The 56,623-nt window shown below is 47.0% G+C and carries 59 protein-coding genes, 2 tRNA genes and 4 pseudogenes (1 of these 65 only partly in view); 45 read left to right on the forward strand and 20 right to left on the reverse strand.

What is annotated here, in order from left to right; genetic code table 11:
- Positions 1–370 precede the first annotated feature (370 nt).
- The 3 genes and pseudogenes from DXE35_RS01960 to DXE35_RS01970 all read left to right on the forward strand — a co-directional run bounded on the left by DXE35_RS01960 (position 371) and on the right by DXE35_RS01970 (position 3,056).
- On the forward strand, positions 371–1,378 hold the full coding sequence (locus DXE35_RS01960) for an RluA family pseudouridine synthase (RefSeq protein WP_114689384.1): 1,008 nt from the start codon (positions 371–373) through the stop codon (positions 1,376–1,378).
- Positions 1,379–1,395: 17 nt separating this feature from the next.
- Entirely contained in the window at positions 1,396–2,070 is a 675-nt protein-coding gene (locus DXE35_RS01965) for an HAD-IA family hydrolase (protein WP_114689385.1), read from the forward strand.
- Positions 2,071–2,109: 39 nt separating this feature from the next.
- Positions 2,110–3,056, forward strand: a pseudogene (locus DXE35_RS01970) (S49 family peptidase).
- Positions 3,057–3,103: 47 nt separating this feature from the next.
- Here the strand turns inward: DXE35_RS01970 and DXE35_RS01975 are convergent.
- Both DXE35_RS01975 and DXE35_RS01980 read right to left on the reverse strand, forming a co-directional pair.
- Entirely contained in the window at positions 3,104–3,874 is a 771-nt protein-coding gene (locus DXE35_RS01975; protein WP_114689386.1) for an SAM-dependent methyltransferase, read from the reverse strand.
- 37 nt (positions 3,875–3,911) lie between these two features.
- A complete protein-coding gene (locus tag DXE35_RS01980) occupies positions 3,912–4,529 on the reverse strand; it encodes a Maf family nucleotide pyrophosphatase (RefSeq protein ID WP_114689387.1) in 618 nt (205 codons plus the stop codon).
- Between the two features lie 43 nt (positions 4,530–4,572).
- Between DXE35_RS01980 and DXE35_RS01985 the strand changes: the two genes are divergently transcribed.
- From DXE35_RS01985 to nagZ, 17 genes and pseudogenes are all read left to right on the forward strand, one after another.
- Positions 4,573–5,148: a YceD family protein gene (locus tag DXE35_RS01985; protein WP_114689388.1), complete on the forward strand. Its 576-nt coding sequence runs from the start codon at positions 4,573–4,575 to the stop codon at positions 5,146–5,148.
- Positions 5,149–5,253: 105 nt separating this feature from the next.
- Complete coding sequence (gene rpmF, locus DXE35_RS01990) at positions 5,254–5,433, forward strand: 50S ribosomal protein L32 (protein ID WP_114689389.1); 180 nt, start codon at positions 5,254–5,256, stop codon at positions 5,431–5,433.
- A gap of 82 nt (positions 5,434–5,515) precedes the next feature.
- Positions 5,516–6,529 carry a phosphate acyltransferase PlsX gene (gene plsX / locus DXE35_RS01995; RefSeq protein WP_114689390.1) on the forward strand — a complete coding sequence of 338 codons (1,014 nt, stop codon included), beginning with the start codon at positions 5,516–5,518 and terminating at the stop codon, positions 6,527–6,529.
- Entirely contained in the window at positions 6,526–7,512 is a 987-nt protein-coding gene (locus tag DXE35_RS02000; RefSeq protein WP_114689391.1) for a beta-ketoacyl-ACP synthase III, read from the forward strand. Before plsX ends, DXE35_RS02000 begins: the two co-directional genes overlap by 4 nt.
- A gap of 58 nt (positions 7,513–7,570) precedes the next feature.
- The gene (gene fabD / locus DXE35_RS02005) at positions 7,571–8,506 is read left to right on the forward strand and encodes an ACP S-malonyltransferase (RefSeq protein ID WP_114689392.1); all 936 of its coding nucleotides are present in this window, start codon (positions 7,571–7,573) and stop codon (positions 8,504–8,506) included.
- Positions 8,507–8,532: 26 nt separating this feature from the next.
- Complete coding sequence (fabG, locus tag DXE35_RS02010) at positions 8,533–9,276, forward strand: 3-oxoacyl-ACP reductase FabG (RefSeq protein ID WP_114689393.1); 744 nt, start codon at positions 8,533–8,535, stop codon at positions 9,274–9,276.
- Positions 9,277–9,377: 101 nt separating this feature from the next.
- Positions 9,378–9,617 (forward strand): acyl carrier protein, encoded by a 240-nt coding sequence (gene acpP / locus DXE35_RS02015; RefSeq protein ID WP_028819177.1) that lies wholly within the window; start codon positions 9,378–9,380, stop codon positions 9,615–9,617.
- 21 nt (positions 9,618–9,638) lie between these two features.
- Entirely contained in the window at positions 9,639–10,886 is a 1,248-nt protein-coding gene (gene fabF, locus DXE35_RS02020; RefSeq protein ID WP_114689394.1) for a beta-ketoacyl-ACP synthase II, read from the forward strand.
- Positions 10,887–10,936: 50 nt separating this feature from the next.
- Entirely contained in the window at positions 10,937–12,385 is a 1,449-nt protein-coding gene (locus tag DXE35_RS02025; protein ID WP_114689395.1) for a Do family serine endopeptidase, read from the forward strand.
- A gap of 136 nt (positions 12,386–12,521) precedes the next feature.
- Positions 12,522–14,327 carry a translation elongation factor 4 gene (lepA, locus tag DXE35_RS02030; RefSeq protein WP_114689396.1) on the forward strand — a complete coding sequence of 602 codons (1,806 nt, stop codon included), beginning with the start codon at positions 12,522–12,524 and terminating at the stop codon, positions 14,325–14,327.
- Complete coding sequence (lepB, locus tag DXE35_RS02035) at positions 14,327–15,133, forward strand: signal peptidase I (protein ID WP_114689397.1); 807 nt, start codon at positions 14,327–14,329, stop codon at positions 15,131–15,133. Before lepA ends, lepB begins: the two co-directional genes overlap by 1 nt.
- A gap of 5 nt (positions 15,134–15,138) precedes the next feature.
- Positions 15,139–15,930: a ribonuclease III gene (gene rnc, locus DXE35_RS02040; protein WP_114689398.1), complete on the forward strand. Its 792-nt coding sequence runs from the start codon at positions 15,139–15,141 to the stop codon at positions 15,928–15,930.
- A gap of 2 nt (positions 15,931–15,932) precedes the next feature.
- Positions 15,933–16,868: a GTPase Era gene (gene era / locus DXE35_RS02045; RefSeq protein ID WP_114689399.1), complete on the forward strand. Its 936-nt coding sequence runs from the start codon at positions 15,933–15,935 to the stop codon at positions 16,866–16,868.
- 5 nt (positions 16,869–16,873) lie between these two features.
- Positions 16,874–17,608 (forward strand): DNA repair protein RecO, encoded by a 735-nt coding sequence (gene recO / locus DXE35_RS02050; protein ID WP_114689400.1) that lies wholly within the window; start codon positions 16,874–16,876, stop codon positions 17,606–17,608.
- Between the two features lie 12 nt (positions 17,609–17,620).
- Positions 17,621–18,382, forward strand: a complete 762-nt coding sequence (gene pdxJ / locus DXE35_RS02055) for a pyridoxine 5'-phosphate synthase (RefSeq protein ID WP_114689401.1) — start codon at positions 17,621–17,623, stop codon at positions 18,380–18,382.
- A gap of 2 nt (positions 18,383–18,384) precedes the next feature.
- The gene (gene acpS, locus DXE35_RS02060) at positions 18,385–18,777 is read left to right on the forward strand and encodes a holo-ACP synthase (protein WP_114689402.1); all 393 of its coding nucleotides are present in this window, start codon (positions 18,385–18,387) and stop codon (positions 18,775–18,777) included.
- 35 nt (positions 18,778–18,812) lie between these two features.
- A pseudogene (gene nagZ, locus DXE35_RS02065) lies at positions 18,813–19,887 on the forward strand (beta-N-acetylhexosaminidase).
- A gap of 75 nt (positions 19,888–19,962) precedes the next feature.
- Here the strand turns inward: nagZ and efp are convergent.
- Together efp and earP are read right to left on the reverse strand one after the other, a co-directional pair.
- Positions 19,963–20,523: an elongation factor P gene (gene efp, locus DXE35_RS02070; RefSeq protein ID WP_114689403.1), complete on the reverse strand. Its 561-nt coding sequence runs from the start codon at positions 20,521–20,523 to the stop codon at positions 19,963–19,965.
- Positions 20,524–20,610: 87 nt separating this feature from the next.
- Positions 20,611–21,681 (reverse strand): elongation factor P maturation arginine rhamnosyltransferase EarP, encoded by a 1,071-nt coding sequence (earP, locus tag DXE35_RS02075; protein ID WP_114689404.1) that lies wholly within the window; start codon positions 21,679–21,681, stop codon positions 20,611–20,613.
- On the opposite strand from earP, the gene uvrC reads away from it, so the two are divergent.
- The 5 genes from uvrC to DXE35_RS02100 all read left to right on the forward strand — a co-directional run bounded on the left by uvrC (position 21,680) and on the right by DXE35_RS02100 (position 25,069).
- Positions 21,680–23,590, forward strand: a complete 1,911-nt coding sequence (gene uvrC / locus DXE35_RS02080) for an excinuclease ABC subunit UvrC (protein ID WP_114689405.1) — start codon at positions 21,680–21,682, stop codon at positions 23,588–23,590. The genes earP and uvrC overlap by 2 nt on opposite strands.
- Before the next feature lie 33 nt (positions 23,591–23,623).
- A complete protein-coding gene (gene pgsA, locus DXE35_RS02085) occupies positions 23,624–24,199 on the forward strand; it encodes a CDP-diacylglycerol--glycerol-3-phosphate 3-phosphatidyltransferase (RefSeq protein ID WP_114689406.1) in 576 nt (191 codons plus the stop codon).
- Between the two features lie 116 nt (positions 24,200–24,315).
- Positions 24,316–24,391 (forward strand) — tRNA-Gly (locus DXE35_RS02090).
- 49 nt (positions 24,392–24,440) lie between these two features.
- Positions 24,441–24,514: transfer RNA gene (locus DXE35_RS02095), tRNA-Cys, on the forward strand.
- A gap of 96 nt (positions 24,515–24,610) precedes the next feature.
- Positions 24,611–25,069: a hypothetical protein gene (locus DXE35_RS02100; protein WP_114689407.1), complete on the forward strand. Its 459-nt coding sequence runs from the start codon at positions 24,611–24,613 to the stop codon at positions 25,067–25,069.
- Between the two features lie 75 nt (positions 25,070–25,144).
- On the opposite strand, the gene lexA is transcribed toward DXE35_RS02100, so the two are convergent.
- Positions 25,145–25,864, reverse strand: coding sequence for a transcriptional repressor LexA (lexA, locus tag DXE35_RS02105; protein WP_114689408.1), 720 nt, complete (start codon positions 25,862–25,864; stop codon positions 25,145–25,147).
- Positions 25,865–25,916: 52 nt separating this feature from the next.
- Here lexA and DXE35_RS09470 point away from each other — a divergent pair, with 52 nt between their 5' ends.
- The 7 genes from DXE35_RS09470 (at position 25,917) to dnaB (ending at position 30,065) form a co-directional block, all read left to right on the forward strand.
- Complete coding sequence (locus tag DXE35_RS09470) at positions 25,917–26,144, forward strand: hypothetical protein (RefSeq protein ID WP_197713930.1); 228 nt, start codon at positions 25,917–25,919, stop codon at positions 26,142–26,144.
- A gap of 11 nt (positions 26,145–26,155) precedes the next feature.
- On the forward strand, positions 26,156–26,752 hold the full coding sequence (locus DXE35_RS09475) for an asparaginase domain-containing protein (protein ID WP_197713931.1): 597 nt from the start codon (positions 26,156–26,158) through the stop codon (positions 26,750–26,752).
- A gap of 369 nt (positions 26,753–27,121) precedes the next feature.
- Complete coding sequence (gene rpsF / locus DXE35_RS02115) at positions 27,122–27,496, forward strand: 30S ribosomal protein S6 (RefSeq protein WP_114689409.1); 375 nt, start codon at positions 27,122–27,124, stop codon at positions 27,494–27,496.
- A 59-nt stretch (positions 27,497–27,555) separates the two neighbouring features.
- Complete coding sequence (gene priB / locus DXE35_RS02120; protein ID WP_114689410.1) at positions 27,556–27,849, forward strand: primosomal replication protein N; 294 nt, start codon at positions 27,556–27,558, stop codon at positions 27,847–27,849.
- Between the two features lie 13 nt (positions 27,850–27,862).
- Entirely contained in the window at positions 27,863–28,135 is a 273-nt protein-coding gene (gene rpsR, locus DXE35_RS02125; protein ID WP_114689411.1) for a 30S ribosomal protein S18, read from the forward strand.
- A 13-nt stretch (positions 28,136–28,148) separates the two neighbouring features.
- Positions 28,149–28,601: a 50S ribosomal protein L9 gene (gene rplI / locus DXE35_RS02130; protein WP_114689412.1), complete on the forward strand. Its 453-nt coding sequence runs from the start codon at positions 28,149–28,151 to the stop codon at positions 28,599–28,601.
- 24 nt (positions 28,602–28,625) lie between these two features.
- Positions 28,626–30,065 (forward strand): replicative DNA helicase, encoded by a 1,440-nt coding sequence (dnaB, locus tag DXE35_RS02135; RefSeq protein WP_415069826.1) that lies wholly within the window; start codon positions 28,626–28,628, stop codon positions 30,063–30,065.
- 172 nt (positions 30,066–30,237) lie between these two features.
- On the opposite strand, the gene DXE35_RS02140 is transcribed toward dnaB, so the two are convergent.
- Both DXE35_RS02140 and DXE35_RS02145 read right to left on the reverse strand, forming a co-directional pair.
- Positions 30,238–30,432 carry a hypothetical protein gene (locus DXE35_RS02140; protein WP_415069828.1) on the reverse strand — a complete coding sequence of 65 codons (195 nt, stop codon included), beginning with the start codon at positions 30,430–30,432 and terminating at the stop codon, positions 30,238–30,240.
- Positions 30,433–30,502: 70 nt separating this feature from the next.
- Positions 30,503–31,321, reverse strand: coding sequence for a mechanosensitive ion channel family protein (locus DXE35_RS02145; protein ID WP_114689413.1), 819 nt, complete (start codon positions 31,319–31,321; stop codon positions 30,503–30,505).
- Between the two features lie 235 nt (positions 31,322–31,556).
- On the opposite strand from DXE35_RS02145, the gene DXE35_RS02150 reads away from it, so the two are divergent.
- From DXE35_RS02150 to DXE35_RS02160, 3 genes are all read left to right on the forward strand, one after another.
- Entirely contained in the window at positions 31,557–31,883 is a 327-nt protein-coding gene (locus DXE35_RS02150) for a hypothetical protein (protein ID WP_162784942.1), read from the forward strand.
- Positions 31,884–31,957: 74 nt separating this feature from the next.
- Positions 31,958–33,160 (forward strand): hypothetical protein, encoded by a 1,203-nt coding sequence (locus DXE35_RS02155; RefSeq protein WP_114689415.1) that lies wholly within the window; start codon positions 31,958–31,960, stop codon positions 33,158–33,160.
- The gene (locus DXE35_RS02160) at positions 33,148–33,546 is read left to right on the forward strand and encodes a hypothetical protein (RefSeq protein ID WP_114689416.1); all 399 of its coding nucleotides are present in this window, start codon (positions 33,148–33,150) and stop codon (positions 33,544–33,546) included. The genes DXE35_RS02155 and DXE35_RS02160 overlap by 13 nt, the downstream gene beginning before the upstream one ends.
- 6 nt (positions 33,547–33,552) lie before the next feature.
- Here the strand turns inward: DXE35_RS02160 and DXE35_RS02165 are convergent, their stop codons facing one another.
- The 10 genes from DXE35_RS02165 to DXE35_RS02210 all read right to left on the reverse strand — a co-directional run bounded on the left by DXE35_RS02165 (position 33,553) and on the right by DXE35_RS02210 (position 43,617).
- Positions 33,553–34,086 carry a C40 family peptidase gene (locus DXE35_RS02165; RefSeq protein ID WP_114689417.1) on the reverse strand — a complete coding sequence of 178 codons (534 nt, stop codon included), beginning with the start codon at positions 34,084–34,086 and terminating at the stop codon, positions 33,553–33,555.
- Positions 34,067–35,716, reverse strand: coding sequence for a PhoH family protein (locus DXE35_RS02170; protein ID WP_114690349.1), 1,650 nt, complete (start codon positions 35,714–35,716; stop codon positions 34,067–34,069). Before DXE35_RS02170 ends, DXE35_RS02165 begins: the two co-directional genes overlap by 20 nt.
- A 233-nt stretch (positions 35,717–35,949) precedes the next feature.
- Positions 35,950–36,417 (reverse strand): peroxiredoxin, encoded by a 468-nt coding sequence (locus DXE35_RS02175; RefSeq protein WP_114689418.1) that lies wholly within the window; start codon positions 36,415–36,417, stop codon positions 35,950–35,952.
- A 43-nt stretch (positions 36,418–36,460) separates the two neighbouring features.
- The gene (locus DXE35_RS02180) at positions 36,461–37,381 is read right to left on the reverse strand and encodes a polysaccharide deacetylase family protein (RefSeq protein ID WP_114689419.1); all 921 of its coding nucleotides are present in this window, start codon (positions 37,379–37,381) and stop codon (positions 36,461–36,463) included.
- A 17-nt stretch (positions 37,382–37,398) separates the two neighbouring features.
- Entirely contained in the window at positions 37,399–38,445 is a 1,047-nt protein-coding gene (locus tag DXE35_RS02185; RefSeq protein WP_114689420.1) for a bifunctional UDP-4-keto-pentose/UDP-xylose synthase, read from the reverse strand.
- Between the two features lie 33 nt (positions 38,446–38,478).
- The gene (locus tag DXE35_RS02190; protein WP_114689421.1) at positions 38,479–39,363 is read right to left on the reverse strand and encodes a formyltransferase; all 885 of its coding nucleotides are present in this window, start codon (positions 39,361–39,363) and stop codon (positions 38,479–38,481) included.
- On the reverse strand, positions 39,364–40,326 hold the full coding sequence (locus DXE35_RS02195) for a glycosyltransferase (RefSeq protein WP_114689422.1): 963 nt from the start codon (positions 40,324–40,326) through the stop codon (positions 39,364–39,366). It abuts the gene before it with no gap.
- A 41-nt stretch (positions 40,327–40,367) separates the two neighbouring features.
- Positions 40,368–41,531 carry a DegT/DnrJ/EryC1/StrS family aminotransferase gene (locus DXE35_RS02200; RefSeq protein WP_114689423.1) on the reverse strand — a complete coding sequence of 388 codons (1,164 nt, stop codon included), beginning with the start codon at positions 41,529–41,531 and terminating at the stop codon, positions 40,368–40,370.
- Between the two features lie 20 nt (positions 41,532–41,551).
- Positions 41,552–43,240 carry an ArnT family glycosyltransferase gene (locus tag DXE35_RS02205; RefSeq protein WP_114689424.1) on the reverse strand — a complete coding sequence of 563 codons (1,689 nt, stop codon included), beginning with the start codon at positions 43,238–43,240 and terminating at the stop codon, positions 41,552–41,554.
- On the reverse strand, positions 43,240–43,617 hold the full coding sequence (locus DXE35_RS02210) for an Mth938-like domain-containing protein (protein WP_114690350.1): 378 nt from the start codon (positions 43,615–43,617) through the stop codon (positions 43,240–43,242). Before DXE35_RS02210 ends, DXE35_RS02205 begins: the two co-directional genes overlap by 1 nt.
- Positions 43,618–43,698: 81 nt before the next feature.
- On the opposite strand from DXE35_RS02210, the gene DXE35_RS02215 reads away from it, so the two are divergent.
- From DXE35_RS02215 to DXE35_RS02240, 6 genes and pseudogenes are all read left to right on the forward strand, one after another.
- On the forward strand, positions 43,699–44,955 hold the full coding sequence (locus DXE35_RS02215; RefSeq protein ID WP_114689425.1) for a pyridoxal phosphate-dependent aminotransferase: 1,257 nt from the start codon (positions 43,699–43,701) through the stop codon (positions 44,953–44,955).
- Entirely contained in the window at positions 44,952–46,262 is a 1,311-nt protein-coding gene (locus DXE35_RS02220) for a homoserine dehydrogenase (RefSeq protein ID WP_114689426.1), read from the forward strand. The genes DXE35_RS02215 and DXE35_RS02220 overlap by 4 nt, the downstream gene beginning before the upstream one ends.
- Before the next feature lie 18 nt (positions 46,263–46,280).
- Positions 46,281–47,723, forward strand: a complete 1,443-nt coding sequence (gene thrC / locus DXE35_RS02225) for a threonine synthase (protein ID WP_114689427.1) — start codon at positions 46,281–46,283, stop codon at positions 47,721–47,723.
- Positions 47,724–47,761: 38 nt separating this feature from the next.
- Positions 47,762–48,787, forward strand: a pseudogene (locus DXE35_RS02230) (molybdopterin molybdotransferase MoeA).
- 18 nt (positions 48,788–48,805) lie between these two features.
- Complete coding sequence (gene moaD / locus DXE35_RS02235; RefSeq protein ID WP_114689428.1) at positions 48,806–49,063, forward strand: molybdopterin converting factor subunit 1; 258 nt, start codon at positions 48,806–48,808, stop codon at positions 49,061–49,063.
- 16 nt (positions 49,064–49,079) lie between these two features.
- The gene (locus DXE35_RS02240; protein WP_114690351.1) at positions 49,080–49,475 is read left to right on the forward strand and encodes a molybdenum cofactor biosynthesis protein MoaE; all 396 of its coding nucleotides are present in this window, start codon (positions 49,080–49,082) and stop codon (positions 49,473–49,475) included.
- A 78-nt stretch (positions 49,476–49,553) separates the two neighbouring features.
- Here the strand turns inward: DXE35_RS02240 and DXE35_RS02245 are convergent, their stop codons facing one another.
- Positions 49,554–49,799 carry a GIY-YIG nuclease family protein gene (locus DXE35_RS02245; RefSeq protein ID WP_114689429.1) on the reverse strand — a complete coding sequence of 82 codons (246 nt, stop codon included), beginning with the start codon at positions 49,797–49,799 and terminating at the stop codon, positions 49,554–49,556.
- A 106-nt stretch (positions 49,800–49,905) separates the two neighbouring features.
- Between DXE35_RS02245 and clpB the strand changes: the two genes are divergently transcribed.
- From clpB to DXE35_RS02265, 4 genes and pseudogenes are all read left to right on the forward strand, one after another.
- Complete coding sequence (clpB, locus tag DXE35_RS02250; protein WP_114689430.1) at positions 49,906–52,509, forward strand: ATP-dependent chaperone ClpB; 2,604 nt, start codon at positions 49,906–49,908, stop codon at positions 52,507–52,509.
- 52 nt (positions 52,510–52,561) lie between these two features.
- A complete protein-coding gene (locus tag DXE35_RS02255; RefSeq protein WP_114689431.1) occupies positions 52,562–53,797 on the forward strand; it encodes an MFS transporter in 1,236 nt (411 codons plus the stop codon).
- A gap of 271 nt (positions 53,798–54,068) precedes the next feature.
- Positions 54,069–55,367: pseudogene (gene aceA, locus DXE35_RS02260) on the forward strand (isocitrate lyase).
- 114 nt (positions 55,368–55,481) lie between these two features.
- Positions 55,482–55,922 (forward strand): HIT family protein, encoded by a 441-nt coding sequence (locus tag DXE35_RS02265; RefSeq protein ID WP_114689432.1) that lies wholly within the window; start codon positions 55,482–55,484, stop codon positions 55,920–55,922.
- Here the strand turns inward: DXE35_RS02265 and DXE35_RS02270 are convergent.
- Positions 55,919–56,350, reverse strand: a complete 432-nt coding sequence (locus DXE35_RS02270) for a DUF1841 family protein (RefSeq protein WP_174220933.1) — start codon at positions 56,348–56,350, stop codon at positions 55,919–55,921. The two genes, DXE35_RS02265 and DXE35_RS02270, sit on opposite strands and share 4 nt — an antisense overlap.
- Positions 56,337–56,623, reverse strand: the 3' portion of a protein-coding gene (nth, locus tag DXE35_RS02275) for an endonuclease III (protein ID WP_114689433.1). Its footprint extends 370 nt past the window's final position; only the last 287 of its 657 coding nucleotides appear in the window; the start codon falls outside the window, past its right edge — the gene reads right to left on this strand; it ends in the stop codon at positions 56,337–56,339. The genes DXE35_RS02270 and nth overlap by 14 nt, the downstream gene beginning before the upstream one ends.

Here is a 56,623-nt window from a genome sequence, read left to right on the forward strand (position 1 = left end):
TCATGCAAGTCTAAGCACTTTTTGCTTAGTTCACCCAGTTAACGTGTGGTTAAATCGGTGACACACTTGACGATCGCCGCAGAGATCTCCTTTAGGTCATCAATGCAGGCGCGCGCCTGAAAACTGTCTTCTAATCGCGGGTATCGGCATACGGCACACCAACCCTGCGCCTCATTACAACGGGGGAGGGGCAACCCCGGGAGTCTATTCAAAAAGGGCGACTCCAAGCTCCACGATTCAAACCTGACTTCAGGTTGGGATCTAGCCAATAAATTGGCTAGAGCGTTGATTATACGGCACAAGTTGCGTGACAATGGGGTATTGTTGAGCCCCTTGTCATCCCCTATCGGGGTCGCAAGTGAGATAAAGCATGAAAGCCGAACCCATTTCTAAGCCTTCCAAGGTCAAAACTTCCGCCCCTGCTGCTGTTCATCTTCAGACCATTGGTTCAGAAGAAGCTGGCCAACGCCTGGATAACTATCTACTGCGCTGGGCTAAAGGAGTGCCTAAAAGCCATGTTTACCGAATTATTCGGTCTGGAGAAGTGCGGGTGAATAAAAAGCGAGTTGAACCAACGACCCGCTTGGTCGCAGGGGATGTGGTTCGCGTTCCTCCGGTTCGGATTGCCGAACCCGCTCAAATGGCAGCAGTCAACACCGCCCAAACTAAATCCCGGGCGCATGGCTACTCGGACAAAATGCCCATTCTTTTTGAAGATGAGGCACTTTTAATAGTGAATAAGCCTGCTGGTTTGGCTGTCCATGGTGGCTCCGGTATCGCCCTTGGGGTAATTGAAACACTACGAATTACTCGCCCTGAACTCAAGTTTTTGGAATTGGTGCATCGCTTAGACCGCGATACCTCGGGAGTTTTGTTATTGGCGAAAAAGCGTAGCGCATTGGTGGGGCTTCATCGTCAAATCCGTGAAGGTCAAACCGACAAGCGTTACTACTTGCTTGCGCATGGTGAAATCGTGCAGGGCGCTCAAACCATGCAGCTCAAATACCCGTTGCAAAAATACCTTCTGCTCAATGGCGAGCGTCGCGTTCGGGTAGACCCAGATGGTTTGCCGAGTCATACCGCATTAAGAGTGACCCAAACATTTAAGCGTGAGAACGCCACCATTACCCTCGCTGAAGCTCAGCTAAAAACGGGGCGTACCCATCAAATTCGAGTGCACTTGCAAAAATTGGGGCATGCGATTTTGGGTGATGATAAGTATGGCTTTGAAGATTTAGACAAGTTGACTAAATCCAAGCGCTTATACCTACACGCTCATCTGGCTGGCTTTACCAATCCGCGTACCGGTGAAAAGATGCGCATTGAATCACCATTGCCTCTGGAATTTACCGCCCTAATAAAAACTTTTGAGCAGTAACAATCAGGGCGAGCAGAATGTCGCAAATCCATAAATCAAATCGACTATATGACCTGATTGTTTGGGATTGGGATGGCACCATCATGGATTCCACGCCAACCATTGTTCATTGCATTCAGCAGGCTTGTCGCGACTTGGGTTTTAAGGCGCCAGATGACGCCCTAGCAAGTTCAGTGATTGGCTTAGGTATTCAGGATTCATTAAGAAGAGCGGTTCCTTGGATTGAGCCGCAGCATTTTCAAAAGCTGACAGAACGTTTTCGTTATCACTATTTAGCGAAAGACCATGAGCTCGATTTGTTTGTCGGCATTCGCGAGCTTCTAGAGGAGTTGCATGCCCAGCAGTATTTATTGGGTGTTGCGACCGGTAAATCTCGCGTAGGTTTAGATCGTTCGCTACAGCATCATCAGATTGGCCATCTCTTTCATGAGACGCGTACAGCTGACGAATCATTTTCTAAGCCCCATCCTGGGATGTTGCTAGAGTTATCGGATGTCACTCAAGTGCCAACACGCTGTATGCTCATGATTGGCGATACCACCCATGACTTAGATATGGCGGCGAATGCCGGTGTAGATGCGGTGGCAGTCACTTATGGCGCTCACCCACCTGACACCTTGAAAGCTTCGCCATCATTGATCCATGTCGATAATGTTGCGCAACTTTCGCAATGGCTTAAACAAAACTTGTAATGTAGTAATTGAATTGGCAAGACTAAGGAATTTATAGCAATGGCAAACAATCCAAACCCGAATTGGGAGCGTCAAGCCCTTGAGCACCTCTTGCTGGAGAACTTGAAAGAAACCCGTAAGGCGCGTCGCTGGAAGGCGGTCCTGCGAGTTCTCACTCTCCTGGTAATCGTAGGCATCTTGCTAGCGATATTTGATTTTCATCTTCCCGGCAAAGGTATGTGCGTCGAAAAACATACTGCGTTAGTAACGCTTGAGGGGGAGCTTTCTTCTAGCTGTATGGCTAATGCAATGGATACCAATTCCTCATTGTTGTCCACATTTGAGAATGAGCACAGCGCCGGCGTTGTATTGCGCATTAATAGCCCTGGCGGTTCCCCAGTGCAGGCGGGAATGATCAATGATGAAATCATCGTCTACGCAAGTTGTATCCTCAAACTCCATTCTATGTAGTGGTTGAGGATATTGGCGCATCGGGCGGCTATTACCTAGCAGTGGCTGCAGATCAAATCCTGGTGGATAAGGCTAGCTTGGTGGGCTCTATTGGGATGATCATGGAAGGTTTTGGCTTTACAGGCCTGATGGATAAGCTGGGCGTAACCCGACGCATGATTGCATCCGGCTCCAACAAAGGCATGCTGGATCCTTTTAGCAAAGAGAATCCAAAACAAGTCGAAATGGTGAAGACCATGATTGATGAAATTCATCAACAATTTATCGCGGTGGTGAAAGAGGGTCGTGGCGATCGCTTGAAAGATGCGCCGGATTTATTTTCTGGGCGCATTTGGAATGGCGAGCAAGCTGTCAAGATTGGTTTGGCTGACGGATATGACACTGTTGATACCGTTGCGCGCGACATCTTGAAGGCATCGGATGTCCTGGACTACACCATGAAAGAGAATTTCGCTGAGCGTGTTGCTAAACGCTTTGGCGCTGAAGCTGGCGCGGCTGCTGGTAAGGCTTTAGTGAAGACGCCTGATTTAAAGTAAAAAAGAAGACGCTTTTAAAGAAGTGAAAAGATAATGGGAGTGCAAACTTAGGCCAATAGTAGAAATACGGTTGGCCTGTTTTGTAATGAAGCGCAGGCGGCTTCATTGGGGTAGCGTTTACGCCAGCCTGCAATGGAGAGGGTCGTAATCATTTCCGATGGAAGGCTGAGATCCACGCCAAGACATAGCAAGCTTTGTGGTGCCAAAGAATGGATGCAAGCCATCAACATCGCAGTGTTGCGATATGGTGTCTCAATCCAAATTTGGGTTTGTTGTAATTTACGAGATTCAATTTCTAGCTGCTTGAGCTTGGCAGTGCGTTCATGAGTGTCGTGTGGCAAATACCCCTGAAATGCAAAGCGTTGCCCGTTGAGTCCGCTCGCCATTAAGCCCAACAAAATAGAGCTGGGGCCAACAAGTGGTTTTACTTGAGCGCCAAGCTTATGCGCCGCCAAGACCAGTTCTGCGCCAGGGTCCGCAACGCCCGGTACACCGGCTTCTGACATCAAGCCCATGCCATTGCCAGCAAGCAAAGGCTTGAGTAAATCAGCAGGTTTTACTGAGTCGCCATATTTTGCATTGCGTGCTGCGCCACGCCATTCGCTCATCTGCATTTCTTGAATCGTGCATGCTAATGGTGAAATGGAATCGATTGCTTTCAACAAAGCGCGCGCTGTTTTGGCGTCTTCCACAATCCAGTGTTTAAGTGTGGCTGACTGGGTAATGGTTTCCGCAGGCAGAACCCATGGCAACTGCTCTATACGACCGTCATCACCCAATGTGTTGGGAACTAAATAGAGTGTGCCTAGTTTTGCCATGAACGATTTGCTCTTGATTTTTCTTTTTTTTTAGTTTTTATTGCTGAATATTGTTTACTGGAATGAAAAAACCAGCATCGCGTAACAAGCCTGTCAACGCAATGAGTGGCAAGCCTATAAGTGCTGTTGGGTCATCACTCTTAATTGATTCCAGTAGGCTGATGCCTAGGCCTTCAGATTTGGCGCTGCCTGCACAGTCATAAGACTCTTCTGCTAATAAGTAATTTTCTAAAACATCATCCGAGAGTTTGCGAAAAGTCACTTCGGTCGGAACGCACAGAGTTGTTTGGATCTCACATTTCATCAAACACAAGGCAGTTTGGAAGGTGACTGTTTGGCCACGCATGAGTTGCAATTGCGCTAAGGCGCTTTCAAAGTTGCCGGGTTTACCAATCGCTGCGCCACAAAGATCGGCGACCTGATCGGAGCCAATTACCCAAGCATCCGGATGTTCTTTAGCAACCGCAGCTGCTTTTGCATGGGCAAGGCGTAATGCTAAGTCCAATGTGCTTTCTCCGGTGAGCGGGGTCTCAGCCACCTTTGGGGAGATGACCTCGAATGGAATGCGCAGCCTTTCCAAAAGTTCGCGTCGATATTTCGATGTAGATGCCAGAATTAACTGTGGGATGGAGGAGTTATTTTTAGAAATACTCATTGCTGCATATGCTTTCAAAGTGGCCTTGATTTAGACTGATGCCATGAATCGTAATCAAGTTTTACCTCAAGTCCAGTTATCGTCCAAGCCAAGCGCTTTGAAGCGGGTCGACTTTTGCGTCCCTCAATCCTACAAAGGCTCTGGTTTTTGGGGTATTTCAGAGCTTCCCAGGCTAGCTAAAGAGGCGTCCACTGTTGTAGCTGGGGATGGTTTTAACTGGGCATTAGAGACCCATTTTGAGGATTCTCCTGGTAGCGAGCCCCATCAGGCGATGGATTGGGGTTTTCAGGGATGGCTTCATCTGATTTGTCAGCGCTGTTTGCAAGATTGCGCTGTTGATTTGACTGAAAAACGCCGGTTTATTCTGGTGGCCACCGAGGAGGAGGCTGACGCCTATCCGCCAGAGGATGAGGAGCAAGAGCCTTTAGTGGTTAGTCAGCATTTCAACCTCCTGGAAACCATTGAGGATGAGGTTTTGCTGTCCTTACCTCTCATTCCAAAACATCCAGAAGGGTTTTGCGAGTCTTATGCCTCTGTTTTTGGGGAGGGGGCTGATGAAGGGGGCTCAGATGAGCGAGAAAATCCCTTTAACGTATTGAAAAATATGAAGAAAAACTGAAATCATGGGTTTTGATATAGCTGTTGTTTTGCGTGAGCTTTGTCGATACATCAAGCATTTAGACGCTTTTCCATGCTAGAATGTCGCCTTGCTTAGGAGTTCAATATGGCCGTTCAACAAAACAAAAAATCACCTTCCAAACGTGGTATGCATCGTGCGCACGAATTTTTGACAGCACCTGCTACGGCTGTTGAAGCCACAACTGGTGAGGCTCATTTGCGCCATCACATTTCACCTAACGGCTACTATCGTGGTCGTAAAGTTGTTAAAACTAAAAACGACTAATTTTTTAGTCTAAACAGATAGAAGCGGCTCAGTTAAAGCCGCTTTTTTCTTAGATAAATCACTTGCAGCAATCAATGAGTTTATGAGCGTTACTCTTGCTATTGATGCCATGGGCGGAGATCATGGGGTCGTCGTGACGGTTCCTGCTGCCTGCGATTTTCTGGAGAAGCATTCTGATGTGAATATCATCCTGGTTGGTGATCCTGATTTAATCAAGCAAGTCTTGAGTAAATCTCCCAAAGCTCCCATGGAGCGCATTCAAATTATTTCCGCTAGTGAAGTTGTCTTGATGGATGATCCGATTGAGATTGCTTTGCGTCGCAAAAAAGATTCATCTATGCGTGTTGCCATCATGCAAGTGAAAGAAGGTGTCGCCGATGCGGTGATCTCTTCTGGCAATACCGGCGCGCTCATGGCGATCTCCCGTTACATCCTGAAAACGCTTGAAGGCATTGACCGTCCTGCCATTGCTACCGCCATCCCTAATGAATTAGGGCTTGGTACAACCATGTTGGATCTGGGTGCTAATGCGGATTGTGAGCCAATGCACTTAGTTCAGTTTGCGCAAATGGCGAACGTGATGGTGCAGGTGGTTGATGGCAAACAGAATCCTTCGATTGGTCTTCTCAATATTGGCGAAGAAGTGATTAAGGGTAATGAAGTGGTTAAACAAACCAGCGAGTTACTACGTCAAACCTCTTTAAATTTTTACGGCAACGTAGAAGGTAATGACATCTTCAAGGGCACTACTGATGTTGTGGTGTGCGATGGCTTTGTTGGTAATGTGGTCTTAAAGGCCAGTGAAGGCTTGGCGAAGATGATGAGTGGGCTCATTCGCGAAGAATTTAATCGCTCATGGCTAACTAAATTGATGGCGATGTGCGCTATGGTGTCCTTATTAACGGTGAAAAAACGTGTTGATCATCGCCGTTATAACGGTGCGGTATTGTTAGGGTTGCGCGGCTGCGTCATTAAGAGCCATGGTTCGGCAGACAGTTATGCCTTTGGCTTTGCATTGGATCGCGCTTATGAAGCGGCTAAAAATCGCATGGTAGAGCGTATTGCCGCAGCCTTTGTGGTGGAGACAAAAGTATGAGTATCTTTGCAAAAGTAGCTGGTACAGGAAGTTATCTGCCTGAACTGCGATTAACAAATCAGGATTTAGTGGGGCGCCTCGCTAAAACTGGCTTAGAAACAAGTGATGAATGGATTAAAACGCGTAGTGGCATTTCCGCACGTCACTTTGCGGCTGAGAATGAGTTAACTAGCGATTTGGCGGTAAAGGCTGCGCAAGCCGCTCTAGCTAGTGCTGGCATGACCTCCGAAGATCTAGATCTGATTATTTTGGCGACTTCTACGCCAGATCATTTGGGTGGTTTTCCGAGTACCGCTTGCGTGGTGGAAGATAAATTGGGTGCGCATACTTCTTGCGCTGCATTTGATGTGCAAGCGGTTTGTGCTGGCTTCACTTACGCACTTGCTATTGCGGACGCTTTTATTCGTTCCGCAACATACAAAAAAGTACTGGTGATTGGCGCTGAAACATTCTCACGCATTTTGAATTTTCAAGATCGTGGCACTTGTGTTTTATTTGGTGATGGCGCAGGAGCGGTCGTACTTGAGGCTTCAACAGAGGCGGGCATTCTGTCTACCGCTTTGCATGCCGATGGTAGTCAACGCGATATTTTGTGTGTTCCTGGGCGCGCTGGCAATGGCGCAGTACACGGTTCACCATTTATGACAATGGATGGGCAAGCGGTATTCAAATTGGCTGTGAAGGTCTTAGAACAAGTCGCCCATGAGGCGCTTGAAAAGGCCAATCTCAAGCCTGAACAAATTGACTGGTTAGTACCTCATCAAGCGAATATTCGCATCATGGAGGGCACTGCCAAGAAGATGGGCATGTCGATGGACAAGGTGATTGTTACCGTGCATGAGCATGGCAATACTTCAGCCGCATCGATTCCGCTGGCATTAGATTCTGGTGTGCGCGCTGGACAGATCCAGCGCGGTCAACATCTTTTATTAGAAGGTGTTGGGGGTGGCTTTGCTTGGGGTGCGGTTGCCATTAAATATTAAGAACAGTTCATTTTTATTTATCTTCCTCTTTAATTTCTTTCGTTAGCGAACTCATCACATGACATTTGCATTCGTATTCCCAGGTCAAGGTTCTCAATCCGTTGGTATGCTCAATTCGATTGCTGAGCGCCCAGAAGTACGTGCAACATTACAAGAGGCTTCAGAGGCTTTAGGCGAGGATGTTGCAAAGCTGATCGCCGAAGGTCCTGCTGAAGCATTGTCTTTAACAACCAACACGCAGCCAGTGATGTTGACTGCTGGCGTGGCTTTCTATCGAGCCTGGTTGGCTGCTGGCGGTCCTGCGCCTAAAGTTATGGCTGGACATAGCCTGGGCGAATACTCTGCCTTAGTTGCTGCTGGTGTCATTTCTTTTAAAGATGCTGTGTCTTTAGTGCGTTTTCGTGCAGAAGCGATGCAAAGCGCCGTGCCAGTTGGTACGGGCGGTATGGCTGTTATTTTGGGTTTGGGTGACGAAACTGTTATTCAAGTATGCGCAGAAGCAAGTGCTGCTTCTGGTGGTGTAGTGGAGGCGGTCAATTTCAATGCGCCTGGACAAGTGGTGATTGCGGGTGCGAGTGATGCTGTAACTAAAGCTTGTGAATTATTAAAAGCGGCCGGTGCAAAACGCGCCTTGCCATTGCCAGTATCTGCCCCATTCCATTCTTCTTTATTGCAGCCTGCATCTGAAAAGCTTCAAGGCTATTTGGCGAATATCGAATTTAAAGCCCCAACTATTCCCGTGATCAATAACGTAGATGTAGCTATCTTGCATGATCCGATTGCCATCAAAGATGCTTTGGTGCGTCAAGCTGCTAAGTCTGTACGTTGGCAAGAAACGATTCAAGCGATGGCGGGACAAGGTATCACTCAAGTCGTCGAGTGTGGTCCTGGCAAGGTATTGGCAGGTCTGACTAAACGCATTAATGATCAAGTGACTGGTGTGCCAGTCTTTGATGAGGCTAGCCTGAATGAAGTGTGGGCAAGTTTGAAATAAAACAACTGATATAGCGGAAGACAAATATGAATCTCGACTTAAGCGGACAAATTGCCTTAGTAACCGGCGCCTCACGCGGCATTGGCCAGGCAATTGCGGATGAGTTAGTAAAGTGTGGCGCCAAGGTGATTGGCACTGCTACTTCAGAGAGTGGAGCCCAGGCCATTGACGAGCGTTTAAAAGCTTCGGGTGGTGTCGGCAAGGTCCTGAATGTTACCGCGCCAAATGCTTGTGAAGAAATCATTGATTTGATCTTCAAAGAATATGGCGGCATCAACATATTGGTAAATAACGCAGGCATCACTCGTGATAACTTGGCGATGCGCATGAAGTCAGATGAGTGGACTGATGTGATCGACACCAATCTCAGCTCAGTTTTCCGCCTTTCTCAAGCGGTGATGCGCCCGATGATGAAGGCTCGTGGCGGTCGCATTATCAATATCACCTCTATTGTTGGTCACATGGGTAATCCCGGTCAGGCAAACTACGCTGCCGCAAAAGCGGGTGTTTCTGGGATGACTCGTGCGTTGGCCCGTGAAATTGGCAGTCGCAATATCACCGTGAATTGCGTAGCCCCTGGATTTATTGATACCGATATGACCCGCGCTTTGAGCGAAGAGCAGCAAAATGCCCTAAAAGTGAACATTCCTTTGGCTCGATTGGGTAGCCCCGAGGATGTGGCTCAGGCAGTAGCATTTTTGGCCTCTCCGGCGGCTGGCTATATTACGGGTAATACCCTACATATCAATGGCGGACTCTATTTAGCATAACGGCAAAGCAAGGATTTGGTCATTTTTAGGCGAATTTGCTAATTCGGTCCGCCAAGCTGATAAAATTCTTTGCATCGTTTTTACAACCCGTGGGGAAATTAATGGACAACATCGAACAACGCGTTAAGAAAATCGTCGCTGAGCAATTGGGCGTCGCAGAAGGAGATATCAAGAATGAATCTTCTTTCGTGAACGACCTGGGCGCTGACTCTCTTGACACTGTTGAGCTGGTTATGGCTTTGGAAGATGAATTCGGCATTGAAATTCCTGATGAGGAAGCTGAAAAGATCACCACAGTTCAGCTCGCGATCGACTTCGCTAAATCAAAAGCTCAGGGTTAATTCCCTAGCCTAGGTATTACTGTGTCAGCATCAAACGGCCGACGCCGGGTAGTGGTCACCGGCCTTGGCCTCATCTCACCTGTTGGTAATTCAGTTGACGTAGCTTGGTCTAATTTGCTTGCGGGCAAATCAGGCATTGCTACGATCACAAAGTTTGACCACACTCCGCTTAGCGTTCATTTCGCTGGAGAGGTGAAAGATTTCAATGTCGAAGAATATGTTTCCGCTAAAGAAGCGCGCCATATGGATACCTTTATCCATTACGGTATCGCTGCTGGCACGCAAGCGATTCGCGACAGCGGTTTAGAAATTACCGAACAAAACGCAGAACGCATTGGCGTGATGGTTGGCTGCGGCATTGGCGGCCTGCCAATGATTGAGGAAACAGGCGCTGAGCTATTGGCTCGCGGCCCTCGTCGCATCTCACCATTCTTCGTTCCTGGTTCCATCATCAACATGATCTCTGGTCACCTCAGTATTTTGTTTGGTCTTAAGGGCCCAAACGTGGCTGCGGTGACTGCATGTACTACTGGTTTGCACAGCATTGGTTTAGCAGCGCGTTTAATTCAGTACGGTGATGCGGATGTGATGGTTGCCGGCGGTGCTGAGTCCACAATTTCTGCATTAGGTGTTGGCGGCTTTGCTTCTGCAAGAGCGCTTTCTACTCGCAATGATGATCCTGCAACTGCTTCACGCCCTTGGGATAAAGACCGTGATGGTTTTGTGCTGGGCGAAGGTGCTGGTGTTGTAGTGCTTGAAGAATACGAGTATGCTAAAGCGCGTGGCGCAAAAATTCATTGTGAGTTGCTAGGCTTTGGTATGAGTGGTGATGCGTATCACATGACCGCTCCCAATATGGATGGCCCACGTCGTTGCATGGTGAATGCGATGCGCGATGCCAAGCTCAACCCAGATCAAATCCAGTATTTGAATGCTCACGGTACGTCTACGCCGCTAGGCGATAAGAATGAAACCGAAGCTATTAAAGCTGCTTTGGGCGATCATGCTAAGAAAGCTTTAATTAACTCCACCAAGTCGATGACTGGCCACCTTTTGGGTGGTGCTGGCGGCTTGGAGTCTGTATTTACTATTCTGGCTTTACACAACCAGAAATCGCCACCTACTATCAACATCTTCAATCAAGACCCTGAGTGTGATTTGGACTACTGTGCCAATACCGCTAGGGATGTGAAGATTGATCATGCAGTCAAAAACAATTTTGGCTTTGGGGGTACTAACGGTACCTTGATTTTTGGCAAACTGACCTAATATTCTTCATATCTTCATCGTTGGTTTTCACCAAGTAGGTCTATAGCATTATGAAAAAGTACTTAATTGCGCTCTTGGCCATTTTTAGTCTTGGGCAAGTTGCGTTTATTCCATCACCCCTTGCGCAAAATCCGGGAGTCACGATTCCAGACTTTGCCGATTTGGTTGAGCGCTCTAGTCCTGCTGTTGTCAATATTTGTACTACTGAAAAAGTTGTAGTGCAGCAGGCTCAAGGTGGCATTCCCGGTATGCCTGAGGATCAAGCTGAATTTTTCCGTCGTTTCTTCGGTGTACCTATTCCTGGGATTCCGAATGCTCCTAAGCAAGCGCAACCCAATCCAGGTAAGCCACAAGAAGCGGATCGCGGTGTTGGCTCCGGTTTCATTATTGATTCCAATGGATTGATTTTGACCAACGCACACGTAGTTGAAGGCGCCACTACCATCTATGTCACCTTAACGGATAAACGTGAGTTCAAGGCAAAGTTGCTCGGCATGGATAAGCGCACCGATGTCGCAGTGGTGAAAATTGAGGCGCGTGATTTGCCAAAACTACCTTTGGGTGATTCTTCTAAAGTGCGCGTAGGCGAATGGGTTCTGGCAATTGGCTCCCCGTTTGGTCTTGAAAATACGGTCACTGCCGGCATTGTCTCTGCCAAGAGTCGTGACACTGGCGACTATTTGCCTTTTATTCAAACTGACGTTGCAGTCAATCCAGGCAATTCTGGTGGCCCACTCTTAAATACTGCGGGCCAGGTGATTGGCATGAATTCGCAAATCTTTAGTCGCTCCGGCGGCTACATGGGTATTTCATTTGCCATTCCGATTGATGAGGCGATGCGTGTTGCGGATCAATTGCGTACTAATGGCAAGATGACTCGGGGTCGTATTGGTGTTACCTTGGGTGAGATGACCAAAGAAGTGGCTGAGAGTTTGGGTTTGGGTAAACCTCGTGGCGCTTATGTTCGCAATGTAGAGCCAGGTGGTCCAGCGGCTGCTGGCGGCATTGCGGCGGGCGATGTGATTCTCAGTTTTAATGGACGCGACATTGCCAAATTAACCGATTTACCTCGAGTGGTTGGCGAAACCAAGCCGGGCACTTCGGTGTCGATGCAAGTTTGGCGCAAGGGTGGAACTCGCGAGTTGACCGTCACCGTCACAGATACCGATTCTGCTCAAGCAGCCAATAAGAAGCCTGAGACGCCCGCCACAAATGGCAATAGTGCCAATACGCTCGGGGTGATTGTCGGTGAGCTCTCGGATGCTAAAAAGAAGGCTCTGAATATCAAGGGCGGGTTAGAGGTCACCGGTCTGGGGGATGGTCCCTTGGCTAGAGCCGGAATCCGGCCTGGAGACGTCATTATTCGGGTAGCGGATGCGGATATTACGGGCGTTAAGCAGTTTGAGTCCTTGGTGAAGGGGTTGGACGCCAGCAAGGCAGTGCCAGTCTTTATTCGCCGAACTGACAGCACTTTAGTGGTCCCCGTAAGACCTAAATAACCCTATTTTGGGCTGAAAAATGAGGTTGGACGCTTTTTGGGCGCCACCCATTACAATCCCTTTAAGACGACTTTTTGCAGCGCATCATTGTGGTGCGTTCTGAAAAGGCGTTTTTTGAATGACCTATTAAGGCGCTATGGATTTAATCCGCAATTTTTCTATCATCGCCCATATCGATCACGGCAAATCAACGCTTGCTGATCGCATTATTCAACTCTGTGGCGGTCTTTCTGATCGCGAAATGGAAGCCCAAGTTCTTGACTCAATGGATATTGAGCGCGAGCGTGGCATCACCATCAAGGCCCAAATAGCAGCTTTAAATTACAAAGCTAAAGATGGCAAGATTTACAACATCAATTTAATTGATACCCCAGGGCACGTTGACTTCTCTTATGAGGTCAGCCGTTCTTTGTCTGCTTGTGAAGGCGCCTTGTTAGTAGTGGATACCAGTCAGGGTGTCGAGGCGCAAACGGTTGCTAACTGCTACATGGCTCTTGAGTTGGGTGTTGAGGTTGTGCCCGTGCTCAATAAAATTGATTTGCCCAAAGCAGATCCTGAGCGCGCTAAAAAAGAAATGGAAGATGTCATTGGTATTGATGCATCTGAAGCGGTAACTTGCTCTGCGAAAACAGGCATGGGTGTTGCGGATGTGATTGAAGAAATGATTGCCAAAGTTCCGCCGCCAACAGGTAATGCCGCTGATCCACTGCAAGCATTGATTATTGACTCTTGGTTTGACAACTATGTCGGTGTTGTCATGTTGATACGTGTTGTCAATGGCACCTTAAAGCCAAAAGAAAAAATCACTTTGATGGCCAATGGTTCAAGCCATTTAGTTGACCACGTTGGTGTGTTCAGTCCGAAGTCAGTGGATCGCCCAGAGTTATCCGCTGGTCAGGTGGGTTTTGTGATTGCGGGCATTAAAGAACTTAAGGCGGCCAAGGTAGGTGACACTGTCACGCATTCACCAGGTCAGCAGGGTCGCGTTCCTGCAGCTGAACCTTTGCCTGGATTTAAAGAAGTGAATCCACAAGTCTTTGCTGGTTTGTATCCTGTGGAGTCTAGTGAATACGATCAGCTGTGTGAATCTTTGGAGAAGCTGCAATTGAACGATGCTTCGCTCTTATATGAGCCAGAAGTTTCTCAAGCTTTAGGTTTTGGATTCCGTTGCGGTTTCTTGGGCTTATTGCATATGGAGATTGTGCAAGAGCGTTTAGAGCGTCAATATGGCATGAATCTCATCACTACTGCTCCAACGGTGGTGTATCGGGTTGAGCAATCCGATGGCACGATTGTGTTGGTGGACAACCCTTCAAAGATGCCCGAGGCTAGCAAGATCAATACCATTCTTGAGCCTATTGTGACGGTGAATTTGTATATGCCTCAAGAGTATGTCGGCGCAATCATTACCCTGTGCGTTGGTAAGCGCGGCATTCAGATGGATATGAATTACCTAGGTCGCCAAGTCAAGCTTACTTATGAGTTGCCGATGGCGGAGATTGTTTTGGACTTCTTTGACAAAATGAAGTCCATCTCACGCGGGTATGCCTCGATGGATTACGAGTTCAAGGAATATCGTCCTGCGGATGTGGTAACAGTCGACATTCTCATTAATAGCGAGCGGGTTGATGCGCTCTCTGTGATTGTTCATCGTAGTAATAGTCAGCATCGTGGGCGCGAAATGGTTGCCAAGATGCGCGGCATCATTCCTCGTCAAATGTTTGATGTGGCGATTCAGGCGGCGATTGGTAGAAATATTGTCGCTCGTGAAAACGTTAAAGCTTTGCGTAAGAATGTTTTGGCCAAGTGCTATGGTGGCGACATCTCCCGTAAGCGTAAATTATTAGAGAAGCAAAAAGAAGGTAAGAAGCGTATGAAACAAGTGGGTAACGTAGAGATTCCACAAGAAGCCTTCTTGGCTATTTTGCAGGTGGAAGATTGATGAACTTTGCCCTCGTTCTTTTCATCTTGGTGATTGTTTCTGGAATCGCCTGGGTTGCTGATAAGCTGCACTTTGCGCCACAAAGACGTTTAGCTGGCAACGATCGCATGCCTTTGTGGCTTGAGTACACGGCTGGTTTTTTTCCGGTGATTTGCGCTGTTTTTGTATTGCGTTCTTTTATTGCCGAGCCTTTTAAGATTCCCTCTGGCTCAATGATTCCGACATTGCAAATTGGCGATTTCATTTCGGTAAATAAATTTACTTATGGAATTCGTTTGCCGGTAATCAATCAAAAAGTGGTGGATTGGGGTTCGCCTAAGCGTGGTGATGTTGTGGTGTTCCGTTATCCGCGCGATGAGTCGGTCGATTACATCAAGCGCGTAGTAGCACTTCCAGGTGATGAGATCACGTACGAAAATAAACGTTTGACGATTAATGGTCAGCCATTGCATTACAGTGGCGGCGAATTTTATCTCGATCCCGAGAATATGCGTTACGCCAAGCGTTTCACGGAAACCTTTCCTGCGGATTTAGGTGGTAATCGCCATGACATCTTGAATGACCCGGATCGTCCGGCTACGGTATTTCCGACTGACCGTTTTCCTGGCTCTGAATTCTGCCAGTACCAACAGTCTGGTGTGACTTGCAAAGTGCCGCCTGGGCATTATTTCGCCATGGGTGATAACCGCGATAACAGTGCAGATTCTCGTTATTGGGGCTTTGTGCCGGATAAAAATATTGTCGGTAAGGCCTTCTTTGTTTGGCTGAATCTGGGTAATCTCGGCCGTATAGGCGGATTCGAGTAAATATCATGAATGCGCGCGCCGTTATCGAAACCGGGCTGTTGCAAGAGCGCCTCGGCTATACCTTCAAAAAGCCGGAGCTATTGAATCAGGCGTTGACTCATCGCAGTCATAGCAAAAAGAATAACGAGCGCCTTGAGTTTCTGGGAGACTCTATTCTCAATTGTGTTGTGGCGGAGATGCTCTACGAACGTTATTCGGATTTAGATGAGGGCGACCTCTCAAGAGTTCGCGCGAACCTCGTAAAGCAGCAGGCTTTATATGAAATTGCCAAAACGCTTTCTTTGTCGGATTACTTGCGTCTAGGTGAGGGTGAGCTTAAGAGTGGCGGCTTTCGTCGCCCTTCAATTCTGGCTGATACTTTAGAAGCCGTTACTGGTGCCATCTTTATGGATGGTGGTTTTGAGGCGGCAAAGATTTGTTTGCGAAAACTGTACTCCATTATTTTGGAGCATATCGATCCCAAAACTTTGGGGAAAGACGATAAAACGCTTTTGCAAGAGTGTTTACAAAGTTATCAATTGCCTTTGCCGGCCTATAACGTAACTGGTACAACTGGGGCTGCGCATAACCAGCAATTTGAGGTGGAGTGTTTCATTTCTAGTCATAAAGTAGCTGTAAAGGGAGAGGGCGCATCTCGGCGTGCCGCTGAACAAGCCGCTGCAAAGCTGGCTTTAATCGCTATGCTCAAAGCATTGCCGCAAGAATCTCGCAAACCCAAGAAAACTCGGTCGGCGAAAAAGAAGGCGGCAAAAAAAGAAGCAACCGAAGAGCAGTTCAATCTTAAGCTGAAGGGCTAATCGTGTTTAGATGCGGCACTATCGCCATTGTTGGGCGTCCCAATATGGGTAAATCAACTCTCTTGAATGCTTTGGTTGGTCAAAAGATCAGTATTACCTCCCGTAAGGCGCAAACGACGCGTCATCGTATCTTGGGCATTCAGACTCGCGAAGAGGCCCAGTTCATTTTTATCGATACGCCCGGTTTCCAGACGCGTTTAATGAATACCCTCAACAAAGCGCTCAATCGTACAGTGACTACCGCATTGCAGGATGTCAATGTGGCCTGCTTTGTGGTTGAGGCTGGCTATTTTGGTGAAGAGGATAAAAAAGTATTGAAGTTGTTGCAGGATGATGTGCCCGTTGTGTTGGTGCTCAATAAGCTTGACTTATTTAACACTCGCTTTCAGACGCCATCAGAGCGTGACCAAGCTTTGCTCAATTTCATTAAAGAGATGGCTCGTCCTTGGTGTGAATTGGGTGGCCACGAAGATCAGAAATGTGAGTTTGCTGAGATCATGCCGATGAGCGCCAAGAGTCCTGGCGATCTTGAAAGATTGCTCGACGTACTTGAAGGCTATTTACCTGAGGCGCCAGCAGTCTACGATGGCGATACGATCACCGATCGAAGCGAACGATTCTTGGCTGCGGAGATTTTGCGTGAAAAGGTTTTCCGTTTCACTGGAGAAGAGTTGCCTTACACCAGCACAGTTGTGATTGATCAATTTAAGATGGATGGCAAGATGCGTCGTATTGCGGCAACCATTTTGGTGGATCGCGATAGTCATAAAGCAATGATCATTGGTCAAAAAGGCGAACGTCTGAAGAAGATTTCAACCGATGCTCGAATTGATATGGAAAAGCTCTTTGATGGTAAAGTCTTTTTGGAGACTTGGGTGAAGGTCAAGCGTGGCTGGGCCGATGATCGTGCCGAACTGCGGGCTCAGGGTCTGGAATAAATTCGATGGCCTCGATTCGTGTTGCTGACGAACCTGCTTTTGTATTGCATAGCATTCCTTATAAAGAGACTAGCTTAATCCTGGATGTATTTACACGGCAACATGGCCGCATGGCTTTAATTGCGAAGGGCGCGAAACGCCCACACTCCACTTTGCGACCTGTATTGCAACGCTTTCAGCCGCTATTGGTTTCGTGGAGCGGTAAATCTGAGCTGCGCACCTTAACCAAGTCGGAGTGGGTCGGTGGCATGCCTTCATTGGTGGGTGATGCTTTGCTTTGCGGTTTCTATCTCAATGAATTGCTCGTAAAGTTTTTGGCGCGTGAGGACGATTATGAAAAACTCTATGATCGCTATTCAGAAACTATCAATGCTTTATCGAACTTAGAGTTTGAGTCTAAGGGGTTGGAAGAAATTTTGCGCCCTTTTGAATTGTCTTTATTGCAATGGACAGGCTATGCGGCCGCATTAGATCGTTGTGTTGAAACCAATGAAGCCCCGATAGCGCAGCATCAGTACGTTTATCAGCCAGAGCGTGGTGTACGCCCTGTTCAGGTGGATGACCCTGGGCATTGGCCTGTGTTGACTGGTAAATCGCTATTGGCAATCGCAGTTGGGGATTTTTCTGATCCAGAGACGCTTTCTGAGAGCAAGCAATTAATGCGTTTTCTCCTGGGATTGCATTTGCAGGATCAGGTGTTGACCACCCGTCAAATTTTGATTGATCTCAAGAAAATCTAGTAATCTACACAGATGACATCCTCACATGTTTTAGAGCTTGGCATCAATATTGCTCACGTCGCTACCTTACGTAATGCGCGGGGCACGGTCTATCCCGATCCATTGAGAGCGGTCGCCTTGGCTGAGCAAGCCGGCGCGGATCTCATCACCTTACATTTGCGTGAAGATCGTCGTCATATTAAAGATGCTGATTTATTGGCCTTACGCCCCTTGATTAAGACCCGTATGAATCTTGAGTGCGCAGTGACACCGGAAATGCTTGAGATTGCGTGCAAGGTAAAGCCGCATGATGTATGTCTTGTTCCAGAAAAGCGCGAAGAAGTGACGACGGCAGTTGGCTTTGATGTGCTGGGTCACTATGAGGCGGTAAAAGTTGCCACGAAAAAATTAATCGACGCCGGTATCCGTGTATCACTTTTTATTGATCCTGAAGAAAAACAAATTCAGGCGGCAAAAGAAGTGGGCGCAACCGTAGTGGAGTTGCATACTGGTCGTTACGCAGATTTATCTGGGGTTGAGCAGGCTACAGAATTGGAGCGTATTCGTCAGGCTGAAGTATTTGGAAAAAGTATTGGCCTTAGGGTGAGTGCCGGCAATGGCTTGCATGAGGGTAATGTCAAGCCGATTGCAGCTATTGCCGAACTATCTGAGCTGAATATTGGCCACGCTATTGTTGCCGAAGCCTTATTTAAAGGTTGGCAAAAAGCGATTGTCGATATGAAGGCTTTAATGGCGCAAGGCAGATCAAACTCACCAGAAGCGGCGACATCATAAAAATGATCATCGGCATTGGCACGGATATTCTGCAGATCGAGCGTTTACAAGCAGCTTACGATCGCACCAATGGACGCTTGGCTGAAAAGGTTCTGGGTCCTGATGAGATGCTGGTTTTCAAGCATCGTCTTGCCAGAAACCACAAGCGCGGGATTGCATTCTTGGCCACGCGTTTTGCTGCAAAGGAAGCGTTCTCGAAAGCAATCGGGCTTGGGATGAGGATGCCAATGACTTGGCGTTCATTGCAAACCTTGAATGAGCCCAGCGGCAAACCGGTGACTAGTTATTTAGGTGCCCTGGCGCAATTTATGCAAGAAAAAAATTGGGAAGCTCACGTGACAGTGAGCGATGAACAGGATATGACGATTGCACATGTCATTGTTACTCAGAAATAAAAATAGATCAAGAGGAAGAGGTGACTAAATCCACCATGAGTCCTGGCCCGGTTACGCTTGATGTCGTTGGTCTTGAATTAGACGCGGAAGATCGTCGACGCATTTTGCATCCACTCACTGGTGGCGTCATTTTGTTTGGTCGAAATTTCGCAAGTCGTCAGCAACTCACTAAGTTAACGGCTGCTATTAAGAAGCTGCGCCCAGATGTTCTCATTTCTATTGATCATGAGGGTGGTCGCGTACAGCGCGCTAAGACTGATGGTTTTACTCATTTGCCGGCAATGCGAAAGCTTGGTGAGCTATGGGGTGCAAAAAATAAATCTAAGCATCCTGCCGAATCTGCCGCCATTGCCATGGCTGCCGCAACAGCCTGTGGGTAGGTGTTAGCTGCTGAGTTACGTGCTTGTGGAGTTGATTTTAGTTTTACGCCAGTGCTAGATTTGGATTTTGGTCGTAACGGTGTGATTGGAGACGGATCGTTTGGTCGTGACCCTCAAATTGTTTTTGCTTTAGCTAAAAGTTTGAATGAAGGCTTGCGTCTTGCTGATATGGCCAACTGTGGCAAACACTTTCTTGGGCATGGTTGGGCTGAGGCGGATTCCCATGTGGCGATTCCAGTGGATGAACGCAGTCTCAAAGAAATTCTGAATGACGACGCCAAGCTTTATGAATGGCTCGATTTGAGTTTGGCCTTGGTAATGCCGGCGCATGTGATTGAATGTGATTTATCCAAAAGTTGACAAGAACCCTGCTGGCTTTTCTAAGGTTTGGTTGCATTCCATCCTGCGTCAGGAGCTTGGTTTTGAAGACGTGATCTTCAGTGACGACTTATCAATGGAAGGCGCTAGCGTAGCGGGGTCGGTGGTAAAGGGTGCTGAAATGGCCATAGAGGCTGGTTGCGACGCGGTACTGATTTGTAATCGCCCAGATCTTGCTGATCAGTTGCTTGCAAAGCTCAAGGTTTCAAAAGCAAAACAAGCTGAATCCGAAATCCGCGTAAATCGTCTCATGCCGACAACTCCAGCGTCGACCTGGAGTGAATTACAGGACGAGGCGGAGTATCAGCATGCCAAAGGCTTGCTGGGTCAGTTGGGGTTGATTGCTGACTAAGTCAGCGTTGTGAATCTTTATTGCGGCAATAAAAAAGCCCGGTATGCCGGGCTTTTGAACATCTGAGCTGGCTAATTAGTTGGCGCGGCTACGGTATTCGCCAGTGCGAGTATCAATCTCAATCTTGTCACCAGTATTGCAGAACAAAGGAACTTGCAATTCATAGCCAGTTGCCAATTTCGCGTTCTTCAATACTTTGCCTGAGCTGGTATCGCCTTTCACTGCGGGTTCTGTGTAAATGATTTGACGAATCAATGAGTTAGGCATTGCAACTGAAAGCGCCTTACCTTCGTAGAACACGACTTCACATGGCATGCTTTCTTCGAGGTAGTTCAATGCATCACCCATGCACTCAGCTTCAACTTCATATTGGTTGTAGTCGCCATCCATAAATACATACATTGGATCTGCAAAATAAGAGTATGTGCATTCTTTTTTGTCGAGAATCACAACGTCAAACTTGTCATCCGCTTTGTAAACGCCTTCGTTTGGCGCGCCAGTTAACAGGTTCTTAAATTTCATCTTCACAACCGAGGAGTTGCGGCCGGAGCGGCTGTATTCGGCTTTTAAAACGACCTGGGCATCAGTGCCGATCATGACTACGTTACCAACGCGGAGTTCTTGTGCTGTTTTCATCTTGCTATTCCTGGGGGCAGAGCTATTTTTCTGCGGTTTTTATCAAAAACAAGATTCTAACCGCCCGCAGGCCTTTATGGCTTGGGATTAGGCAACAAAGCAGATTAAACGCGCTGGCAAGCCACCATCACCTTGTTTTTCGAGTAAATGAGTACGCCAGTGCTCGGCATGTGCATTCCAAGCCTCTAGGCGATCAAACCATTGGCTAGGCATTGCCCAAGTCATTGCGGCGATTGTGGTGAGTCGCAATTCTTGGCTAGCCTCTTCAAGATAGAGATCAAGAAAGGCTGCCAATTTCACTTCATGAGCGCGATCTTCTTGTGGGTAAAGGTGCCAAATAAATGGCTTACCTGCTAACTGGGCGCGAACAGAAGAATCCTCTCCGCGCACAATATTGACATCACACTGCGATAGCACCCAGTCGTATTCATCCTGAGAAACAAATGGTATGGAAAGCAATTGCAGACTTTCTGGCAATGAGATGGGTTGCTCGCCATAAAGATTGAGTTGATCAGCATGCCCATGAGCAAGCAAAACATCGATATCTTCACCAAGATGACCCAAGTCCTCCAGCCATTTTTTGAGCGGTGCGCCAGGGTAGCAAAAAACACTAATTCGTTTGGCGCTACGTCGTAACTGTGACCAGATTGCTTTTAAAGCATCGGGGATATGTTCATTAGCGAGATGGCCTTCTGCTGGAATGGGGTCTAGCAATAGTCCACCAACCTCATCCTGAAATCCAGGGAAGAAAAAGTATTTAGGAATGCCATGCGATTGGGGTGATGCCTTGCCATGAAATTCGGTTACCCAGGGCTCTGCGCTGAGATATTCCAAATTAATGATGATGGGCTTGATGGAGGCTATAAATAGGCCTGCGAGATAGCGCTCAGGTAGTTCGCAGCCAAATGCCTCAATTGCTACATCGGGCGTTTGAACTGGATGTCGGGTATTGATATGACTTGCATCCCATGGCTGCATATCAATTTTTTGCTTTACTGCAGGATCTACGCCGGATGCGAGTAAATTAAGGGTTGGCAGGTCATCGCAGAAAATACGCACCTCTTGCCCATGAATGCTTGATAAGCTTCGGGCTAGACGCCAGCAAACACCAGCATCACCATAGTTATCTACGATTTGACAGAAAATATCCCAACGCATGAGCAATTCGCTTTTTGAAACCCTTCAGCAGGATGTTAAACGGCTACCCGGATTGCCGGGGGTATATCGCTTTTTTGATGAAGCGGGACATATTTTGTATGTAGGCAAAGCTCGCAACCTTAAAAAACGTGTTTCTAGTTACTTTCAGCGTACTCAGTTATCACCGCGTATTGAGCTGATGGTGGGCAAAATTGCCCGCTATGAGACTACGGTAACACGGACCGAAACGGAAGCGCTTATTCTAGAGAACAATCTCATTAAAGAGTTGGCGCCGCCGTTCAATATTCTCTTCCGTGATGACAAGTCCTACCCCTATGTCGTGTTAACGGGGCATCAGTTTCCAAGGCTGGCTTCTTACCGTGGAAAAGTGAATAAACGTAATCATTATTTTGGACCGTTTCCGAATAGCTTGGCAGTCCGCAATAGCGTGCAGATTCTGCAGAAAGTATTCCGCTTAAGGACTTGTGAGGACTCTGTTTTCAAGAATCGCAGTCGCCCTTGTCTATTGCATCAAATCCATCGCTGCAGCGCCCCTTGCGTTGGTCGCCTCAGTGTTGAGCAATATGGTCAGGATGTTGCGCAGGCTACCCGTTTTTTAGAAGGCGATCATAGCCAGGTGTTATCTGAGCTTGAAAAGGAAATGCACAAGCACAGTGAGGCTATGGAATTTGAAATGGCGGCAGTATTGCGCGATCGTATCGCAGATCTATCCAGTGTGTTGCAGCAGCAAGCAATGGATGCGGTGGCAGAAGGTGAAGGCGATGTAGATATCATCGCTGTCGCGCAAATGGAGGGAATGATTTGTGTGAATTTAGCGATGGTGCGTGGCGGCCGTCATTTGGGTGACAGAGCTTGCTTTCCTAAGGGTTTGCGCACGAGCTCCGGTGAACTACCGGCACCTACCGAGATATTGGAAGCATTCATTATGCAGCATTATTTGGAGGAGAGTGCGCGCGAGGCAACAACGAATTTAATTCCGCCGGTATTGGTTTTAAATCATGCTCTGCAATCTGCCGGCGACGATCTCACCCAATTAAATGAGACTCCGCCTGAAGATTTGCATGAGTTACTCAATGCGCAAGCAGGTAGAAAAATTACGTTCTTGCATCAGCCTCAGGGCCAAAGGCGCCACTGGCTGGCGATGGCTGAAGGTAATGCCAAGATTGCTTTAACGAAACGTTTAGTGGAGACGGGCGGACAGTTGGCGAGAGCGTGTGCTTTGGCTGACATTCTGAGTCTTGAGTTGGAAAGTCTTGAACAGTTGCGTATTGAATGTTTTGACATTAGCCATACTTCTGGCGAAGCAACGCAAGCCTCTTGCGTGGTGTATGCCAAGAACGCAATGCAGTCGAGCGAATATCGTCGCTTCAATATCAATGACGTCACCCCAGGAGATGACTACGCGGCAATGCGTCAGGCATTGCAAAGACGCTATGCGAATTTTCAAGAATTGCCGGTAGAAAAGATTCCTCAAGTCATTTTGATTGATGGCGGTAAAGGTCACGTGGAAATGGCTCGTCAGGTTCTGTCTGAGTTTGGAATGGATGTGGGTTTGATTGTGGGGGTTGCCAAGGGAGAAGGGCGCAAGGTTGGCTTAGAGACGCTGATTTTTGCGGATGGCCGCGAACCTTTGGAGTTGGGTATTGATAGCGCGGCACTTTTATTGGTTGCGCAGATACGTGATGAGGCTCACCGCTTCGCCATTACTGGCATGCGCGCCAAACGCGCAAAGGCAAGAACGATTTCTCGATTAGAGGAAATTGAAGGCATAGGTGCCAAGCGTCGTCAAAAGTTGCTAGCTCGTTTTGGGGGGTTAAAAGGAGTTGCCAATGCCAGCATTGAGGAAATTGCCGGTGTGGAGGGGGTCTCTTTAACTCTTGCCGAGCAGATATATCGGCAGCTTCACTAGGAGCATTGACCGTTCTTGGTTTATGCTTATCGTATGCACTTTAATTTACCAATTGCCCTAACCTGGTTGCGTGTTGCAGCTATTCCACTGTTGGTGGCAGTTTTCTATCTCCCTAATTCTTGGCTTACCCCATTTGAGAAGAATTTAATCGCGGCAATCATTTTTATTTCCGCTGCTATTACGGATTGGTTGGATGGTTTCTTGGCTCGCCGTTTAAAACAAGAATCGGCATTCGGGCAGTTTTTAGATCCTGTTGCCGATAAGCTCATTGTTGCTGCGGCATTGTTGGTTCTTCTCAATATGGATCGCGTGCAAGTATGGGTTGCGCTCATCATTATTGGGCGAGAAATTACGATCTCCGCTCTTCGTGAGTGGATGGCCTTATTGGGGGCTGGAAAAAGCGTGGCCGTCCATATGGTTGGTAAGTTAAAAACGACCGCTCAATTGGTTGCCATTCCATTTTTATTGCTCAATGACACCTTATTTGGCTGGTTGAATTGCGCGCAACTAGGTACTTGGTTAATTTGGATCGCCTCATTTTTAACCCTTTGGTCCATGTTCTATTACCTGAAAAAGGCCCTGCCACAGCTGGCCGGAAAAATCGACTAGCCATTCAAAAGCCCAGACAGTTCAGCTTTTGCAGGTAGTTCCATTTCCTTAGTTTTTCGGTCTTACAAGGAATAATGCTTTCTTCGCGATTGTTTGTTAAACTATCCCCCTCTTATGCGGGAATAGCTCAGCTGGTAGAGCGATACCTTGCCAAGGTATAGGTCGGGAGTTCGAGCCTCCTTTCCCGCTCCAAGTTCGATGGGAAGCCCTAAAAAGCTTCCCATTTTTGATTCAAGTGTTTGGCGCGTTGGCCGAGTGGTTAGGCAGGAGCCTGCAAAGCTTCGTACGGGGGTTCGATTCCCTCACGCGCCTCCAGTAATTAGTCTTGACGAATTAGGTGCATCACCTAAAATGCTTTTAACCACTGGAAGTAAAAAGCGTCATTCCCCTCAATCAAATACAACACACATAATGACAATTCAAATTCTTAAAGTCAGCGCTCTTGCATTATTTTTAGCGGCGTTCATGAGTGGATGCGCTAGCTCGGGTGATTCGCCAACTGGTACGCCACAGGAAGTGCAAGAAGTGCAGGCTCAGCTTTTAGGCGACATGCCTTTGCCTGCGGCTTCAAAAATTATTGGTACAGAATCATTAATTATTGGACGTGGTGATAATTGGGTAGGACGTGTTGTTTTGTCTGGCGTACAAACCCCAACAGATATTTATGCATTCTTCCAATCGGAGTACCCACGCGCAGGATGGACAACTGTTAGCGCTGTTAAGTCTAAAACCAGTATTTTGGTATTCACCAAAGGTGATCGTACTGCTACTGTGGAATTAAATGAAGGTTCGTTAACTGGACCAAAAACATTGATTACGATTACTTCGTCACCCAAGAATGCTAACGTTGTTGCACCAAGCAAGAAGTAAGCAAAGTATTTAGCTCTAGTAGAGAGCAAATAAAAAGGCCTCCAACAGGAGGCCTTTTGCTTTAAAGGCTCTAGCTCACAGCCCTTCAGCCCTGATTAAGCCAACAGCCTGGCCCTCAACTGCAAAGTTGGGTTGACGATAATCTACAAATAGATTTTTGAAATCTGGGTTCTCTGCTTGTAGCTCGATCACCATGCCGTTAGCGGTTTTCTTGTGTTGCCAACGTTTTACCGTGACTTCATCATCAAGACGGGCAACAACGATATCGCCGTTGCGAACTTCTGTCGTTTTTCTGACGGCGAGATAATCACCATCCAAAATGCCGGCATCTCGCATGCTCATACCTTTTACTTTTAACAAGTAATCAGCACCTTTGCTAAATAAGCTTGTATCAATCGGAACATGTTTCTCGATATGTTCAACCGCCATGATTGGTGACCCAGCAGCAACTCTTCCGATTAATGGGAGCGTGAGTTGTTTTAGAGCGCCCGATGGCAAAGATAGTTGGCGATATTTATTGCTGTTATGTGTTTGATTAAATAGTTGCGGAATACGAATGCCGCGTGAAGTGCCTGGCGTTAATTCGATATATCCTTTTTTTGCTAGCGCGCGTAGATGTTCTTCAGCCGCGTTGGCAGAAGCAAAACCTAATTGCGTAGCAATCTCTGCACGAGTGGGCGGCAAACCACTTTCACCGATGGCTTTAGTAATGAGCTCCAAAATCTCATTCTGGCGTGGAGTGAGCTTGGGGAGGGCTGTCAGCTCCTCTGGAAAATTGACTGTGTTTATGTCCATACTGGGATTGTATACAGCAGTATTTGATATATCAAGCCATTTAGAGGGGATAATGGGGTATGAGCTCAAAGAAAATCCTCCAGAACATTCACCCCATATCCTTGTTTTAGGCGTGGGCGGCACAATCGCTGGTTTGACATCCAATCCAAGTGATAAGCCGATGGAGTGCGAGGCGGGGCAAGTAGAGGTAACCTCTGTATTGGCCCATATTCAGTCCGCTGTGCCGGAAGGGGTTGAGCTGGTTGCGCGGCAGGTGGCCAATACAATAGCCGCAATCTGACTGAGCCCTTAATGACGCTTTTGGGGGAAACCATCAAAGAGGCTCTAGCTAATTCCTTGATCAAAGGCATAGTGGTCACTCACGGAATAGAAGAGACGGGTGTCTTTTTGCAATTGACTTGCGGGAAGTATGCTCAAAATTTAGGTAAAATAGTGATCTTGACCGGCGCTATGTTGCCGGCAAACGCATCTAAGGCTGATGGCCCATCTAATCTCCTGGATGCCATTCGCTGGGCCTCGACTCCAATTGATAACTGCCCTGGTGGAATCTTTGCTGTGATGGATGGTAGGGGTTGTTTGGCGATGGATTTGGCAAAACGCCACGGCAGCGCCCTTAATGCGACTATTCAAGCCTCTCCTAGTAGTTCGGTCGGCCTGATTCATCCTTCTTGGTTATCAGGAGTAAAAGCTGTTCAGACTCTTTGGCTGGAGGATTTGCCCATTTCAAAAGAGAATGAATGGCCTTGGGTCGAGATCTCGACCAGCCATGCGGGGGCTCGCTCGGAAACCATTGCCCATTGGTTGAACTCCAAAGTAAAGGGCTTTGTCCTTGCTGGTAGCGGCATGGAGGCTTTCATGATGCCTGGAAAGATTCTTTGGTGGCAGTAGTAAAACATGGGATTGCTCTAGTGAGAACCACCAGGACTGGAGCAGGGGAAACCTCGCCTGATTTGCCTGACAAGGACATTAGCGGATGCCTAGCTTCAGGACGCCTTTCCGCCCCTCGGGCAAGCATTGCCCTGCAGCTAGCCCTGAATGCAGAAAAACAAGCCCAGATTGTAGGTAAATCCCTGACTTGGCAGGATTTTTTGCTAGAATAGCGGTCTTGCCTGTAATTCGGTAAGCGCTGAAAAGCGGCTGTAAAAGTGTTTTAAGTATTACCTACAATTTGTTACTACCTTGTCACACTGGCGCTGAGTTCGCAACCATCAGAACTTAGCAAGACGCCCAGGTGACTTTATCCTTAAGGAGTGTTTGATGCGTCATTATGAAATCGTCTTTATCGTCCATCTGGACCAAAGCGAGCAAGTGCCAGCGATGATCGATCGCTACAAAGCTACATTAGCAGCTGCGGGCGGCAAAATGCATCGTATTGAAGATTGGGGTCGTCGTCAGATGGCTTACATGATCGACAAGCTTGCAAAAGCCCATTACGTTTGCATGAACATTGAGTGCGACCAGAAAACTCTGGAAGAGCTCGAGTATGCGTTTAAATTTAACGATGCTGTTTTGCGTCACCTCATTATCAAGACTAAGAAAGCTGAAACAGAGTCTTCCATCATGATGAAAGAAGTGCAACGTGAAGAAGCGCGCAAATCAGCTCAAGCCGACGCTCCTGTAGTGGCAGTCTAAGTTAGAAATTTGAAGAGGAATACACAGATTAGAAAACGTATCAGAGAAGCGGAGCGGCGTTGAATCATTTCACCCTCACTGCGATCTTGGTATCTAAAGACGCGATTCGATTTACACCTGCAGGAATACCGGTAATGCATTGTCAGCTAGAACATAGCGGTCACGCAAACGAGGTAGGAGTGGCAAGGAAAATTCAGATGAACGTTGAAGCTATCACAATCGGTCCGATACAAAAGGATTTAGAGCGCATGGATTTAGGAGCTGAGGCGGTGTTCGAAGGATTCTTGGCATCCAAGACTCTACGTAATCAAAGCCTTGTTTTCCACATTACCCATATTCAATTGAAAAATTAAAAAGGAAATCATCATGGCGTTTGGAAAGAAACCAGATTTCAAAAAGAAACCAGCTCAGAACCCATTGTTCAAGCGTAAGCGTTATTGCCGTTTCACTGTTGCTGGCGTAGAACAGATTGACTACAAAGATGTAGACACATTGAAGGACTTTATTAGCGAAAACGCCAAGATCACTCCTGCACGTTTGATGGGCACAAAAGCTAAATATCAGCGTCAGTTGGATACTGCTATTAAGCGTGCTCGTTACTTGGCTTTGTTGCCATTCTCCGATCAACACAAGAAATAATTAGGAGCCCTCAATGCAAATCATTCTTTTAGAAAAAGTAATTAACCTGGGCAACCTCGGCGACATCATTCGCGTTAAAGACGGTTATGCTCGCAATTTCTTAATCCCACAACGCAAGGCGCGTCGTGCAACTGAAACGGCGATTGCTGATTTTGCAGTTCGCCATGCTGAGTTGGAAAAATTAGCTGCTGAGAAATTGGCTGCCGCTGAAGCAGTTGGCGTAAAGCTCAAAGACTTGGTTCTTGAAATCGGTCAAAAAGCAGGCGTTGACGGTCGTTTGTTTGGTTCTGTAACCAATCATGACATCGCTGATGCGTTGAAAGCTAAAGGCTTCGCAATTGAGAAGTCTTCTGTTCGTTTGCCTACTGGCCCATTAAAAATGGTTGGTGATCACCCTGTAGCGGTTGCTGTACATACCGATGTAGTTGCAGAAATCACCATTCGTGTAGTTGGCGAGCAAGCTTAAGTTTTAAGTCTATAAATAAGCCTCATGGCTGAATCCCGTTCACGTTCCGTTACGCTGAATCCCGGCATGATGGGTTCTGGGGATGCAGTCGTGCAGGCTCTAAAAGTACCTCCGCATTCTGTAGAAGCCGAGCAATCATTGCTCGGCGGTCTGCTGATCGATAACTCCGCTTGGGATACCCTGGGTGGCGTATTAAACGACAAGGATTTCTACCGCCCTGAACATACCTTAATTTACCAGGTCATCGCTCGTTTGATTGGCGACAATCATCCAGCTGACGTGATTACTGTTCACGATGCCATTAAGTCTGAACAAGGTGGCGATTTAGTTGGGATTGATTATCTCAACTCATTAGCGCACAGCACGCCAAGCGCAGCCAATATTAAGGGCTATGCTGATATCGTGCGAGACCGCAGTATTCTACGTCGCTTAATTGAAGTTTCAGACAGTATTGTTAACTCCGCATTTGTTCCGGAAGGCCGAACAGTTAGAACACTGTTGGACGAAGCTGAGTCACGCATTTTGCAAATCGGTGAAGAGGGTAGTCGTAAAGCAGATTATCTGGAGATTGAACCTTTGCTCAAGACGGTAGTGGCTCGGATTGATGAGCTCTACAACCGTCAAGGCGGTAGTGACATCACTGGTATTGCAACCGGCTTCTTGGATTTAGATAAGCACACTAGCGGTTTGCAAAAAGGCGATTTAGTGATTGTTGCTGGAAGGCCTTCGATGGGTAAGACTGCATTCGCATTGAATATCGCAGAGAACGTTGCGCTTGCTGAAGGTCTGCCGGTTGTTGTCTTCTCGATGGAGATGTCGGGCGAACAATTGGCTGCACGTTTACTTGGCTCAGTAGGGCGCGTTGACCAAGGCCGTATGCGTACTGGTAAGTTGCAAGATGACGAGTGGCCACGTGTCACTGATGCGATTGCACGTTTGAGTAATACTCAAATTTTGATTGATGAGACCGGTTCTTTATCCAACTTAGAGTTGCGTGCACGTGCACGTCGTATCGCCCGAAACTTTGGCGGCACTCTCGGATTGGTGGTCATCGACTATTTGCAGTTGATGAGTGGCTCTGGTTCAGAAAACCGTGCAACCGAGATTTCTGAAATTTCTCGCTCACTTAAGTCACTTGCAAAAGAGCTGCAGTGCCCAGTAGTGGCACTCTCACAGTTAAATCGTGGTCTTGAGCAACGCCCCAATAAGCGCCCGATCATGTCTGACTTGCGTGAATCAGGCGCTATCGAACAAGATGCCGACTTAATTATGTTTATTTACCGTGATGAGGTTTATCACCCAGACACCACAACCGACAAAGGTGTGGCTGAAATTATTATCGGCAAGCAACGTAATGGTCCAATCGGTACAGTGCGCTTAAGCTGGCAAGGCCCATATACCAAGTTTGATAATTTAGCGATGGGATCGATTGGTTACTCTTCTGGCGGGTATGAACCGTTCTAAGTGGTCAAAAAATAATTAGATAAAAAAAAGGCCTCACATGTGAGGCCTTTTTAATATATCAACTAATGTAGGCAATCCAAATTAGATCAACTTCATCATCTTATTTGCCGCCTTCACATTTCTTGATTGAAGCGGCTTTAGCAGCGCCATACAGTGGCTTGCCATCTTTGCTTCATGCCTTGGCCTCGTAATCATTGGATTTAGCATCACCCATACATTTTTTAAGCGATGCATCCTTTGCGGCGCCATATAACGGTTTACCGTCTTTGCTGCCTGCCTTTGCTTCGCATGCGGCTTGATCGGCAAAAGCATAAGTTGGAAGTGCGAAACTGAGTGCAATGCTTAATGCAGCAATCATTTTCTTCATGCTCACTCTCCTTGGTGGATGGATTTATTTCGCAGGCTAACGCGCACAACGGTAAAGCTATAGCTAAATATTACGTCTGTTTCACAATCATGTTCTGAGATGCCATTGGGGCTGGGAAGCCAGCAGCAAGGGCGTCGCTCATGACGCGGTTGCTCTCAAAATATACCTGCCAGTAATCATTATTACTGCAATAGGGGCGTACAGCCAACACGGGTCCGACTACGTTGCACTCCAAAATATTCACCTCAACAGCTGGATCTTGTAGGACATTTGGGATGGCGGCAATCTTTTCACGCAATAAGGCCATTGCAGCATTTTGATCAGCCGCACTAGAGAGTTGGCACTTGAGATCAACACGACGATATGGGCTGTGACTAAAGTTCTGAATCGTGTCTCCCAATATTTTGGTATTACCAATCATGGTTGCAATATTGTCTGGGGTGTAAATGATGGAAGAGAAAAGACCAATTTCTCGAACAGTTCCAGTGACGCCACCAGCCGTGATGAAATCACCCACTTTAAATGGACGCAATACGATTACAAATACACCTGCCGCAAAGTTGGAAAGTAGGCCGGCCCAGGCTGCGCCTATGGCAACACCGGCAGTAGCAATCAATGCAGCAAAGCTGGTTGTTTGAATGCCGAAATAACCGAGAATGCCAACCACCAAGAGAATATTCAGGGTGACGGAAACCACTGAACCTACATAGCGAAGAATGGTCGGGTCCAACTTTTGTTGTTCTACGCCTTTGCGAATCACGCTGAGCGCAACTCCAATCAACCAACGGCCAATTACCCAAAGGGCGATAGCGGCCAAAATCTTTAAGCCAATATCCGTTGCAGATGTGACAAAAATTTCTTGTATGCGGTTTAAATCAATCTCTTTCATTGCGACTTTCGTAAATAAATTCAATAAAAATGCTTATAAAGCTTAAAAATGATTATTTCTGATTATGCAGATACTCGGTATTAGCCTAAGGGTTAATAGATATTAACTCTGCAGAGAATTATGATTCTCATACATATGACCCTAAAACTTTTGGGGGCATCATGAAACATTCGAATCTCGTCTGATGAAAATTATTAATTCAAAAACGATAGCCCAAAACAATTGCTTCATTTCAGTGTTTACAGCACTTTTCTTGATGGTGGGATCGGGCTCACCACTTGCACAAACCACAAATGCAAAATGTATCAATACGGGATCGGATCAGGTTGGGCAAAATCCGCCCACAGGTACGCTTAATTACACGCCAGGCAATAATGCAAACATTACGTGTAAGCCAATTAATTTAGGCGAAACAGTAGCTAGCGCGGGCGTGATTTCTGCTACCAATACTACCGATGGAAATGGCGTAAGAGTAACTGTTGCTGCTGGTACTGTGTATACCGTGTTGGCTCAACAATTGGCCTTGGCAGCGGAGCAACCGTTAATAACTCGGGGGCTTTAAATACCAGCTCTTTTTATAACGGCTATGAAATTTCTGCAGGCGTTAATGGGCGTTCGCAAGCTGGTGGTAACAGTTTGAATAACTTAACGGGTGTCACGATTGTTACGGCTGGCGGAAATGCTGCTGGTATTTACGTTAGCGCCACAAATGCGGGTTCTGCAGCCAATACCTTAACCAATGCCGGCACAATTACCACTTCCGGCTCGAGTTCCGCTGGTATGCGGCTGCACTCTGGGGCTAGCAATAGCAGGATCGTCAATACAATTGCTAATAGCGGCACAATTACTACTACAGGCCCGGCCTCTTATGGCGTTCAAGTGTCGGGCATTGGCGCGGTTGATCTGACCAATACTGGAACAATTACCACTACAGGCGCAAACTCATTTGGCATCTACAGTGCTGGCAATATTGTTAGTCTCACGAACTCTCAAGGCGGCTCAACACCTTTGACATACTCTGGTGCACTGCCAACTAATTACAACACGATCGTTTCAAGTTTGACGAATTACGGCAAGCTGGATGTTAGTGGCGGCAATGTAACTGGTGTGATGAATTTCAATATCAATAATTCTTCTTCACTTGCGTTTAACAGCACATACGCAACCGTTCTCAATGGATTGAAGATCAATAATCTTGGAAATTCATATGGCACATTTACTTCGGGTGGCAATATTTACGTTTGGGCATTAGTACACCGCGTTGGCGAGTCCTCAATGCAATCAGATTTAGTTATTCAGCCAGCCCCTACGCAAAGCACGCCAGTGGCGGTCCAGGCTAGCCTGCAAGAATTAAAGGCTCATTTGCTTGCTCGATCCTATTTAATTAGTCCTATCGATCCCGATACTCAGACTTCATTGGTATCGCTTGGCAATACATTGCAAGGATTGTTTGCTATGCAAGCTGCAGGTGTAGTCAATAGCTTGACCTATGACTGCTCTTTGTGTGATGAGAACAATGTTTGTATATCAACAGGTGGTCGTTTTACCAATGTCAGTGTGTACCCGAATAACTCTACAAGCGCTTTGCTTATTGGAGTCTATCGATTCTCCCCAAGCGTCCGTTTTGGCGCTTATCTTGACCAAAACCTGACTCAGAGTACCCACGGTGGAATTGCTCAGTTAAGTAATGGTAGTCCTATGGTCGGGTTGTCTGGTGTGTGGTCACAAAATCCAGATGGTACTGGAGCTGAGACAAAACTTTCCGCTGCTTATGTGAGTAAAAGCGCGACTCTGACTCGTCCAGTCGTGGGTGTTCTTATGCTGGTATGCGTTATGTAGTTGGTGGGATGGGTGGGTATGGTGAGTCTCAAACGGGAACCGTTTCCAGCCCCCTCCCTTATAACGCGATTACGAACTACACAACAACGGCTATTGCTGGATTCATTGCAAATCACAGGCTGACTGAGAAAACTATGTTGGTCGCGAGTGCTGGCGCTGAAAAAGATATCAATGCCAATGTGGGTAATTTGATGGCTACTGGTAACGGTGATTACAACATTGCTATGAATGACAACTATCGCACTCTAAGGCCTACAGCAAGCCTGGGTGCGTTTGATGATTTAAGCGCGCGTGAGAGATTGGGGTTAATCGGTATTTATCGTCAAGAGGCTTATCGAGCGATGACTTCATCAACGATCTTGGCGACATATACGATCGGCCTATAAATCAATTTACTGGGGTGTTAAACGACGCGCTTCAGTAAACTTGGCCGCCCAATATGGCGTAGTAATGTAATCCAGACGTACTGTTCCTCCTGCGCTTGGAGCATGTACAAACCTTCCCTGCCCAACATAGATTCCGGCGTGAGAGTATTTTTCACCGGTTGTATTAAAGAAAACTAAATCACCGGGGGCAGGAGGTTGATCATCAATACTTCGGCCTCTGGTGCTCATCAGCTGAATGGTGCGCGGAAGTTTGATCCCAGCAGCTTTGCTATAGACGTAAACAATCAGTCCGCTACAGTCAAAGCCACCTTTTGGAGTATTGCCGCCAAATCGATAGGGGACATCTACTAAACCTACCGCTGCGATCGAGATGTCCTCGGTTCCAACACTGGTGTCCTGCTTAAATTGAGCAACTTTTGCAGAACTGGATTTTCCGATAAATGTGCCGCATCCGCTCAGGATGAGCGGGCTGCAAATAAAAATGCCGCACCCCAGAAGAGTGCGGCATGAGAGGGTTTTATTAGAGTGCGTCAGCTGCATGATCCGCAAGACGGGAGCGCTCACCACGAGCCAGAGTCACGTGACCACCATGACGCCAACCTTTAAATCGATCGACTACATAAGTGAGACCGGATGATCCTTCGGTTAGATAAGGCGTGTCAATCTGAGCAATATTACCTAAGCAAACAATTTTGGTTCCAGGTCCCGCGCGAGTAACCAAAGTTTTCATTTGTTTTGGTGTTAAGTTTTGCGCTTCATCGATGATGACGAATTTGCTGACAAAAGTTCTGCCGCGCATGAAGTTCATGCTTTTTACCTTGATGCGTGAACGAATCAATTCTTGAGTGGCGGCGCGACCCCATTTGCCAGTGCCGTCATCGTTGCGCTGCAAAACTTCGAGGTTATCGTCAAACGCACCCATCCAAGGCTGCATTTTTTCTTCTTCGGTACCTGGTAGAAAGCCGATATCTTCACCAACGGGTACTGTGGCACGGGTGATGATGATTTCGTTATAGCGCTTGCTATCGAGAACCTGCTCAAGTCCAGCGGCCAAGGCTAGCAAGGTTTTTCCGGTACCCGCTTGCCCCAATAGAGTTACAAAGTCCACATCGGGGTTCATGAGCAGGTTCATGGCGAAGTTCTGCTCACGGTTACGCATTGTTACATTCCACACATTGTTCTGCTGATGAGAGAAGTCTCTCAGTGTTTGCAAGAGGGCGGTCTTACCGTTAATCTCTTTGACTTGTGCGTAGAACGGTGTTGAGCCATCTGAATTTTCTTGGTAGACAAATTGATTTACCAACATGCTGGCTACAGATGGACCAGTAACGCGATAGAACATCGTGCCCGATTTGGAGTCAGCCCAGCTCTCCATGTCCTTCCTATGCTTAGGCCAAAAATCTGCTGGCAATGTCATCACGCCTGCATACATCAAATCACGATCTTCTAAAACCTGGTCGTTGAAGTAGTCTTCAGCAGGTAACCCAAGTGCACGCGCTTTAATGCGCATATTGATATCTTTGGATACCAACACCACGTCTTGGCCCTTGCGGGTTTTTTGTAGCTCACTAACTACCGCCAAAATCAAGTTATCGCCTTTGCCTTCAGGTAGGCCTTCGGGCAATGCTTGTGTAGCAAGTTTGGTTTGAAAGAAGAGGCGACCGGTAACATCTTGATTACCAAGCTTATTGAGTGGAATGCCTTCATCCAAAGTACCGCTAGTGCCGGCAATCAGTTGATCCAGGGATCTACTGACGGTACGGGCATTGCGGGCTACCTCGGTCATGCCTTTCTTGTGGTTGTCTAGCTCTTCCAGTGTGGTCATTGGCAGATACAGATCGTGCTCTGAGAAGCGGAATAGAGAACTTGGATCGTGCATTAACACGTTGGTATCTAAAACAAACAAGCTGGGGGGTCCAGTGCGAATCACGCGCTTTGGTTTTGCTGTGGTAGGTGCCTTGCCTTCACTCCGAATTGGGGTGCGATCCGATTTGATTTTTTCAAGAGCCACTTCTGCTTCCGTTAAATCTTCTTCCGCATCGTTAGTCCAATCAATCGCTTCCATGACCACTGGTTTTGCTGGAGCAGGACGTTTCTTTAAGTCAGGAGTATCTTTGCGACTGAGTTTCACTTGATCAGCAATTTGAGTGGGGATTGGGGGCAGTGGCATGGGCTCTCCTAAAAGAAAAAAACCGCCAAGCGGAGTGCATTGACGGTTTATTACAAAATGGGCTGCAACGAGGGATGAAAAACGACGAAGGTTGCTCTCCGTACCTGATCTGAGATATTCAGGTTTTTGATTCAAACGGATTGTCAGACTTTCCCATCGTCTACGGTGCATATGAATCACTTTACCCAAAAATTTGGGGTTTGCAAGCACCTCAGAACAAATTGTTGTAAAAATTATTTAGTGGCTTTGGCGGCTTGTAATACTTCTGTCACATGGCCTGGAACCTTAAGGCCGCGCCATTCTTTCACTAGTTTGCCAGAGGAGTCAAAAAGAAAAGTGCTGCGCTCTACGCCACGGACTTGTTTGCCATACATATTCTTCATTTTCATGACGCCAAAGATTTGACAGAGTTCTTCTTCGGTATCGGAAACCAGCTCAAATGGGAGTTGCAGTTTGCTGCGGAAATTGTCATGGGATTTGAGGCTATCTCGGGAAACCCCTACCACCAGAGTATTCGCTTTGGTGAATGCTTCAATATTGTCTCTGAATTCACTAGACTCAGCGGTGCACCCTGGCGTCATATCTTTAGGATAAAAATACAGAACCAGTTTTTTGCCTTTTGCAGACGCTGGTGACAACGTTAATCCAGAGGTTGCTGGAATTGCGCACTGCGGCATGGGTTGCCCAATAGTTACTGTCATGATGAATCCTTTGTTAATGGGGTGTCTCTGGGTTTTATGTATTTCATTCTTTATTTTGAATGATAAGTTCGCCACTGCGATTGGGTATTGCTCCCCAGGTCAGTGGTAATACGGCTATTTTATCGAGTTGCTTGGTGGCTTCCCAGGATTGGTGAAGTTCAGCCATTGTGACTAAATCATGGCCTTGGTTTAGCCACCCAGCTAGCAACTGTTCAAATGCGGGTAAAGGCTTTTGTCCCTCTAATTCGGCATGCAAAGTGAAGACTTGGTCATTTGGGTTGCTTTGAGTAATTGCTAGCAATTTTTTAACTGCGCCAAATTCATCCCCGTCATCGATGCCAATCAACTCATCAAAGGTAGGCAGCGTTGTTGGGTATTGGACATGCTTGGCTTTGCCTGAAGACAGGGCCAGGCGATATGGCATGAGATTAGGCTCGGATCTGCCATCAGAAGAGTGGGTAATACCCCATTGATCAAGTTGTTCGAAAGCGGTTTCATTCATTTGCCAGCCAGCCGCTCCATAAGTGACTGGCGCATGGTCAAAGATCTCCACAAAACGATCCCAGCTTTTTTGCATCATGGCTTTGGTCCACTGCGCATCTTGAGTGCGAACGCCATCTTGCCAAGCTACGTGATCCCAAGTGTGAATTCCTGTTTCATGACCGGCTTTATCGATTGCGCGCATTTCCGCCGCAGCTTTCTTGCCAATATCTGGACCAGGAAGAAGTACGCCATAGAGTAAGGTCTTAATGCCGTAGTGCTCCACAACAGAGGTGCGACTGACTTTTTTCAAAAAGCCTGGGCGAAAAACACGCTTTAAGGCCCAACCTGTGTGATCAGGACCAAGGCTAAAGAGAAAGGTGGCTTTTAGGCCAAATCGCTCCAGGGTACGAGCTAAGTTCGGTACGCCTTCTTGAGTGCCGCGTAAGGTATCGACATCAACCTTGAGAGCTATCTTAGCCATGAATCCTTGTACTGATTCTACTCTTTATCAACTAAGGTACGTGCTTTTTCCACATCGTCACGATAGGCTTCAAAAATATTCTTGAGCGCATCAGACATCGTAGTCGTTGGTTGCCAGCCGAGTTCACACATCGTGTTGCCAATTGCTGGAACACGATTTTGAACGTCTTGATAGCCTTTACCGTAGTAAGCGCCAGACGTGGTTTCCACAGTCTTTACTTCGTTGGCGGTCTTCGCATACTCTGGAATGCTACGAGCAATTTCCAGCATCTGATTGGCTAGCTCGCGAATAGAGTGATTGTTTTTTGGATTGCCGATGTTGTAGATCTTGCCGTTAGCAACCCCATCTTTATTGTCGATGATCCGCATTAAGGCATCGATACCATCGTCAACATAAGTGAAGGCGCGCTTCTGAGCGCCGCCGTCAACGACGTTGATGGATTCACCGCGAACAATATGACCTAAGAACTGGGTCACTACGCGGGAAGAACCTTCTTTTGGGGTGTAGATGCTATCTAAACCAGGGCCAATCCAGTTAAATGGACGGAAGAGGGTAAATGGCAAGCCTTCCATGCCGTAACCCCAGATAACACGATCCATCAGCTGCTTGGAGCAAGCGTAAATCCAACGCGGTTTATTAATTGGGCCGTAAACCATATTGGATTTAGCTGGATCAAATTCGCCGTCCTCACACATTCCATACACTTCGGAGGTGGATGGGAATACCAAATGCTTTTTGTATTTCACAGCAGAGCGAACAATTGGAAGGTTCGCTTCGAAGTCGAGTTCAAATACTTTCAGCGGCTGCTGTACATAAGTTGCCGGTGTTGCAATTGCTACTAAAGGCAAGATCACATCGCATTTACGGATGTGATATTCAACCCACTCTTTATTGATGGTGATATCGCCCTCAAAAAAGTGCATGCGGGGATGATTTACTAATTCACCAAGACGGTCGTTTTGCATATCCATGCCATAGACATCCCAATCGGTTGTCTCGAGAATGCGCTTGGAAAGGTGGTGGCCAATAAAACCGTTAACACCAAGAATGAGTACTTTTTTCATCTTTACTGCCTCGTTTTAATCTCATAAGTGTTGCTACTCAGTTGCTATTGAATTGCTATCGGGAAACCATTCCAAGATTTCTACTGCTTGGTGATCTCTGCAAATGCCGAATACCCGATTATCAACCACTTGGACACCGCAAACCCCAAGATTGAGTTGGGCCGGAAATGGTCCTTTTAGGCTCGTGCGGGCGACAGTCATGATTTTACCATCATAGTCCGTAAATGCGCCCGGATAAGGGGGTGCAACTGCTCGAACTAGGTCATGAACCTGTTTGGCAGTCTGATTCCAATGAATTTGGCCATCTGCAGGCTTTCTACCGCCAAAATAGCTGCCTTTTTCGAGCTCATTGGGCTGGCGAGGAATCTTTCCATCAAGTAGGCTGGGCAAGACCTGTTCAACGACGCTGACGGCGGCTTGACTGACTTTGCCAAATACATCGGTAGCCGTTTCATCCGGACCAATGCTGACTGCCGTTTGCCCAACAATATCTCCGGCATCCGGCTTTGCTTCCATGATGTGCAAGGTGGCGCCAGTTTCAGTTTCGCCGTGCAGGATTGCCCAATTGACTGGCGCTCGTCCCCGATATTTTGGCAGTAGTGAGCCATGCATATTGAGTGCGGCTATTTTTGCGCACGTCAATATTTTCCCTGGAATCATGAAACGATAGTAGAAAGAGAAAATGTAATCTGGGGTTAAGGATTGCAGCTTCGGAATCAAATTCACTAATTCATTTGCGTTTGGTGTGATGTAGGGAATCTTTTTTTCGGCGCATAATTTTACTACGCTACCAAACCAAACATTCTCATTTGGATCATCTTGATGAGTGACTACCAGGTCAATTTGTATACCCGCATTGAGAAGTGCCTTCAGGCAGTTAACGCCAACATCGTGATAAGCAAAGACGACAGCGTGCAATTATTTTTTCTCTAAAACGGTTTGCACAACATAGCGTGGGCGCTTGCGAATTTGCTGATAAATGCGGCCAATGTATTCGCCTAGCAGCCCAAGCCCAAAGAGCATGACACCGATTAGGAAGAAGGTGAGCGCAAAGAGCGTGAAGACACCCTCAACTTCGGCACCCAGAACAAAGCGGCGCACTAGGAGGTAGGCAAATAGGCTGCCTGCAGCCAAGGACAACAGCATGCCGAGGATCGAGAAGATCTGCAAAGGCATGATTGAGAATCCGGTAACTAAATCAAAGTTCAAGCGAATCAGTTGATAGAGGCTGTATTTAGATTCGCCAGCAAAGCGTTCTTCATGTTTGACAGAGATCTCCACTGGATTTGCGGAGAAGGTATAAGCCAACGCTGGAATAAAAGTATTGCTTTCATCACATTGACGAACGAGATCCACAATGCGGCGGCTGTAGCCACGCAACATACATCCTTGGTCGGTCATCGTGATGCGTGTGATGTTTTCACGCAAACGATTCATGGCGCGTGAAGCAAACTTCCTAAACAAGCTATCTTGGCGATTGGCGCGAATGGTGCCAACGTAATCATGACCTTTTAGTAGTTGCTCAGTCAAATCATCAATTTCTTCTGGTGGATTTTGGAGGTCCGCATCCAGGGTAATAATGTGCTCGCCTTTTGCATACTCAAAGCCAGCCATGATCGCCATGTGTTGACCAAAGTTGCTATGAAATAAAACGGCACGAGTGACATCAGGGCGCAACTCAACTTGCTTGGAAAGAATGCCTGCAGAACGATCTTTGCTGCCATCATTGACAAACACTACCTCATAGGCAAGCTGGCGTTTGGCGGCCAGTCCATCCAAAGCAGGATATAGACGATCAAATAGAGCCTGGAGGCCATCTTCCTCGTTGTAAACGGGAATAACAATGCTGAGTGTTGGGTTGGCGGCTAAATTTGCAGTCATCTCGCAATTTTGCCTGATTTTCTGGGTTTAACCCAAGAACGCTAGTTTTTGCGGTATTTCAGCAAAATTCCGACCAATCCACTGGCTATACGGCCAATATCCTCATCGGCCATTGCGGCGAATAAGGGGAGGGTCAAAATAGATCGACCGATGCGTTCAGCAATCGGAGTGTCCGAAGTTTTATAGCCTTGGTTTTTGTAGAGCGTAAAACCGGTAATTGCTGGGTAATGAACTCCAGTGCCAATACCAAGATCTTTCAACTCAGTCATGATTTGGGCGCGGTCAGTATTTAGCTGCTCAAGTGGTAAAACAACTTGAAACATATGCCAGTTGTTACCAGTAAAGTTTGCTACTGGCAATTCTAATTTCAAATCTTGCAATCGAGCAGATTTCAATTCGGCGAGAATAGCCTCAAAATACTGGTGTGCTAAAGCAGCACGGCGCGCTTGATATGAGGGGAGTTGCTTTAGTTGTTCAAGACCAATGGCGGCATTCACATCTGTCAAATTATCTTTGCCGCCGAGAACATCCACATCCATTCCATCCATGCCTTGGCGGGTTAGTCCTTGCAGGCGGAGCTTCTCGGCAAGCTTTGCTTCATCTGCATTGTTGAGAACCAGACATCCACCCTCAACAGTAGTGAGATTTTTGTTGGCCTGAAAGCTGAAGCTCACCAAGTCGCCAAAGCTACCAATTTTTTTGCCTTTCCACTGTGATCCAAAGGCTTGTGCGGCATCTTCGATGACACGGAGATGATGTTGTTTGGCTAAGGCATAGAGCTGATCCATATTCACAGACAAGCCCGCTAAATAGACTGGCATAATTGCGCGAGTTTTTGAAGTAATAGCGGCCGATACTTGATTGAGATCAATGTTGCGCGTTACTGGATCAATGTCAACAAACACAGGTTTGGCGCCAATACTCAAAATGACATTCGATGTTGCTACCCAAGAAATGGGTGTAGTGATCACTTCATCACCATCGCCAATGCCAGCAACTTGCAGGGCGATCTTCATCGTAGCGGTGCCATTGGCAAAACAGCGGACAGGACGATTCGCAAAGTATTTGCTTAAGGTTGCTTCAAATTCAGCAACCTTGGGTCCAGATGTCACCCAACCTGAACGCAATACCTCTGAGACCGCATCAATTGTTTCTTGGTTGAAGCTGGGGCGCGTGAAAGGTATGAATGAATGGTTGTGTGACATGATTTTTAGATATTACTGCGTTACTGTGCCACTTTTGGCGTGTCAGGATGCTTCACGATCATTCTGCGCGAGTCTCGATCGACTTCCTGCATAGGGAGTTGACCTTTTAGCGCATCAAATTGCTCTGGAACCATCAGGGCGTAGGCTGTTTGATCTTCTTGCCAACGATTAATAAAGGCATCTAGTGTCGGTATCCAGAGATCGGGCTCTTGATTGACGCCAAACTCGAGTTCATCGGGCGATTCCACCATGATCATGGGTCGGCCTAAATAGAATGGCACTGTGTGGTCTAAGAGGCGCACGGAATAGAAATTCACTTTTTCGGGAATGGTGGTTTTAACGCGCTCCACAAGATCAATGCCAGAGACCGCGCGACCTAAAGTTTCGTGACCCGTACCCGCAATGATGGCGCAGAGAAAAAATCCACAAGCAAAACTGACAACGCTTTGAATGCCATTACGTTTGCTTTGCCATGCGGCGTAAGCGCTAAAACTGACTAGCGCAACTAAGGCTGCAATCACCCAATAGGTGTATTGCGCATATGCCTCAATTTCATCGGGTCGTGCTTGTTTGCCAATGGCATCGAGAAAGAGAAATCCAGCGCATCCCAAAATCGTAAAACCGATTGTTTGCAATTTCCATGGAAATGCCATGATATTGGTATGGCCTAACAAGCGATCTAAGCGGTTGCCAATCAGTAATGCGAGTGCGGGAAAAACAGGAATGATGTAACCAGGCAGCTTGGAGCGTGAGACGCTAAAAAACGCGAAGATCACCCCAAACCAGCAAGCCAATAACCAGCCAGCAGAAAACTCGCGACGGCGCTCGCTCCAAGCCTGCGCAATTGATCCGGGCACTTGAAGAATCCAGGGGAGCAGGCCAATGAGCAAGAGCGGTACAAAGTAATAAATCGGACCCGTTCTACTATGAGCATCTTGAGTAAATCGTTGTAGATGCTCATGAATAAAAAAGAATTCTAAGAACTGTGGGTCGCGCTGCGCCACCAACACAAACCAAGGCGCAGTGATTGCTAGGAACAAAATACTTCCGCTAAATAAACGTAAGCGAGTCCAAATTTTCCAGTCCAAAGTGCTAAGGGAATATGCAATGCAAACCATTGCAGGAATGGCGGCGCCAATTACACCTTTGGATAAAGTTGCCAGCGCCATGAAGACCCAACAAGCCCACATCCAATTTCGACAACTATTTTTGTTGTGAGAAGTTTGAGCAGTCAATAGACTGCAAAGTGCAGCGACTAAAAAAGCAGACAAGCCCATGTCCAGTGAATTGAAGTGGCCGCTGATAACCCACATCGGACTTGATGCCAATACAACTGCTGCTAGCCATCCTGCTCTGGCGTTATAAATCCGCGCCCCAGTAAATCCAACTAAAAGAATAGTTAAGAAGCCGGTGAGCGCTGTCCAAAGACGTGCCTGCCAATCACCAATACCAAACACTTGAAATGCTCCGGCAGTAGCCCAAGCCTGTAATGGCGGCTTTTCGAAATACTTATAGCCGTTGTAGCGTGGGGTAATCCAGTCGCCGGTAACCAACATTTCTCGCGCAATTTCCGCATAGCGTCCTTCATCAGAAGGAATTAAGTGGCGGTAATTAAGCGTGCCAAACCAGAGCAGGGCATAAATGATGACCAATAGCAAAATTTTGCCCGGATGCAGGGCTGATGATTGCCGAATTTGGCCAAATTGCATTACACAGGCTCCACAATCAAGGCCAGAAGGACTTGCCGTCCTTCGCCTACTAGGATGTTGTAAGTGCGACATACGGCTTGAGAATCCATGACTTCAAAGCCAATTTTGGCCTCGATCAGGGTTTTTAGGAGCTCTGGCTTAGGGAAGCGCTGGCGACCACCAGTCCCAATAAGGATTAATTCTGGTTTTAAATCAACGAGTTGCGCAAAGTGATGGGCTTCTATGGCCGCAAATGTCTGGGCAGACCATTCAGAGATGGCGCCATTCGAACTAAGGACAACCGCATGGGCGTAAGGAGTCTTATTGATCTCTACGTAGCCATCGCCGTAGCCGGTAATCGTATTCGCTCCGGAATGGGGGTAAGATTGAAGCTTCAAAGTGGGCTCTCTGTCATAATTAGGTGGATTATAAGCTAGCTGTTTTTTCTCATATTTCAAGAATTTACCCTTAAATTTATTTTGAAACCGATCCGAAAGTCCCAAAAGCTCGATAACGTCTGTTATGACATACGTGGTCCGGTGCTCGAGCTTGCTCAGCGCATGGAGGCAGAGGGTCAAAAAATCATCAAATTAAACATCGGAAACGTAGGGGTTTTCGGTTTTGATCCACCTGAAGAGATTCAGTTGAACATGATCCGCAATTTGAGCAATGCCTCAGCTTATTCTGATTCCAAAGGAACCCTTGCTGCTCGAAAAGCCATCATGCAGTATTGCCAAGAAAAAGGCATTCAAGGAGTGACCTTGGATGATGTGTATACCGGCAATGGTGTTTCTGAGCTCATCGTTCTCTCAATGAACGCGCTCTTAAATGATGGTGATGAAGTATTGATTCCAACACCAGATTACCCGCTATGGACTGCTGCAGTCAGCTTATCAAGTGGCACACCGGTGCACTATCTTTGTGATGAATCCAAAGAGTGGGCGTTAGACTTAAATGATTTACGTAAAAAAATCACGTCTCGCACTAAAGCGATTGTGGTGATCAATCCAAACAATCCGACTGGCGCGATTTACTCCAAAGAAGTATTGCTTGAGTTGATTCAGATCGCTCGTGCGAATGGATTGATATTGTTTGCCGATGAGATTTACGACAAGATGTTGTACGACGGTGCGCAGCATATCTCATTAGCCTCGCTATCTACTGATGTGGTCACCATTACTTTTAATGGCCTATCTAAAAACTATCGTTCATGCGGCTACCGCGCTGGATGGATGATTGTTTCTGGCGATAAAGAAATGGTGCGCGATTACATTGAGGGATTAAACATGCTGGCCTCGATGCGTTTATGCGCAAACGTCCCAGGTCAATACGCAATTCAGACTGCGTTGGGCGGTTACCAAAGTATTAATGATTTGGTGGGCGAGGGCGGTCGTCTTGCAAAACAACGTGATCTTGCGTGGAACCTCATTACGGATATTCCGGGTGTGACATGCGTGAAACCAAAATCCGCTTTGTATTTATTTCCAAGATTAGACCCCGAAGTTTATCCAATCGATGAGGATCAACAATTTGTCGCTGATCTCTTAAAAGAAGAAAAAGTATTGTTGGTGCAAGGCTCTGGTTTTAACTGGGGAAAACCTGACCACTTCCGCGTAGTGTTCTTGCCTCACGAAGATGTACTCAAGGAAGCTATTGGCCGCCTTGCACGTTTTCTGGAGCGTTATCGTAATAAGCATAGCCGTAAGGCTTCTTCAACTGCAACAAAGGCATCATGAAACCGATTCAAGTAGGTCTGTTAGGTATTGGCACTGTTGGTGGTGGCGTATTCACTGTTCTCGAGCGTAACCAAGATGAGATTACGCGTCGCGCCGGTCGTGGCATTCGAATTAATACGGTTGCCGACCTGAATGTAGAGCGCGCTAAAGAATTAGTGAAGGATCGCGCGCAAGTGGTGAGTGATGCTCGTGCCGTGATTAATAACCCAGAGATCGACATCGTTGTGGAACTCATTGGCGGTTCTGGCATTGCTAAAGACCTGGTGCTTGAGGCAATTGCCGCCGGTAAATATGTGGTTACAGCCAATAAGGCATTGATCGCTGTGCACGGTAACGAAATTTTTAAGGCTGCCCATGCTAAAGGCGTAATGGTGGCGTTTGAAGCTGCTGTAGCGAGTGGAATTCCGATTATTAAAGCTTTGCGCGAAAGCTTAACCGCTAACCGCATTGAGTGGATCGCCGGCATTATTAATGGCACCACGAATTTCATCTTGTCGGAAATGCGTGATAAAGGTTTGGATTTCGAGACTGTATTAAAAGAAGCGCAACGCTTGGGTTACGCCGAAGCCGATCCTACTTTCGATATTGAAGGTGTTGATGCCGCGCATAAAGCGACCATCATGAGTGCGATTGCATTCGGTATTCCAATGCAGTTCGAGAAAGCGCACGTTGAAGGCATTACTAAGCTTGCTGCAATTGATATTAAATATGCCGAGCAACTGGGTTATCGCACTAAGTTGTTGGGTATTGCGAAGAAAACGCCAACTGGTGTTGAATTGCGCGTTCATCCAACTTTAATTCCATCTAAGCGTTTGATTGCCAATGTTGAGGGCGCTATGAATGCCGTTCAAGTATTTGGTGATGCCGTTGGGACTACTTTGTATTACGGTAAAGGCGCAGGCTCAGAGCCAACCGCATCTGCAGTGATTGCGGACTTGGTGGATATCACTCGTTTATTGCGCGCCGATGCTGAGCATCGTGTGCCTTACTTGGCCTTCCAGCCAGATGCTGTGCAAGACACTCCCGTATTGCCAATTGGTGAGATCACTACAAGCTACTATTTGCGTTTGCGTGTCGTAGATCAGGCTGGCGTGTTGGCGGATATCACGAAGATTTTGGCTTCACACGGTGTTTCTATTGACGCTCTATTGCAAAAAGAAGCAGATGAGGGTGAAAGTCAAACTGATTTAGTGGCTTTGACGCACGAAACCAAAGAAAAGAATATGCTTGCCGCAATTAAAGAGATTCAAGCTCTGAAAACTGTTGCTGGCGAAGTGGTGAAGATCCGTTTAGAAAATCTGTCTTAAGTAAATTTAGCAAAATACATGCGTTACCAATCTACTCGCGGCAATAGCCCACAACAATCCTTTTTAGAAATTTTGTTTGGTGGATTGGCGCCTGATGGCGGCTTGTATTTACCTACTCAGTATCCAAAAGTTACTGCAGGGCAATTGGATTCCTGGCGTGGCCTGTCTTATGCCGATCTAGCTTATGAAGTCCTCAGTTTGTATTGCGACGATATTCCCGAGGCGGACTTGCGTGTGCTCTTGCGTAAAACCTATACCGAACAGGTTTATTGCAATGGCCGCCCACAAGACAATGCTACAGACATTACGCCTTTGGACTGGTTGGGCGAAGAGCGGGATACATGCATCGGTCTTCTCAGTATTTCAAATGGGCCCACCTTAGCTTTTAAAGATATGGCGATGCAGTTGCTTGGCAATCTGTTTGAATATGCTTTGAAGAAAAAAGGTCAGCAGCTCAATATTTTAGGCGCCACTTCTGGTGATACTGGTAGTGCCGCCGAATACGCTATGCGCGGTAAAGAAGGAGTGAAGGTATTTATGCTTTCACCACGCGGAAAAATGAGCGCGTTTCAGTCTGCGCAAATGTATTCTTTGCAAGACCCCAATATTTTTAACTTAGCGGTTGCTGGTGTATTTGATGACTGCCAGGATATTGTTAAGGCGGTTAGCAATGACCATGCCTTTAAAGCGAAGAACCAAATTGGCACCGTTAATTCGATTAACTGGTGTCGTGTAGTCGCCCAAGTGGTGTACTACTTCCAGGGATATTTACTAGCGACTAAATCCAGTTCTGAAAAGGTTTCGTTTACCGTGCCTTCTGGCAACTTTGGCAATGTCTGCGCAGGTCATATTGCCCGCATGATGGGCTTGCCTATCGAGCACTTAGTGGTTGCCACGAACGAAAATGATGTGCTGGACGAGTTTTTCCGCACGGGCGTATATCGCGCGCGTAAGTCGGCTGAGACGCTGCATACTTCTAGTCCATCCATGGATATTTCTAAAGCAAGCAACTTTGAGCGCTTTGTTTTTGATTTTATGGGTCAAGACGGCAAAGCGACTGCGGGGATGTTTAAACAAGTAGATGAGGCTGGTGGATTCGATATCTCTAAAGACGCTGTTTTCAAAGACCTTGGTAAGTATGGATTCCAATCTGGCCGAAGCACACATGAGAATCGCCTAGAAACGATTCGTGATGTTTATAAGCAATACGAAGTCATGATCGATCCACATACCGCCGATGGTGTGAAAGTCGCTCGTGAGCACTTGCAGGCTGGTATTCCGATGATCGTGCTTGAAACTGCATTACCAATTAAGTTCGAGGAAACCATTGAGCTTGCTTTGGGTCGTCCGGCTGAGTGCCCACCCGCATTCAAAGACATTAAATCTAAGCCGCAGCGCGTGGAAAATATTGATGCCGATGTCAATCAGGTTAAAGCTTGTATAACGACACATCTAAGTTAATTTTTAACCTAGAAAATTGAAGTAATACAAATCATCTTATGACTAAGCCACCGATGTTGACTGCGCAGCAGGCTTTGGACCATTTGCTTTTTCATGCCAAACCTGTGCAAGAGAGCAAAAGCATTTCGATGCAGGCAACTCTGGGTCGTGTGCTCGCAGAAGATGTATGTAGCCTAGTGGATGTACCGCCGCTAGATAACACCTCCATGGATGGGTATGCGGTGCGTACTGCTGACACCCAAAATGCTGGAAGCACTCTCAGAATTGCTAAGCGCATTCCAGCAGGTTCTATTGGAGCTCAGTTAGAGTCAGGCACTGCCACCAGAATTTTTACTGGTGCTCCGATGCCGCCTGGTGCTGATGCGGTGGTCATGCAAGAGGATTGCGCGGTAGAAGGTCAGTCCAATCAGGTGGTCATTAATGTTGCTCCAATATCTGGTCAGTGGATTCGTCGTAGGGGTGAAGATTTAACTGCTGGTAAAACCGCGCTTACTTCTGGCACATTCTTGCGCCCACAAGAATTAGGTGTTGCTGCTTCAGCCGTGCTAACCCACCTCAATGTAAAGCGTCGCGTAAGAGTGGCTGCATTCTTTACGGGTGATGAGTTAGCCATTCCAGGTGAGCCATTAAAACCAGGCGGCATTTACAACTCTAATCGCGATACTTTATTGGCAAGCCCTTGGCATTTGGCGCGGTTAAAAAACGGATGAAGCTAAAGGTGGTGAGGCTTGGTGTATCGGTTTGCCAGGCAATCCGGTCTCCAGCTTTGTTACTTTCTTGTTATTTGTTCGCCCCTTCATTTTGAAATTACAAGGGCGTGAATCCAAGGCTTCGCAAGCCTATCTCATGCGCGCAGACTTTGATTGGTTAAAAGCCGATCGTCGTAATGAATTCCTGCGCGTCAAGATTAACGATCAGGGGGCTTAGCTCTGTTTCCCACCCAAAGCTCGGGAGTGCGTACCAGCGCCTCTTTGGGTGATTGTTTGGTAGATTGCCCGCCTAATCAACCAATCAAGGCAGGCGATCTCGTGAAATACATCCCCTTTGATGCGCTTCTTAAATAATCGGTTTACGATTATGCAATGAAACTTGCATTACGATTCTTGGCCTCATTGCGTGAAGCCCTTGGTGTCTCGCAAGAGAGCGTGACTATTCCTGATGCGGTGAAGACGATTGCCGATCTCAGAGGTCACCTTATCGCGCGCGGCAATCCTTGGGTGGAAGTGTTGGCCGAAGGCAAGGTATTGCGTTGCGCTCTCAATCACCACATGGTTGATGCCGGCACACCATTGCAAGAGGGTGCGGAAGTGGCATTTTTCCCACCGGTCACTGGGGGCTAGTGTGTCTAAGTCTTGCATGCGTATCCAAGAGGGTGATTTTGATCTGGGTGCTGAAATAGCGGCCCTACGCAAAGGTGATCCACGGGTTGGCGCGGTAGTGCCTTTCTTGGGCACAGTTCGCGATATGAATGACGGCAGTCAGGTAAAGGGTATGACGCTTGAGCACGACCCTGGCATGACGGAAAAGGCGTTGCAAGAAATTCTGGATCAGGCTTCAGCGCGTTGGAACATTTATCAGACGCTAGTCATCCATCGCGTTGGCCCACTACGTCCGGAGGATCAAATTGTTTTGGTGGTGGTAAGCAGTGCGAATCGGGGAGAAGCTTTTGCTGCTTGCGAGTACATCATGGACTACCTGAAAACGGCAGCCCCATTTTGGAAAAAAGAAGATACCCCTGGAGGTGCTCGTTGAGTTGATGCCCGCATTACTGACGAAGCCGCAATGGCGCGTTTGGAAAAGAAGTAAGCAAAGTAATCAGCTCGTTTTTTTTTACTTCATTTTAAAAAACGCCAATTTTTCAGATCTGGGCAGTTGCTTTAGTTTTTCCTCTGCTTTTGAGGCCCCAGAGCGATCGGGATGCTCCTGTGTCGCCAAAAGAATGACTGGTCTGCGCGCTCTTGTGTAGCGTGCGCCTTGCCCTGAATTATGGGCTGTTAGGCGATGCTCTAAGCGGTTCATAATCCCGGCATAGTAAATGCCATCAGCGCATTCAAGTAGATAAACAAGCCAGGTCAAAATAGGTCAAATTAGAGTTAAAAATGGCTCAAAAACCCTTGAAATTGGCAATATTGCCATTATATCCTATAGATATAGATATTCATAGAGTTGATGGGATATAAAAATGAGAATAGATAAATTAACAACTAAATTTCAAGAGGCTCTCAGCGAGGCGAAAAGTATCACTTTGGCTAAAGACAATCAATATATCGAGCCTGCCCACGTTTTGTTGGCGATGTTGCGTGACTCCGACGGTGGCGCAAAGAGTTTACTATCTCGCGCAGGCGTCAATGTTGCCGGCTTGGAAAAGGGCGTAGAGAAGATTATTAGCAACCTTCCTGAGGTGCAGGGTACCAGCGGAGAAGTCCAGGTTGGTCGTGATTTAAGTAATTGGCTGAATTTATGTGAAAAAGCAGCCAATAAACGCAATGATCAATTTATCGCTGGCGAGTTGTTTTTGCTGGTGGTTGCTGATGACAAAGGCGAGCTTGGAACAGTTGCCCGTGAGAATGGATTAAATCGTAAATCGTTAGAAGCGGCTATTGATTTAGTGCGCGGTGGAGAATCAGTGAATAGTGCGGATGCGGAATGTCAACGTGAGGCCTTAAAAAAATACACAGTCGATTTAACTGAGCGTGCTCGCATGGGTAAGCTTGATCCGGTAATTGGTCGCGATGATGAGATTCGTCGCACTATTCAGATCTTGCAACGTCGTGGCAAAAATAATCCAGTGTTGATTGGTGAGCCAGGTGTGGGTAAGACTGCCATTGTTGAAGGCCTGGCCCAGCGTATCGTCAATGGGGAAGTGCCTGAAACCTTGAAGAACAAGCGTGTTTTGGTCTTGGATATGGCTTTGCTATTGGCTGGCGCTAAATACCGTGGTGAATTCGAAGAGCGCCTGAAGGCGGTCCTCAGTGACGTTGCCAAAGATGAAGGTCAAACCATTATCTTTATTGACGAGATTCACACAATGGTTGGTGCTGGCAAGGGTAATGGCGCGATGGATGCTGGCAATATGCTTAAGCCTGCTTTGGCTCGCGGTGAATTGCATTGCATTGGCGCAACCACCTTGGACGAATATCGCAAGTACATTGAAAAAGATCCAGCGCTGGAGCGCCGTTTCCAAAAAGTGATGGTTGAAGAGCCAAGTGTTGAGGCAACGATTGCGATCTTGCGTGGTTTGCAAGAGCGTTATGAGCTTCACCATGGTATTGAAATTACCGATCCAGCCATTGTTGCGGCTGCGGAGCTGTCGCATCGCTACATTACCGATCGCTTCTTGCCAGATAAGGCGATTGATCTGATTGATGAAGCTGGTTCACGTATTCGGATGGAGATCGATTCCAAGCCAGAGGTAATGGATAAGCTCGAGCGCCGCCTTATTCAACTCAAGATTGAGCGTGAGGCCGTGAAGAAAGAGAAGGATGAGGATTCCCAAAAACGTTTAGGCCTGATTGAAGAAGAGATCAAGCGCTTGGGCGCTGAATATGCTGATCTGGAAGAAATCTGGAAAGCGGAGAAAGGTGCCGTGCTTGGCGCTGCCAATCTGAAAGAAGAGATTGAGAAGGTTAAAGCGGAAATCGCCAAGCTTCAGCGTGAAGGTAAGTTAGAAAAAGTTGCTGAATTGCAATACGGCAAGTTACCTGAACTTGAGGCTAAGCTGAAGTCTGCGGCTGCCGCCGAAGCGAAGGGCGACAAAGATGGCGTAGCGAAAAACAAATTGCTACGCACTCAAGTTGGCGCAGAAGAAATTGCTGAAGTAATATCTCGCGCTACGGGTATTCCGGTATCGAAGATGATGCAAGGCGAGCGCGATAAATTGCTTAAGATGGAAGAGCTATTGCATAAGCGCGTGGTTGGCCAAGAAGAGGCTATTCGTGCGGTATCCGATGCTATTCGCCGTTCTCGCGCCGGCTTGGCTGAAGAGAATCGCCCATATGGCTCTTTCCTATTCCTCGGACCTACTGGTGTTGGTAAGACTGAACTCTGTAAAGCATTGGCTGGCTTCTTGTTTGACAGTGAAGATCACCTCATTCGTATCGATATGAGTGAATTCATGGAGAAACATAGCGTTGCGCGTTTAATTGGCGCGCCCCCAGGTTATGTTGGCTACGAAGAAGGTGGTTACTTAACTGAACAAGTTCGTCGTCATCCATATAGCGTTATCTTGTTTGATGAAATTGAAAAAGCACATCCAGACGTATTTAACGTGCTCTTGCAGGTCTTGGATGATGGTCGTTTGACTGATGGTCAAGGTCGTACGGTGGACTTTAAGAACACGGTGATTGTTATGACCAGCAATATTGGTTCGCATGTGATTCAATCAATGGCTGATAAGAAGCTGTCGAAAATCAAAGAGGCGGTATTTGAAGAATTGAAGAACCATTTCCGCCCTGAGTTCTTAAACCGCATTGATGAAATCGTCGTGTTCCATGGCTTGGATAAAGGCAATATCGCTAACATCGCGAAGATTTTGCTCAAAAATCTGTCAGATCGCTTGGCGAAAGTCGACATGCAGCTTGAAGTGAGTGATGCGGCTTTGAATAAGATTGCGGAAGTAGGTTTTGATCCGGTCTTTGGAGCAAGGCCGCTTAAGCGAGCGATTCAGCAGCATATTGAGAACCCTGTTTCCAAGATGATCTTGGAAGGCAAGTTCGGACCTAAGGACGTAGTTCCCGTAGATGTCGATAAGGCGGGCGACTTTAGCTTTAGCCGTCAGGTTCATTAAGCAATAAAAATGTAGTTCAGCAGGAATATTCCTGCGCCAGTAAACTCGGTACATGACTGTTGCGCTTAGTAGGCGTGCCAGTGATGTCCGGGTTATTGGTCTCATTAGTCTGGCTCACGGCAGCTCTCATTTCTTTCATTTAATACTTCCTACCATTTTTCCATGGTTGAAGGCGGAGTTTGGCTTTAACTATGCCGAGCTGGGCTTGTTAATGACGGTCTTTTTTGTGGTCTCTTGCGTTGTTCAAGCTAGTTCAGGTTTTTTGGTTGATCGCATAGGCGCCCGCCCCGTTTTATTTGCTGGAGTGGGCTTGTTATCACTTGCAGCTCTAACTTACTCACAGAGCAATGGTTATGCGATGTTAGTGCTGGGTGCGGTGATTGCAGGATGTGGCAATGGTGTATTTCACCCAGTTGATTACACACTCATTAACCATAAGGTTTCCCTTCCAAATCTTCCATATGCCTATTCTGTTCATGGCGTTACTGGATATTTGGGATGGGCGGCGGCACCAGCCTTAATGGTTGGCATGACGACATTGTTTGATTGGCGCATTGCGTTTCTCACTGCAGCAACCCTTGAAGCTATGATTTTATTGATATTGTGGCTGAGTCGTGAGCGCTTAATAGATGATGTACACGCAAGGAGAGATGAGTCTCAGGCTAGTCATACCGCAAGTAATCCTGGGGCTGCCCCCTTAAGTACTTTTGGTTTTCTAAAGCTACCAGCCGTTTGGTTATGCTGGATTTTCTTTTTCTTTAGCATGGCTGCTACCACCGGCTTGCAATCATTTGCGCCAACCTCGCTATTTGAAATCTATGAAATATCCGTAAGCTCAGGAAATTATTACCTCACACTTCTTTCCATGGGTGGTGCAGGTGGAATGTTATTGGGTAGTTACCTAGCGACGCGCTTAAAGGTGCCCGAAAGAATTATCACGATGTGTTTCACCGTCAACATCGTGATGGGTCTTCTGCTGGCAACGGGACTTGTACCAAAAGAAATCATCGTGATGGCTTTTATTGTGATTGGTCTTGGTCTAGGTATTGCCGCTCCATCGCGCGATTTAATGGTTCGCTCTGCCACACCGTCAGGGTCATCTGGCCGGGTGTATGGAATTGTTTACTCGGGGATTGACCTTGGTGCCGCTCTTAGCCCATTGATCTTCGGTATTTTTTTGGATGGCGGCTATCCAAAGCTGTTGTTCGTAGGTGTCGCCCTACTTCAATTAATGATTATTTTGACCAGCTTTAAGGTTTCCACTCTCAATGCCGCCAAGGGCGAGTAAATATTTTCACAATGTGAAAAGCTATTACGCTGCGTAAAATGCAGTGCAACATAGGCATGATGGTTTTATTCCAAAGAATGAATATTCATTCCATATTGCAAAATGTTATCCATAACCAATTGAATATAAACAGTTAATTATCTATCTAAATATCGTATATTTTGCTTGCTTGCTGTGGTGAGCTAGTTAAACTCTTATATAAGACATAAGACTTGAATCGATCTTAAGAATTCTCAAATTTGAATTACTTGTTTAACTTAGGGAGAAAAACATGGCAGATCGCAAAGCAGAAATCGCAGCCTTACAAAAAGATTGGGATACTAATCCACGTTGGAAGGGTATTACTCGTGGCTATACAGCCGAAGACGTAGTACGCCTGCGTGGTTCACTGAAGATTGAGCACACTTTAGCTAAACATTGCGCAGAGCGTCTTTGGGACTTGGTAAACAACGAAGCTTACGTTAACTGTTTAGGTGCTTTGACTGGCGGTTAAGCAATGCAACGAGTTAAAGCTGGTATCCAAGCTATGTACTTGTCAGGCTGGCAAGTTGCCGCCGACGGTAATTCTTATGCCGCTATGTATCCAGACCAATCTTTATATCCAGTAGATTCACTTCCGAAGATGGTTGAGCGTATTCACAACTCATTCCAGCGTGCTGATGAAATCCAGACCGCTAAAGGTATCAACCCAGGCGATGCTGGTTACATTGAGTACTTCGCTCCAATCGTTGCTGATACTGAAGCTGGTTTCGGCGGTGTATTGAACGCATTTGAATTGAGTCAGGCGTTAATCAAGCAAAGTGCTGCTGGCGTTCACTTTGAAGACCAATTGTCTTCTGTTAAGAAGTGCGGTCACTTAGGTGGCAAGGTATTATTGCCAACCACTGAATCTGTACAAAAATTGATTTCCGCACGTCTAGCTTCTGACGTTATGGGTGTTCCAACAAGTATCCTAGCCCGTACCGATGCTGAGGCTGCTGACTTGTTGACGTCTGACTACGATGAAAACGACAAGCCATTCTTGAGAGGCGAACGCACTCCAGAAGGCTTCTACAAAACACGTAAAGGCTTGGATTCAGCGATTTCACGTGGCTTGGCGTACGCTGCATACGCTGACATGGTTTGGTGTGAAACAGGTACGACTGATCTCGAGTTTGCCCGTCAATTTGCTGAAGCAATGCGTGCGAAGTTCCCAGGAAAAATGTTGGCTTACAACTGCTCGCCATCTTTCAACTGGAAGAAAAACTTGGACGACGCACCCATTGCTAAGTTCCAACGTGAATTGGGCGCGATGGGCTACAAATATCCGTTCATCACATTGGCCGGTATTCACTCCATGTGGTACAATATCTACGACTTGGCGCAAGACTACAGCAAGCGTGGCATGACTGCATCCGTAGAGAAAGTACAAGAGCCAGAGTTTGCTGCTTGTGATCGTGGTTACACATTCGTTTCACATCAGCAAGAAGTTGGCACCGGTTACTTCGACGACGTAACTACTGTTATCCAAGGTGGTAAGTCTTCTGTAACAGCGTTGACTGGTTCTACTGAAGAAGAGCAGTTCCACTAATCTTTAATAGATCCCTAAGTAGTATGTAGTAAGCAGTAGTACACCAATGCTGCCGCGGCATCTAAATGACCACACAAGGGTGACTGAGGTGTCGTTTTCGTTTACATGCTTCACATGACTAATTGCGTACTCTGTAAAGATAACCTCAAGCCTGAAGAGGGCAAACTCATATGGCGTGGTGATGACTGTCGAGTCATCCTTGTGAACCATCCTGATCTGCCGGGATTCTGCCGGGTGATCTGGCATCGCCATGTGGCCGAGATGACTGATCTGAGCTACGGAGAGCGTGAGCATATCATGACCTTAGTGTTTGCTGTTGAAGCAGCTATACGCCACGTTATGCATCCAGATAAGGTAAATATCGCCGCCCTAGGTAATATGGTTCCCCATATTCATTGGCATGTCATTCCAAGATTTAAGGATGATGCTTGCTTTCCAGGGTCGGCTTGGTCCACCAGAACACAGGAGCCAAAAGAATCCGCAATAGAAGTTAGAAGAAAAAAGACTCAAGAATTGCCAGCTGCCATTAAGGCTGCCATTGCCAATCTTGCTTAAACTAGTTTTTTAAGTGCCTCGAGATATTTTTCGGGATTGAGTGGCTGACCTTCATGCTGCGTTTCCCACATCACTTGTCCTAGGCACTCCATCATGACGTGCTGTGCCTCATGCATTGAACCCAGTTTTTGCGATAGTTTGTCTGCGATTTCTTTAATGCCAGGGGGTTGATTAATCGATATCTGCTCGCTAATGGACAGATGCATCGATAAGTGCAAGAAGGGATTAGTTTCACCGCGTTCGGGTGTGTAATCTTGTCCTAGGGCGCTTTCAGGATCAGCAAGGAGCTCGTGATATTCAGGATGTTCAACCATCCAATCGCTTGCCAATGTTTCCATTGGGTCAAGGATGTGATTCTCGGTGTTCTTTTTCCAGGTATCGCAAAAAAAGCGACGCACTTCTGCGCGGGTTGGATTAAATATCGCCACGCACTTTTCCTTTACCAGTTTTGTGTTTAAAGCCACACAGTGGTTCGACTATGCATTGCGCACAATCTGGGTTACGCGCCTTGCATGTATATCGACCATGCAATATAAGCCAATGATGAGCATCATGTAGATACTCTTTTGGTACACGTTTGAGCAATTGCTCTTCAACCTTGACCACATCTTTCCCGGGTGCTAAGCCGGTACGGTTTGATACTCTGAAGATATGAGTATCAACAGCAATCGTAGGTTGACCAAATGCGGTATTGAGAATGA

The organism is Polynucleobacter necessarius (assembly GCF_900095215.1).
GTDB lineage: Bacteria > Pseudomonadota > Gammaproteobacteria > Burkholderiales > Burkholderiaceae > Polynucleobacter > Polynucleobacter necessarius_H.

Bases quoted from the DNA above. Each gene is read 5' to 3' on its own strand.
- DXE35_RS01960 (WP_114689384.1), top strand. From the start codon at position 371: ATGAAAGCCGAACCCATTTCTAAGCCTTCCAAGGTCAAAACTTCCGCC.
- DXE35_RS01965 (WP_114689385.1), top strand. From the start codon at position 1,396: ATGTCGCAAATCCATAAATCAAATCGACTATATGACCTGATTGTTTGG.
- DXE35_RS01975 (WP_114689386.1), bottom strand. From the start codon at position 3,874: ATGGCAAAACTAGGCACACTCTATTTAGTTCCCAACACATTGGGTGAT.
- DXE35_RS01980 (WP_114689387.1), bottom strand. From the start codon at position 4,529: ATGAGTATTTCTAAAAATAACTCCTCCATCCCACAGTTAATTCTGGCA.
- DXE35_RS01985 (WP_114689388.1), top strand. From the start codon at position 4,573: ATGAATCGTAATCAAGTTTTACCTCAAGTCCAGTTATCGTCCAAGCCA.
- rpmF (WP_114689389.1), top strand. From the start codon at position 5,254: ATGGCCGTTCAACAAAACAAAAAATCACCTTCCAAACGTGGTATGCAT.
- plsX (WP_114689390.1), top strand. From the start codon at position 5,516: ATGAGCGTTACTCTTGCTATTGATGCCATGGGCGGAGATCATGGGGTC.
- DXE35_RS02000 (WP_114689391.1), top strand. From the start codon at position 6,526: ATGAGTATCTTTGCAAAAGTAGCTGGTACAGGAAGTTATCTGCCTGAA.
- fabD (WP_114689392.1), top strand. From the start codon at position 7,571: ATGACATTTGCATTCGTATTCCCAGGTCAAGGTTCTCAATCCGTTGGT.
- fabG (WP_114689393.1), top strand. From the start codon at position 8,533: ATGAATCTCGACTTAAGCGGACAAATTGCCTTAGTAACCGGCGCCTCA.
- acpP (WP_028819177.1), top strand. From the start codon at position 9,378: ATGGACAACATCGAACAACGCGTTAAGAAAATCGTCGCTGAGCAATTG.
- DXE35_RS02025 (WP_114689395.1), top strand. From the start codon at position 10,937: ATGAAAAAGTACTTAATTGCGCTCTTGGCCATTTTTAGTCTTGGGCAA.
- lepA (WP_114689396.1), top strand. From the start codon at position 12,522: ATGGATTTAATCCGCAATTTTTCTATCATCGCCCATATCGATCACGGC.
- lepB (WP_114689397.1), top strand. From the start codon at position 14,327: ATGAACTTTGCCCTCGTTCTTTTCATCTTGGTGATTGTTTCTGGAATC.
- rnc (WP_114689398.1), top strand. From the start codon at position 15,139: ATGAATGCGCGCGCCGTTATCGAAACCGGGCTGTTGCAAGAGCGCCTC.
- recO (WP_114689400.1), top strand. From the start codon at position 16,874: ATGGCCTCGATTCGTGTTGCTGACGAACCTGCTTTTGTATTGCATAGC.
- pdxJ (WP_114689401.1), top strand. From the start codon at position 17,621: ATGACATCCTCACATGTTTTAGAGCTTGGCATCAATATTGCTCACGTC.
- acpS (WP_114689402.1), top strand. From the start codon at position 18,385: ATGATCATCGGCATTGGCACGGATATTCTGCAGATCGAGCGTTTACAA.
- efp (WP_114689403.1), bottom strand. From the start codon at position 20,523: ATGAAAACAGCACAAGAACTCCGCGTTGGTAACGTAGTCATGATCGGC.
- uvrC (WP_114689405.1), top strand. From the start codon at position 21,680: ATGAGCAATTCGCTTTTTGAAACCCTTCAGCAGGATGTTAAACGGCTA.
- earP (WP_114689404.1), bottom strand. From the start codon at position 21,681: ATGCGTTGGGATATTTTCTGTCAAATCGTAGATAACTATGGTGATGCT.
- pgsA (WP_114689406.1), top strand. From the start codon at position 23,624: ATGCACTTTAATTTACCAATTGCCCTAACCTGGTTGCGTGTTGCAGCT.
- DXE35_RS02100 (WP_114689407.1), top strand. From the start codon at position 24,611: ATGACAATTCAAATTCTTAAAGTCAGCGCTCTTGCATTATTTTTAGCG.
- lexA (WP_114689408.1), bottom strand. From the start codon at position 25,864: ATGGACATAAACACAGTCAATTTTCCAGAGGAGCTGACAGCCCTCCCC.
- DXE35_RS09470 (WP_197713930.1), top strand. From the start codon at position 25,917: ATGGGGTATGAGCTCAAAGAAAATCCTCCAGAACATTCACCCCATATC.
- DXE35_RS09475 (WP_197713931.1), top strand. From the start codon at position 26,156: ATGACGCTTTTGGGGGAAACCATCAAAGAGGCTCTAGCTAATTCCTTG.
- rpsF (WP_114689409.1), top strand. From the start codon at position 27,122: ATGCGTCATTATGAAATCGTCTTTATCGTCCATCTGGACCAAAGCGAG.
- rpsR (WP_114689411.1), top strand. From the start codon at position 27,863: ATGGCGTTTGGAAAGAAACCAGATTTCAAAAAGAAACCAGCTCAGAAC.
- rplI (WP_114689412.1), top strand. From the start codon at position 28,149: ATGCAAATCATTCTTTTAGAAAAAGTAATTAACCTGGGCAACCTCGGC.
- dnaB (WP_415069826.1), top strand. From the start codon at position 28,626: ATGGCTGAATCCCGTTCACGTTCCGTTACGCTGAATCCCGGCATGATG.
- DXE35_RS02140 (WP_415069828.1), bottom strand. From the start codon at position 30,432: ATGAAGAAAATGATTGCTGCATTAAGCATTGCACTCAGTTTCGCACTT.
- DXE35_RS02145 (WP_114689413.1), bottom strand. From the start codon at position 31,321: ATGAAAGAGATTGATTTAAACCGCATACAAGAAATTTTTGTCACATCT.
- DXE35_RS02160 (WP_114689416.1), top strand. From the start codon at position 33,148: ATGCGTTATGTAGTTGGTGGGATGGGTGGGTATGGTGAGTCTCAAACG.
- DXE35_RS02165 (WP_114689417.1), bottom strand. From the start codon at position 34,086: ATGCAGCTGACGCACTCTAATAAAACCCTCTCATGCCGCACTCTTCTG.
- DXE35_RS02170 (WP_114690349.1), bottom strand. From the start codon at position 35,716: ATGCCACTGCCCCCAATCCCCACTCAAATTGCTGATCAAGTGAAACTC.
- DXE35_RS02175 (WP_114689418.1), bottom strand. From the start codon at position 36,417: ATGACAGTAACTATTGGGCAACCCATGCCGCAGTGCGCAATTCCAGCA.
- DXE35_RS02180 (WP_114689419.1), bottom strand. From the start codon at position 37,381: ATGGCTAAGATAGCTCTCAAGGTTGATGTCGATACCTTACGCGGCACT.
- DXE35_RS02185 (WP_114689420.1), bottom strand. From the start codon at position 38,445: ATGAAAAAAGTACTCATTCTTGGTGTTAACGGTTTTATTGGCCACCAC.
- DXE35_RS02195 (WP_114689422.1), bottom strand. From the start codon at position 40,326: ATGACTGCAAATTTAGCCGCCAACCCAACACTCAGCATTGTTATTCCC.
- DXE35_RS02200 (WP_114689423.1), bottom strand. From the start codon at position 41,531: ATGTCACACAACCATTCATTCATACCTTTCACGCGCCCCAGCTTCAAC.
- DXE35_RS02205 (WP_114689424.1), bottom strand. From the start codon at position 43,240: ATGCAATTTGGCCAAATTCGGCAATCATCAGCCCTGCATCCGGGCAAA.
- DXE35_RS02220 (WP_114689426.1), top strand. From the start codon at position 44,952: ATGAAACCGATTCAAGTAGGTCTGTTAGGTATTGGCACTGTTGGTGGT.
- thrC (WP_114689427.1), top strand. From the start codon at position 46,281: ATGCGTTACCAATCTACTCGCGGCAATAGCCCACAACAATCCTTTTTA.
- moaD (WP_114689428.1), top strand. From the start codon at position 48,806: ATGAAACTTGCATTACGATTCTTGGCCTCATTGCGTGAAGCCCTTGGT.
- DXE35_RS02240 (WP_114690351.1), top strand. From the start codon at position 49,080: ATGCGTATCCAAGAGGGTGATTTTGATCTGGGTGCTGAAATAGCGGCC.
- clpB (WP_114689430.1), top strand. From the start codon at position 49,906: ATGAGAATAGATAAATTAACAACTAAATTTCAAGAGGCTCTCAGCGAG.
- DXE35_RS02255 (WP_114689431.1), top strand. From the start codon at position 52,562: ATGACTGTTGCGCTTAGTAGGCGTGCCAGTGATGTCCGGGTTATTGGT.
- DXE35_RS02265 (WP_114689432.1), top strand. From the start codon at position 55,482: ATGACTAATTGCGTACTCTGTAAAGATAACCTCAAGCCTGAAGAGGGC.